The following is a 57,671-nucleotide window of genomic DNA, read 5'->3' on the forward strand; positions in this document are numbered from 1 at the left end:
CTTTCAGCGAACGCTATTGACCGGCACCTTACCGCTGATTTGGCTGGATGCACTGACGACGTTTCTCTACGAGTACTTTACGCTCAGCAGGAGCAGTCTGTCATTTATTGGTTAATCAACACGCGTGATAATAGAACGGATAAAAAGAGCTCAAAGGGGCTCTTTTTTCTTTGGAGGAGGGTTGTTGTGAAGAAAACAAAAGAAAAAAGGATTAATGGAAATGGTGTTATCCAGACACCATTTTATTACGGCTGGGTTATTGTCATTCTCGCAGGATTGTCTCACTTTTTTTCTGGACCTGGACAAACTTATTCAAATGCCATTTTTATTGATTATTACATAGAAGAATTTGGCTGGAGCCGCTCAACCGTGTCCGGTATTTATTCTTCAGCGACACTTCTTGCAGGGTTTTTATTGTTTATTATCGGTCGAATGATTGATAAAGTCGGTGCGCGAAAAATGGCAATTGCGGTATCCTTAATTTTAGCAGCAGCCAGTATATTTAATAGCTTTGTTATCAATTGGGTGATGTTGTTTATGGGGTTTTTCGCTATACGGTTGTTTGGTCAAGGATCAATGACGCTCGTACCAAATGCGTTGGTACCACAATGGTTTATACAAAAACGAGGTCGTGCACTTGGGTTAGCTGCATTAGGTGGGATGATTGGATCGGCTGCATTTCCGTTGATCAATGTTTGGTTAATTGAAGCATATGGCTGGCGGACGACTTGGCAAATTCTTGGCGCATCCATTGTCCTGTTTTTTACACCTTTAGCATTTTTCTTTATCCGAAATCAACCAGAAGATATCGGCTTGCTTCCAGATAATGGACCTCTAGTAAGAGATGAGGATCAACAAAAGCCGTTATCTTCAGATAGTAGTTGGACAGTAAAAGAAGCGAAAAAGACCCGCTCTTTTTGGCTCTTGTTGTTTTGTGTAGTGGTTCCTGCTTTGGTTAATACGGGAATGACTTTCCATTTGGTGTCTATTTTTTCAATTCAATCGTTAGCACCTGAAACAGCTGCGACTGTCTTGAGTTTAATGGCGATTATCGGTTTTCCAGTAACGTTTCTAGCAGGTTACTTGCTTGATAAAATACGTGTGCAGTGGATGTTAGCTTTTGTATTCGTTGGGGAAATCGCCTCAATTTTTTTATTAAAAGAAGCGGACCTGTTTTCAGGCGCGATTCTGTTTGCGGTTGTATGGGGCTTTATGTTGGGAATTGAACGGGTAACTCTGAGTGTTGTATGGCCGAATTATTTCGGTCGACAATACCTTGGTAGCATTACCGGTATTTCAATGGCCTTTATGGTCATTGGTTCTGCTCTCGGACCGTTACCGTTCGGCTTATTTTACGATTTCTTTGGCGGATATAAAGAAGTGTTATGGGCTATTATGATTTTCCCACTACTCGGTATTGTGGCGGCGTTACTAGCAAATCCGCCGGAAAAAGAAGGAATAGAAAACTAAGTTTAAAAAACAGAAAAGAGCAAGTGCTCTTTTCTGCTTTTTTAATTGCTTGCATGTTTTTTTTCAATGGCTAATAAAAAAGGGGGGGAATGTTGTTGGTTGATAAATTCGTATTTTAGCACATCAAACGTTTTTTGCGGGAGCGAGGAAACGAATTCCATAACAGCATCCCGTTCCTCACTGCCGCCTTCGTGTCCACTGTATACAACTACTAGCAATACGCCATTTATTTTCAAAAGGTCTAAACATTGTTTGAGAGCAGAGAGCGTACTTTTTGCTTTCGTAATAATGCTGTGATCGCCTTTTGGCAAATAGCCAAGATTGAAAACAGCAGCTGCAATGGGCTCTGACACATAGTCTTTTATTTTGGCATGGCTGTCATGAATAAGTTCGACGTGGTCAACGTCTTGCACGCGAATTCGTGTCGCGTCAATCGCTTCTGCTTGAATATCAAAAGCGAAAACTTTTCCGGTTGCTCCAGTTAAACCTGCAAGAAAGTGTGTATCATGTCCGTTGCCAGCAGTGCCGTCAATGACTATGTCTCCAGAAGAGACCACTTGTTCAAGCAATGATTTCGTAAAAGGCAATACACGTTGTACCGTCATGAAGTCACACTCCCTGTAGCCCGTTTACCTTGCCAACTTTCGCGGCGTGCGAGTTCTGCATCGATGCCGTTTAAGACTTCCCATTTGTTTGCGCTCCACATCGGACCAATCATTAAATCTATCGGGCCATCCCCTGTAATGCGTTGCACGACCATTTCAGGTGGCAACACTTCAAGTTGGTCGGCGACTAAGTTAATGTATTCTTGCTTTTCAAGAAACTCGACCATGCCTTTTTCATATTGCTTGACCATCGGTGTGCCTTTTAATAAATGCAACAAGTGGATTTTAATGCCTTGGACATCAAGTTTAGCCACTTCACGCGCAGTTTCCATCATCATGTCACGGTCTTCAAGTGGCAAACCGTTGATAATATGTGTACATACCCGGATGCCGCGCGTGCGTAATTTCGTTACGCCCTCGATATAAGCTTCAAAATCATGCGCACGGTTGACCAAAAGGGCCGTTCGCTCATGAACCGTTTGCAAGCCAAGTTCAACCCATAAATACGTTCGTTCGTTTAATTCGGCTAAATAATCTACGACATCGTCTGGCAAACAGTCCGGACGCGTTGCGATGCTTAACCCGATAACATTTTCTTGCTCAAGTGCCGCTTCAAACTTTTCTTTGATAACAGGCAAAGGGGCATGTGTATTGGTATAAGCTTGAAAATATGCCATGTACTTGGCATCTTTCCACTTGCGATGCATTTTTTCTTTGATTTGATCAAATTGCTCAGGAATCGAGTCCACACGGTCTCCGGCAAAATCACCAGAACCTGCGACACTGCAAAATGTACAACCGCCGTGTGCAACGGTACCATCCCGGTTCGGACAATCAAACCCCGCATCTAACGCGATTTTCATAACCTTAAAACCAAAATGATCGCGCAAATGGCGATTCCATGTATAATAACGTTTTCCATCAGATGAAAAAGGAAATTCTGTATTCACTCGTAACAACTCCTTAAACAACATTGTAGCATGCCGTGGAAACGATCAACAATGCTAGTGAAATGTAGCGCCGATATTTATGAATATTGCGTTTAGTGCGATAGTTTGTTTAAATTAGTTATGGAAGCGTTTTACTAATTACTTTTTAGTTGATGAGTCAGAGGAGGCATAATGGAATGAAACCGATTTACAGTTCTGCAAAAGAGGCAGTTGAACAAATTCAAGACGGTGCCACAATTATGGTGGGCGGTTTTGGGTTAGTAGGCATACCTGAACAACTTATTTTAGCACTAGTTGATAAAGGGATAACCAATCTGACCGTCATTTCCAATAACTGCGGTGTAGACGAATGGGGCCTGGGACTGCTACTTAAAAACAAACAAATAAAAAAAATGATTGGTTCTTATGTGGGTGAAAACAAAGAATTCGAACGTCAAGTATTGTCGGGCGAAATCGAAGTTGAATTGACTCCGCAAGGAACACTTGCTGAAAAAATGCGCGCAGGCGGAGCCGGAATTCCAGCTTTCTTTACACCAGCTGGCGTAGGCACAACAGTTGCAGAAGGCAAAGAAATTCGTGAGTTTGACGGCAAAGAACACGTACTAGAGCACGCTTTAAGAGCTGACTTTGCTTTAGTGAGAGCACATAAAGCCGATAAGATGGGGAACTTGATTTACAACAAAACAGCACAAAACTTCAATCCGCTTGCTGCAGCAGCTGGAAAAATTACCATTGCGGAAGTAGAAGAAATCGTGGAAATCGGTGACATCAATCCGAATCACGTTCAAACGCCAAGCATTTATGTACAAGGCTTGCTTCAAGCAGACCAAGAAAAACGCATCGAACGTCTTACAACACGCACTGTTTAAGAGAGGGTGGAGAAATATTGGATAAACAATTAGTCAGAGAACGCATTGCAAAACGCGCTGAAAAAGAAATCAACGATGGCGATTACGTTAACTTAGGAATCGGTATGCCGACTTTGGTAGCGAATTTCATTTCCGATAACAAAAGTGTTGTGCTTCAATCAGAAAATGGGCTTTTAGGAATCGGCCCTTATCCGACTGAAGACAATGTAGATCCGGATTTGATCAATGCTGGAAAAGAAACCGTAACGACAATCCCAGGATCGTCTTTCTTTACCAGTGCGGAATCTTTTGCGATGATTCGCGGCGGACATATTGATGTCGCCATTCTTGGTGGAATGGAAGTAGCTGAAAATGGCGACTTAGCCAACTGGATGATTCCTGGTAAAATGATTAAAGGCATGGGCGGAGCGATGGATTTAGTGCATGGTGCCAAAAAAGTCATTGTCATTATGGATCATGTGTCAAAAGACGGGTCTGCTAAAATCAAAAAACAATGTGATTTGCCGTTAACTGGCAAAGGCGTAGTCAACAAAATCATCACAGAGCGTGCAGTGATTGAAGTAACAAAAGGTGGTTTAGTGTTGTCAGAGGTATTTGAAGGCTTTACTGTTCAAGATATCATCGATTCTACAGACGCACCGTTGAATACGGAAAACGTCAAAGTTTCTTAAGCTATTGCGAAAAAACAGCGCTTCGTCTAAAATAGAGACAATAACCAATGACAGTGAAGAGGACTAGTAGTTTGTGTATTTTTGACAGAGAGCCGGCGGTAGGTGCAAGCTGGTAAAATGCGCAAGTGAACTCGCCTTGGAGTCCGTGTATGTGAAACTAAGTAAGATACACCGTTTTCCGCGTTAAGGAATCAAGTTGAGCGAGCAATCGCTAATTTGGGTGGTACCGCGGGAAAATCCCGTCCCTTATTTTTAAGGGACGGGATTTTTTTATTTTGAGGAGGAATCGGAAATGACATTCAATCACAAACTAGTTGAGAAAAAATGGCAAAAATATTGGCAAGATAATAAGACGTTTAAAATGGTGGATGACCCATCAAAACCAAAATTTTATGCACTAGATATGTTCCCGTATCCATCAGGTGCTGGACTTCACGTAGGACATCCAGAAGGCTATACGGCGACGGACATTTTAAGTCGTGTCAAACGCATGCAAGGGTACAACGTTCTTCACCCAATGGGCTGGGACGCATTTGGTCTACCGGCAGAGCAATATGCACTGGATACTGGAAATGACCCAGCTGAATTTACAGCTAAAAACATTGAAACTTTTAAACGTCAAATTCAAGAACTTGGATTTTCATATGACTGGGATCGTGAGATTAGCACGACAGATCCGTCTTATTACAAATGGACACAATGGATTTTTATTCAACTGTATAATAAAGGACTGGCGTATGTTGACGAAGTAGCGGTTAACTGGTGCCCGGCACTCGGTACGGTTCTTGCAAATGAAGAAGTCATTGATGGCAAATCAGAACGTGGAGGTCATCCGGTTGAGCGTCGTCCAATGCGCCAATGGGTGTTGCGTATTACAAATTATGCAGATCGTCTTCTTGAAGATTTGGAAGACTTGGATTGGCCAGAAAGCTTGAAAGATATGCAACGCAACTGGATTGGTAAATCAGAAGGCGCAGAACTGGAATTTCAAGTCGCAGACACGGAACATTCTTTCCGCGCATTTACGACACGCCCGGATACGATTTTTGGTGCGACTTATGCGGTACTAGCCCCTGAACATAAATTAGTAGCTGCGATTACAACAGCAGAACAACAACAGGCTGTTGAAAAATACATTGATGACGTTAAAACGAAAAGTGATTTGGAACGTACTGATTTGGCGAAAGACAAATCAGGTGTATTCACAGGCGCTTATGCAACAAATCCAGCGAGTGGTGAGAAAATGCCGATTTGGATTGCCGATTATGTATTGGCAACTTATGGAACAGGTGCCATCATGGCGGTTCCTGCTCACGACGAGCGCGATTATGAATTTGCTCAGCAATTCGATTTGCCAATTGTGGAAGTTGTATCAGGTGGCAATATCAAAGAAGAGGCCTATGCTGGCGATGGTGAATTGATCAATTCTGATTTCCTTAATGGATTGAACAAAAAAGAAGCAATCGAAAAAGCCATTGCATGGCTAGTTGACAAGAAAGTCGGCGACAAGAAAATTACGTACCGCTTGCGTGACTGGTTGTTTAGCCGTCAACGTTACTGGGGCGAGCCGATTCCAATCATCCACTGGGAAGACGGCACGATGACACCGGTTGAAGAAAAAGATTTGCCATTGATGTTGCCGGTAACGACGGATATTAAGCCAAGTGGAACTGGCGAATCACCGCTTGCTAATATTACGGACTGGGTCAATATTGTTCATCCAGAAACAGGCATGAAAGGGCGCCGCGAAACCAACACAATGCCACAATGGGCAGGAAGCTGCTGGTATTACTTGCGCTTTATCGATCCAACGAATGACGAAATGTTGGCAGACCCAGAACTATTGAAACGCTGGTTGCCGGTCGATGTTTATATCGGCGGTGCAGAGCATGCAGTGCTTCATTTGCTGTATGCCCGTTTCTGGCATAAAGTGCTTTACGATATCGGTGTGGTTTCAACAAAAGAACCTTTCCAGAAATTGTTTAACCAAGGTATGATTCTGGGCGAAGGCAACGAAAAAATGTCGAAATCAAAAGGCAATGTTGTGAATCCAGACCAAATCATCGAAAGTCACGGAGCAGATACATTGCGCATGTACGAAATGTTTATGGGACCTCTTGAAGCATCAATTGCTTGGTCGACAAACGGACTAGATGGCTCTCGTCGATTCCTAGATCGCGTTTGGCGCTTGTTGATGGATGAAGATCAATTGAGTGCGAAAGTCACGGACACAAACGATGGCAAAATGGAAAAAGTTTATCATCAAACCGTGAAAAAAGTCACGGACGATTTTGAAGGGCTCCGTTTTAACACGGCTATTTCACAAATGATGATGTTCATCAATGAAGGCTACAAAGTCGATTCGATTCCGAAAGAATACGTAGAAGGCTTTGTGAAATTACTGTCGCCAATCGCACCTCACGTAGCAGAAGAACTGTGGCAGAAATTGGGTCATGAAGGATCTATTTCTTACGAAAATTGGCCGCAATTCGATGAATCGAAAATGGTCGACGATGAAGTCGAAGTTGTAGTTCAAGTAAACGGCAAAGTAAAAACTAAGCTGTCAATCGCTAAAGACAGCTCAAAAGAACAACTAGAAACAGCTGCACTTGCAGACGAACAAGTCCAGAAAGCGACAGAAGGTAAACAAGTACGTAAAGTCATCGTCATTCCAGGGAAATTGGTTAACATCGTAGTAGGCTAACAAAGAAAAGCGGAGTCTTCCGGTAGCTCCGACAAGCTTAAGGCAGACTGGCGAAGTGGCGTTTTGCCACACAGCCGGGCTGACTTAAGACTCGAGGAGCTGGAAGACAAAGTCTAGACAAAGAAAAGCGGAGTCTTCCGGTAGCTCCGATAAGCTTAAGACAGACTGGCGAAGTGGCGTTTTGCCACACAGTCGGGCTGACTTAAGACTCGAGGAGCTGGAAGACAAAGTCTAGACAAAGAAAAGCGGAGTCTTCCGGTAGCATTTATTAAAGCGAATAACAAAAGAGGCAGATCGGAGAAGTTCCGGTCTGCCTCTTTTGTGTTGTTACCAGTAGCTTGTTTGTCTTTATGAACGGCTTTGGCCAATTTTGATAGGACATAAGCTTTAATGTGATTTAATGGTACAAAAAATAGACTAAGGGCTTTTAAGAGAACGAGTGAAAAGCAATCACTTAGAGCAGGTTATTCAAAATAGACACTTCTTATTTGTTTGAAAACTAACTCTTTTTCTTTTTACCAAAAGCACGCCCAATTAACAAGGCGCCGAAAATGATGAGCAGTGGAAGGGAGTAGACTAGCAACAGAACATACTCGGTTACGTCACCCATAGCGTTTAACCTCCGCCTTCTCTTTAACTTTCTTTGGCAAATTGTGCTGCGCTTTGTCCGGCTACGTTGCCTGTGACTAATGCAGACGTGATATTGTAGCCACCCGTGTAGCCGTGAATATCTAAAATTTCACCACAGAAATACAATCCAGGTTTCTTTTTAGAAGCCATCGTTTTGGGTTCGATTTCTTTGATCGATACACCGCCACCCGTAACAAACGCTTTTTCAATCGATTGTGTACCGTTAACAAACATTGTAAAAGCGGTTAGCTGTTGAGCCATTGCGCGTACTTTGTCACTTGGCAATTCGGCACCAGTCAGTAATGGATCAATTTCTGCACGCCCCATAAGAAACAGCAACCAACGTTCTTGCGCTAAACTTTTCCAAACATTTTTCAATGATTTTTTGGGTTCGTCTTTCATCATACTGTTTAACAGCTGAAAGGCAGATTCTGCATTTTCATCTGGCAAGGTATTGATACGCATTTCAACTGGGTGACCACCATTTTTTTTCATTTCTTTGACAACGTATTGGCTACAACGCAAAATTGCAGGACCGCTCAATCCAAAATGCGTAAACAGCATATCCATTTGATGTGTGACAAGCACTTTGCCTTTTTTGTTTAATACGGTTACAGCGGCATCGCGTAAAGCCAAACCTTGAAGCTCGCGACTGACGATAAACGGTTCTTTTGATAAAAGGGGTACTTCAGTTGGATAAAGCTCTGTCACCAAATGACCTGCTTTTTCTGCCCACGGGTAGCCGTCTCCAGTAGAGCCAGTTTGTGGCACGGCTTTGCCTCCAACCGCTACAACTACTGCTTTCGCCGTATATTCTTCACCTGTGTGCAGACGAACACCGGTTACTTTTTCATCGGTCATTAATAATTTTTTCACAGGTGAATCCAATAAAATGGTGACGTTGAGTCGTTCCATTTCTTTAAACATGGCATCTGCTACGTCCTGTGCCCGATTAGAAACGGGAAACATGCGGCCATGGTCTTCTTCTTTTAGGGCAACACCAAGTCCTTCAAAGAAGGAAATAATATCTTCGTTATCGAATACAGAAAAGGGGCTATGAAGAAAACGTCCATTCCCTGGAATGTGTTTAACAATTTCATCGAGTGGCAATCGATTGGTGACGTTGCAACGTCCACCGCCAGATATAATTAATTTTTTTCCTAATTTTTTACCTTTTTCGATCAGCAATACTTTTTGGTTAATCGAAGCTGCGGCAATAGATGCCATTAAGCCGGAGGAACCTCCGCCTATGATTATAACGTCATACATAGAATAAGAACTCGCTTTCGTTTTTCTCTCAAGTATACACGATGCAGCGAAACACGTTGAGTAATTTCTTCTATAGGTGTAAACTATCGTGTAGATTGTTTTTATCACGAACAAGTCAGGAAGTGTAAAATGTCATCATTAATTAAAGGTACAGCCATCTTAACCTTGGGTCTATTTTTATCGAAAATCCTTGGCGTTCTTTATATCATCCCGTTTTATAGCATGGTAGGAAAAGACAATATCGGACTTTATCAATATGCGTATATCCCGTATAACTTGATGCTGGCACTGGCTATTTCCGGTGCACCGATTGCGTTCTCGAAATTTACCGCGAAATACAATTCTCTCGGTGATTATGAAACCGGCAGGCGATTATTAAAGTCAGGTCTTTTGACAATGATGATTACTGGTTTTGTGTCGTTTCTTTTACTTTACATCTTCGCAGAACCACTAGCGCGCATCACCATTTCTGAAGATGAGCTTATTTATTCAGTAGGCGACATTACTGAAGCCATTCGCTGGGTCAGCTTTGCATTAATTGTCGTGCCGTTTATGAGTTTGTGGAGAGGATTTTTCCAAGGCTATAATTACATGATGCCGACCGCTGTTTCACAGTTAGTGGAGCAAATCGTTCGTATTATTTTCCTGTTAGGCGGATCTTATGCAGTAATTTATATCTTCGGAGGTACACCAAAAACGGCGATTCAATTTGCTGTGTTGTCAGCTGCAGTTGGGGCACTTGGTGGTGTTGTGACGCTAGCCTATTTCTGGAAAAAGAAAAAGCCTGAATATAATCGTCTGTTAGCGAACTCCGTTGAATCGTACGATGTAAAGTTACGTGATATGTACAAGGAGATTTTGATTTACGCGGTTCCAGTTATTTTCCTAGGAATTGCCAATCCGTTATTCCAATTTGTTGATTTGATGACATTTAACCGAGCGATGAGCTCGGGTGGGAATGTCTCTGAAATCGATCTTCTTGGAATTTTAAATTTGACTGCTCATAAGCTAGTCATGATTCCTGTGATGCTCGCAACTGGCTTTTCAATGGCATTGATTCCATTGATCACCAAACATTTTACGCGTCGTGAATATCTTCAAGTATCGCGAACACTCGATCAATCAATACAGTTACTACTATTCTTGACATTACCGGCTGTTATCGGTATGACGATGCTGTCTGATGAGTTATACCATGTCTTTTACGAGGTCAGTGATGTTGGATCTGAAATCCTGGCACATTATTTACCAGTAGCAATTTTATTTTCGGCTTTCCCAGTCACCGCTTCTATTTTACAAGGGATTAACAAACAAAAATGGATTATTATCAACTTGTCGATAGGTTTATTATTAAAAGCAGTATTAAATACACCGTTGATCGAACGCTTTGAAACAGACGGTGCTATTGCTGCAACGATTATTGGCTATTTAGTAGCGATTGGTATGAACATGGTGGTCATCGCTAAAACCATGAATTACCGTTCGCAAATGGTTGGAAGACGTGTTATTTTAATCGTCATCTTAAACGTGATTATGGCGGGAGCGGTTTTCTTAGCGATGTCGGGATTAGATCTATTTATAGGCATGGACAATAAATTATTATCAATGTTGCGCTTACTTTTAGTTGGTGGTGTGGGAATAGTTGTTTATGGTTATCTTGGACTGAAAACAGGACTAGCACAAAAGTTAATGGGATCAAAAATAACGAAAATTTCTCGGAAATTAGGCTTTTAGGAGTGACACAATGCGCATAGATAAATTCCTTTCGAATATGGGTTTTGGCTCTAGAAAAGAAGTTAAAATCCTACTGAAATCAACTGCAGTGGAAGTGAACGGGGAAATTGTCCGTGATCCAAAAATACATGTAGATGAACAGACAGATCAAGTAGCAGTAGAAGGCGAAGCGGTTGTTTATACTGAGTTTATCTACTTGCTGATGAACAAGCCGCAAGACGTCATCTCTGCAACCGAAGATAAATACGACCAAACGGTAATCGATTTATTGGGAGAACAAGAACAGCATTTCGAGCCGTTTCCGGTTGGGCGACTGGACAAAGATACTGAAGGTTTTTTGTTGCTGACGAATGACGGCAAGTTAGCCCATGAATTATTATCACCCAAAAAGCATGTAGACAAAACTTACTTTGCAGTAATTGAAGGACAAGTCACAGAAGAGGATGCAGAAGCATTCAAAAAAGGTGTAGCGCTCGACGATGGTTACGTGACGAAGCCAGCTAGTTTAAATATAATTGAGACTGGTGCCGAATCTAAAATCGAATTGACGATTACTGAAGGCAAATTCCATCAAGTTAAACGGATGTTCGAAAGTGTCGGCAAGCGGGTAGTTTATTTGAAACGTTTGTCGATGGGACCTCTGAGTCTTGATCCAGAGCTTGGTCTTGGAGAATACCGTCATTTAACGGAAGAAGAAGTAACTAGTTTAAAACAAAGAAAATGACCGCATAGCTGCGGTCATTTTCTTCGTTTAGGAAATTGTTTAAGACGTCATTTTCACTTTCCGTTGCGTCGTTGTCCATTTGCCTCGAGTTGGGCTGGTCACCAAGTCGTTAAAGGCTAACACATTCAAATCTCTTTGAATGGTGCGAGGAGTGATGCCGAATTCATCGACAAGATCTTGCGTCGTTACAGTCCCGTTGTCGAGAATGTACTTATACATATCTTTAATTCGAATGAGCATGCGATCGGTTGTGGGTTTCATAATAATAGAACCACTCCTTCATCTTTTTTCCCATTGGCAAAGACTAGCGGACGATAGGCTGAGATTTATACAGCTGGTTTATGATTGATGCCAAAGACAGCCCCTTTTCCTAAAATAGTGTGTCAATTTGACTAGTCTGACAATTCCAGTATACCGGAAAAACATATCGAATTCTAGGATTTCCCTCTATCTTTACACAAAAATAACAATAGAAAGACAGAATTTTTTATGCAAATTGTCACAAATTCTTTAATTTGATGGAAAAAGGTGTACAATAGCCATAACAAAAAGGAGTGTGAACCATGGATTGGCTGCTAGAAGCTAACAAACGCAAAGAGACCATGCTGAGAGAATTACAGGAATTAGTGGCGATTCCCAGCGTGTTAAGTGACGACACAACACCAACGGCTCCTTTTGGAAAAGAAGTTAAACAGGCATTGGATTGGTTTTTAAAAAAAGGAAAAACTCAAGGCTATTCAGTAAAAAATGTAGGGGACATTGGAGGGCATCTTGAGATTGGGCAAGGTGAAGAATTGCTCGGTATTTTAGGGCACGTTGACGTTGTGCCAGTGGGAAGTGGATGGACAAAAGCTCCATTTGGTGGAGAAATTGAAAATGGTCGACTTTATGGCAGAGGCACGATCGACGACAAAGGTCCGACAATTGCCGCATGGACGGCTTTGAACATGGTAAAAGAAGCAGGCGTAGAATTTACAAAACGCGTGCGGTTGATTATTGGAACCGATGAAGAAAGTGAGTTCCGCTGCATGGATCGTTATTTTAAAACAGAAGAAATGCCCTCTATTGCCTTTACACCAGATGCGGATTTCCCAATCATCAATGCTGAAAAGGGGATCGCAACCTTGGTGTTTTCAACATTTTCCATGCATGAAGATGCGATTTTAGAATCTTTTATTGCAGGTCATCGAACCAATATGGTGCCTGACCAAGCAACCGCCATTTTAAATGGCCAACTAGCAGAATGGCAGGAAGATTTTAAAGCGTTTTGCAAAGAACACAATGTTACAGGAGTCGTCGAACAGCATAACGGCTCGACCGAGTTGACGTTAAATGGAAAGTCAGCCCATGCCATGGAGCCTGAAGACGGTGTCAATGCAGGGGTTTTACTGGCATTATTTTTGAAAGATCGCTTAGAAGGCGATGGCCAGAAATTTGTGTCATTTGTCGCGGATACGTTTTATCAAGATTCGCGTGGTCGCAAACTGGGACTGGAGTTTATGGATGAACAGTCAGGAGATACGACATTTAACGCGGGAATTATTCGCTTTGAGAAAAAGAAAACAGCGATGATTACAGTCAGCATGCGGTATTCCATTAGTTATCCATTTGAAGAAAAAATCGCGGCTTATCAACTCAAGGATTTTGTTCTGGACATTGCGTCCAATTCTCCTCCTCATTACGTGGATGGAAACGATTCATTTATCAAGACGCTACAAAATGCCTATGAAAAACAAACAGGCGACAAAGCAGACCTTCTTGCTATTGGTGGGGGCACATATGCGCGCGTACTTGATAAAGGTGTAGCATTCGGTATGCTGTTTCCAGGTGAGCCGGACGTTGCGCACCAAGCAGATGAATTTGTCGATATCGACAATTTAGTTAAAGCAACTGCAATTTACGCAGAAGCAATTTATCAATTGGCTTGTAAAAAATAAGGGAAGAGGGATTAGCTATGGATTTGATATTGCATAATGGTGAGTTTATTCGTGAAGAGGATTTGGTGATTTCGAAAGAAGATCGTGGCTATCAGTTTGGAGACGGTATTTACGAGGTCATTCGTGTTTATGACGGCAACTTGTTTACAGCAAAAGAACATATTGACCGTTTCTATGAAAGTGCTGATAAAATCAAAATTGTTATTCCCTATACAAAAGATGTTTTTCATAAAATGATGTATGATTTTGTGGAATTGAACATGATTGATAACGGTCAGGTATACGTTCAAGTTACGCGTGGCGCTGCAGAACGACAGCATCAATTCCCAACACAAGCAAATCCTGTGATTACCGGCAATACGAAATCAGTGGAGCGTCCAGTTGGGAGTTTAGAGTCTGGAGTAACGGCGAAGTTTATCGAAGATATTCGTTGGTTGCGTTGTGACATTAAAAGCTTGAACCTGCTCGGCAATGTACTAGCGAAACAAGAAGCTTATGAAGAAGGATATTTTGAAGCGATTTTGCATCGTGGTGAAACCGTGACAGAAGGCTGTTCATCGAATATGTATGGCATTAAAAACGGCATCCTTTATACCCATCCTGCTAACAACCTTATTTTAAATGGCATTACGAGACGTGTAATTCTTGAATTATGTGAAGAGTTGGAAATTCCAGTAGAAGAAACACCTTTCACAAAAGCTCAAGCACTTGAAATGGATGAATTTATCATGTCTTCAACGACCACTGAAGTAATGCCAGTTGTCGTAATTGGTGATAAAAAAATCGGTCAAGGTGTTCCTGGAGAATTGACGCGTAAATTACAGGCCGCTTTTGAAGCGCGCATTGGAGTCGGCGTAAAATCGTAATCCATCATTTATCAGAAGAAAAGTGATTGGCTCAAGCCAATCACTATTTTTTTGTATCCGTGCACATGGTAAACTGAAGCGAGGTGACGTTAAATGAAACCACATTACTTTGTGGGCATAAAAATTCCACAGAACATTGCAGAGAACTTAGTTGCAGAACGAGACAGTTGGAAGTTGAAAAGTCATAAAAGGCAAACCCCAGCTCAAGATATGCATATTACCTTACTGTTTATTGGCGAAGATGTGAATGGCGAAATAGATCAAATTGAAAAACTACTAGCCAGAACCAATCAGCAGCCATTTAAACTAACAGTGAATGGCATTAAGACTTTCGGTAACCCGGTAACTCCACGTATAATTTATGCCTCTCTTGAAAGTTGTGAAGAATTAAATGTGCTTCAGCGACAAATTGTCCATACTTTGGATTCGCTACAGATGAGTCCCAACCTGAAAGAATTCGTGCCGCATATCACATTGGCTAGTAAATGGGCAGGAGGCGTGCCTGCAGAACCGCAATTTTCAATTGATCAGATGCAATTTGAAGTGACGGAGTTTTCACTGTTCCGAATTGCAATGAAAGAAATACCACGTTATCAAAAGATCTTCGATTATCGGCTTTAAAGACCCATCTAATACATCCGAAGGCGAGTGTTTATGAAAATAGTATTTATTATTAATCCTGCAGCTGGGAATGGTCGAGCCTTGAAAAGATGGCGCCGCTTTGAGAAAACAATTCAGTTTCCATTCGAACAAGTCGTCACTACATATTCTGGACACGCCTTAGCTATTGCTGCAAACTACCGGGAAAGTAAACAAGTTGCTCTCTTAATCGGCTTTGGTGGAGATGGTACGCTGCGTGAAATTATTGCAGGTGCAGCAGGATCTGAAAAATTGATTGTTGGTTCAATAGCAGCAGGATCAGGCAATGATTTTGGACGTGCTTACGGCACTTTTACAGATGCGCAGGTAATTGAACAATTTCTTCACAAGCCGTTGCCCAAACGGCAAGACCTTGGTGAATTCACTAACGGCAAAGCTTTTCAGTTTGTTAGCAGTTCAGGTATCGGCTTTGATGCAGAAATATCCATTTCGGTTAACCGGTCACCTCTTAAGAAAAAACTAAACCAACTGGGTCTAGGGAAATTAGTTTACGTTGTCTATGTCATCCGGACTTTATTGAAATTCGAGAAGTTTACGTTGTCTGTAAAATGCGACGGTAATCTAGTTACTTACAAAGACGTTTGGTTAGCGACTGTCAACAACCAACCTTATTTTGGTGGGGGCATGAAAATCTCGCCTTCCTCAAAAACGGACGATGGTTTACTTGAATTGACGGTCGTTCACAAAATTTCCCGTTTGAAACTATTGCTGGTTTTTGGTACGGTATTCAGCGGAGCACATACACGTTTCAAAGAAGTTATTCAAATGAGCAGCACAGAATTTTGGCTCTCGACCGAAAAGCCAGTATGCCGTCATGTAGATGGAGATGATGCTGGCATGAGCCCAGCAAACGATTTAGTCAGCTACACAGTAAGTCAAACCGATTGGCAATCAATAAAATTAACCGACTATATAAGTTGAATTAAAAGGAGTTTTAAGTCAATAACAGTTGCCGATGACAAAGTACGCTTCGTGATGCAGGTACTGGTTTGCGACAGGTTAGAATTACTAGCTCAGCTTATATAAATAGAAAGAGGATGAAACATGAGATCACGTTTTAAACCATGGGCAGCAGATTTGCTCGATAATCACCCGGAGATTGTTATACCAGATCCAGAACAACAAAAAGGCAAGTGGAACGAAATTTTTGGCAATAATCAGCCGCTTCATATCGAAGCAGGGACCGGTAAAGGCCGCTTTATTATTGGAATGGCAAAAGCAAATCCAGACATCAACTACATCGGCATTGAACTGTTTGATAGTGTCATCGTCACAGCTCTTGAGACAGTTCTTGAACAAGAAAACGGCGTTCCAAACTTACGTCTTTTAAAAGTTAATGCAAAAAAAATTGCTGATTATTTCGAAAAAGGTGAAGTGGACAGACTCTACTTAAACTTTTCAGATCCGTGGCCAAAAACACGTCACGCAAAACGCCGGTTGACACATGAATCATTTCTTAAATTATATGAAGCCGTTTTACCTAAAAAAGGCGAAATTCACTTTAAGACTGACAATAGAAACCTGTTCGAATATTCACTCACGAGTATTTCTGAATATGGTATGTTATTAAAAGAGGTGTCATTGGATCTTCATGACAATGAGCCTGAATGGAACATTATGACCGAGTACGAAGAAAAATTCTCGAAAAAAGGCCAACCAATTTACCGAATGGAAGCACAGTTTTCAGGTAGTTGATCATAATAGGGGGGATAAGGGAATGCAGAAATTTCAATTTCACGAGATGAACTTAACTTGGCTTGATGGGGGCACGACTTTTTTAGACGGCGGTACGATGTTTGGGGTAGTACCGAAAGTCATTTGGTCAAAACGTTATCCAACCAATGAAAAAAATCAAATTGAATTACCAACACATCCTATACTTGTCCAGTTTGAAGGTCATAATATACTGATCGACAGCGGTCTTGGTGATGGCAAATTGACAGAGCGTCAGTTGCGAAACCTAGGTGTTTCTGAGCAGTCGCGAGTAGAAGAAGATTTGGCGGAGCTTGGGCTAGCACCTGAAGATATTGATACCGTCTTAATGACTCATCTTCACGGCGATCATGCAGCGGGGTTAACGAAATGGCAAGGCGAAGAGCTGGTTTCTACTTTTCCAAATGCTAAAATCCACGTATCAGCAGTAGAATGGAATGAAATGCAACATCCGAATATTCGCTCACGAAACACTTACTGGAAAGAAAATTGGCAACCTATAGTCGATCAAGTCGAAACTTTTGAAGGTCAAAAAACCTTGTTCGATGCTATCACGCTCATTCATACCGGAGGTCATTCAGATGGCCATAGTGTCATTAAAATGACTAGTGGCCATGAAACGATTTTGCATATGGCCGACATCATGCCAACTCACGCGCATCAAAATCCATTATGGGTGTTAGCTTTTGATGATTACCCGATGGATTCAATTTACGCAAAAGAAAAGCTGATGAAAGAAGCATTGGAAAACGGCTATTATTTTAGCTTTTATCACGATGCGTATTACCGCATTCTGAAGTGGAGTACAGACGGCAAAGAAATTGTCGAAGCACTAGAGCGGAAAGAAAAAATTCTATAAAAAAAGGAGCCTATGGGCTCCTTTTTTTATACTTGTTTTACTTCGATCACTGCACCGGTAAAAGCATCAGCTAAAAATTCGAATTGTTGAAGTTCATCTTCTTTATGGCGAGTAATACCGCCTTTATAGACTTCAGTTGTTAATGCATGCTGCTTATAAGGCTCGGTTTTCATAAAAATCCAAGAACCATCAATAGGGCCTTCTTCTTTAAATGCAGATTTAACTTCTTTTAATACGTCATCTGCTGGATATAGCTTTTCTGTACGATTATAGACTTCTTTTGCTAAATACGAAGCTGCGATGCCTGTAGCAAATCCAATAAGTAAATCACGATTTTTCACTAAAATCCCTCCTCTGCTTAGTGGATAAATTGTACCATAAATATTTTGAAGGACGAAATGAAAGCTTGAAAGTCTAGTTATTTTAAAAAAGAGAGTATAAAACTGGAAATTATCTGATAAAAGCACTAAACTTGATAAAGGTAAATGAATTAGGGGGAATTTTAATATGCATACGGAAACTCTTGAAATGTTTAAAATCTTAACCGAACTACCAGGAGCACCAGGAAATGAACACGCTGTCCGTAAATTTATGCGACAAGAGCTGGGGAAATATGCTGACCGCTTGCTTCAAGACAATTTAGGAAGCGTTTTCGGCGTTAAAGATGGTCAAGAAGACGGCCCGCGTATTATGGTTGCTGGTCATATGGATGAAGTGGGATTCATGGTCACCCAAATTACCGATAATGGCATGATTCGTTTTCAGCCTTTAGGTGGCTGGTGGAACCAAGTGATGTTAGCTACGCGTGTAGACATCATGGCAGGCGACACGGTAATTCCAGGTGTGATCGGCTCTATTCCCCCACACTTATTAAGCGAAGAACTTCGCAGTAAGCCAATGGACATTAAGAACATGTTGATTGATATTGGTGCCGATGATAAACAAGACGCACTGGCACTTGGCATCCAACCTGGGCAACAAATTGTGCCATTCAGCCCGTTTACTCCAATGGCTAATGATAAGAAAATTATGGCGAAAGCATGGGATAATCGTTATGGCTGTGGCTTAGCGATTGAACTTTTAAAAGAACTAAAAGATGAAAAATTACCGAACCAATTGTTCTCAGGCGCTACAGTGATGGAAGAAGTTGGTTTGCGAGGAGCACAGACAGCAGCAACGATGATCAAACCAGATTTATTTTTTGCACTAGATGCCAGTCCGGCCAATGATGCAACAGGCGATAAAAATGAGTTTGGCCAGCTTGGTCAAGGGACATTATTACGTATTCTAGACAAGAGCATGGTCACTCACCGTGGTATGCGTGAATTTATATTGGATACAGCCGAAACACATAATATTCCGTATCAATATTTTGTTTCACAAGGTGGAACAGATGCAGGACGAGTACATACAGCCAATGAAGGAATTCCAAGCTCAGTAATTGGAATTTGCTCTCGCTACATTCATACTTCAGCGTCAATCATTCACACAGACGATTATGCAGCAGCTAAAGAATTATTAGTGAAGCTTATAAAAGCGACAGATCGAACAACGCTTGAAACCATCCAAAAAAATGTCTAAAAAGTGCCTGCAGGGCTCTTTTTTTGAAGGGAATACTATTGATGAGAAAAAATCGTGTAGCAATTGCATCAAAAAATCCTGCGAAAATTACGGCAGTGTCAAATGTATTTAAAAACCTAGAGTGGGCTGTTGATTTATCCGCTGTAGATGCTGAATCGGAAGTTTCAGCACAGCCTTTTTCTCAGCAAGAAACGCGTCAAGGAGCAGTTAACAGAGCCAAAAATGCATTAGGAGATCAAGATTTTGCTATCGGGCTAGAAGGCGGAGTATATGAAGTTGAAGAGATTTTATACTTATGCAATTGGGGGGCGTTAGCAACTCAAGACGGACGTTTGTTTACAGCAGCGGGTGCTCAAATTCCACTACCAGAGGAAATTGCAGCAGGTCTTCGTTCGGGTACTGAACTTGGTACAATCATGGATGACTACGCCAACGAAAGTGGGATCCGTCATCATAAAGGAGCCATTGGTATTTTAACGGATGGCCTTGTTAATCGAGGAGAAATGTTCGGTCACGTTGTTAAATTATTAATTGGGCAGTATCAGAGAGACGGCGATTAAGTTGCATGTCTTTGAAAACACCTTTAAAATAAATAGCAGTGATGTCAGGGGGAATGTGCGTGCCTCGATATAGAAGGATTTTTATGCTGGCTGTGCTGCTAGGCCTATTGTCTGGCTGTGCGGTAGCGCCGGAAGAACAGGTTTTACAGGGAGTATCGAACGCACGGGATGCGTTTCAGGCAAAGCCGGAAAATCCCAATGAAATGGTTGGGCAAGTCGATTTGTTTGTACCAAATGATTACGTTATTGAAGAAACAGCGGATGAATTCAACCGCTTAATCACAAATGGCAAAAACTCTTTTGCTTTAGTCATTAATCCGAACGAAAAAGCTACAAGTACTTTCTTCTATGATTTGCAAAAAGTTGATTCGGATCAGCAATGGCTGGTAGATGAGACGTTTCAGCAAAACGGTCGTTTCGGATTTACAACAGTTAAAGAAGTTGCGGAAAATCAGTTAGAACTAGTTGTTAGTGCGGGTGGAGTGAGCTTGACGACGACTACAAACGAAAACGAACTTCCAAAAAATATGGACTGGATGATGAAAACTGTACGCTCAATCGCGAAGAATGAATAGGGGATTACTCAAATGAGAAGCTTGCAATCTACGGATGAATTTCACGAATTAACGAAGCAAAAAAAGGTTGTTTTTATGTTCACTGCAGCATGGTGTCCAGATTGCCGTGTAATTGATCCGATCATGCCTGATATCGAAAAGAAGTTTTCAGCTTATACGTTTGTATCAGTGGATCGCGACCAGTTTATCGATTTGTGTATTGAGCAAGATATTTATGGCATTCCTAGTTTTCTTGGTTTTGCAAATGGACAGGAAACGGGACGCTTTGTTAGCAAAGACCGTAAAACACAGGCAGAAATCGAAGAGTTTGTTTCGAATTTGTCGCAATAACAACAAAAACGGTTCGCCTATACTTGGCTGAACCGTTTATTTATGAAAGTGAGGCCAACCAACGATGAAATCTACTGAACTTTTTAATATATTAAGAGAGCGTATGCCAAGCCGCCAACTAGAATGGCGCTTTGACCGCGAACAAGATGTTGTCAACATTCAACACAAAGAACTCGGTAAAGGCATGAGTATTTCCTTGCCGCAAGTAATCAACCGATTCGAAGCAAAAGGTGATGCAGCGATTCAAGAAATCGTTTATACCATTACGGAAACTTTTGAAGCGATGGAAAAAGAAGCGAAAGGAGAAATGAAATCGACCGAACATATTTTTCCGGTTATTCGCTCAACTTCTTTCCCAACTGAATCTAATGAGGGCCATAAATTTATCACAGCTGAACATACTGCAGAAACACGCGTTTATTTTGCTTTAGATGCTGGTACTACCTATCGCTTAATTGATGAAAATGTGGTAAATTCATTAAGTCTCACAGAAGAGCAAATTAAGGAAATTGCGAAATTTCAAGTGAAGAAACTAAAAACTGCTGTGAAAGAAGACCATGTTGCTGGCAATATCTTTTATTTTCTTAACGAAAACGATGGTTATGACGCTTCAAGAATTTTGAACGAATCGTTTTTAAAAGAAATGAAAGCTAAAATTACAGGGGATATGACCGTATCTGTACCTCATCAAGATGTATTGATTATAGGCGATATCCGAAATGAAACGGGATACGACGTGCTCGCGCAAATGGCTATGCATTTCTTTACGAATGGCAAAGTGCCGATCACTTCCTTATCGTTCATTTATGAAAATGACGAATTAGAGCCGATTTTCATTATGGCAAAAAATAGACCAAACGAGGAGAACGATAAAAAATGAATGTATTTTATAACAACGAAGGAATTGGCGATGTGTTGCTCGTTCAACTGCAAACAGAAACTCCAGAAAAAATTAACCCAGAACAATTTGGGGATATTACATTGATCAAAGATGCAACGGGAACGATTGCTGGATTTAATGTATTCAACGCTTCAAGCTATGCAGAATTAGCTGAAGGCCAACAAGTAGAAGTGTCTGAAAAGCTTGTAACATCTTTGCAAAATGCACTAGCTAAAAACGGTATTGATTTTACGCTTGAAGTCGATTTTTCACCGAAATTTGTTATTGGATTTGTAGAAGCTAAAGAAAAACACCCAAATGCTGATAAATTGAATGTTTGCCAAGTAGTTGTTGGAGATGAGCAATTACAGATTGTCTGTGGTGCTCCAAACGTTGAGCAAGGACAAAAAGTTGTTGTGGCAAAAGTAGGAGCTGTAATGCCTTCAGGAATGATCATTCGTGATGCAGAACTTCGGGGAGTGGCATCGTCTGGAATGATTTGTTCGGCAAAAGAGCTAGCTTTACCAGATGCACCAGAGGAAAAAGGAATTCTTGTCTTGTCTGATGATGCAGAAATCGGTTCAACTTTCAAAGTAAAGGCGTGATGCATAATGAGCTGGATTAAAAATGTATGGAATCGCATGTTCACAGATGACGCCGAGGAGTTCGAAGAACAAGAAGAAATTATTTATGAAACGCCCCCGACTGTAAAAAAAGAAAAAGCACCTTTTCGCTTTCCACTTATTCCAGATGAAGAAAAAGAGGGTTTTGTTCACGATGTAAAACGCGCAGAACCGCGTCAAGAAAAGCCGTTTTTCAATGGACGTGAAAGGGAAACCCCTCGAAAAGAGCCCGTATTTCCCATAGAAAAAAAAGTGATGGGGCCAAAAGAGGCACCAATCCGTCAATCGACAATTGCCAATCGAAAAAATGCCGAATTGCCGGTCAATAAGACACACCGGTTTGAACCAACTCGTATCGCTTCACCGATTCACGGCTTTAACACGGCTCGACCTGCACCTACTCAAAAGTTAGGAGAGGACAGAGAAGAAAAGATAAACCGTCAGTTGCTAGATGAAGCTATAGAAGAAAAAGCTAGAAGCGGATGGCATAAACCGAAAGCGCCAATCGAACACGAGATTGCTCCAATTTTTGAAAAAAAGGAAGAACCGATAATAGAGGTTGCCAAAGCTGTTGAAACTACAGAATCAATCGAAGAGTCTGTAGTAATCAATGTTTCCGAGGAAGAGCCAGCTGAAGTTTCTGTTGTAGAAGAGAAGCAAGATGAACGGATAGTACCGCCCTTTTCACCGATAAATACGGCACCAGTAGCAGCTGCTACGGAGGAAAACAATGAATCAGAAACAATATCAGAGCCTACGATCGAGTTGTCCGTAGTAACAGAGCTGAAAATTGACGAAGAGCAGTCCGAATCAGCAATGGCTACAGAGTTACCGGCACAGGAACAAGAGCCAGCAACTGAAGCAATGTCAACACCTGCGCCCAAACGTGAAAAAACCGTGCCCTTTAATGTGCTAATGCTTAAATCAGACAAAGAACTGTTAAAAAACAAAACTAAACCATTGCCAGATGTTCCACCGCACGACGAACAACTAGTAACAACGCCACAACCGGAAAAAAAAACGATAAATTTAGTTGATCAGCCTTCACATGCCTTCAATTCAGTATCAGAAGCTGAATCTCAAGCTTATCAGCTGCCACTCTTAGAATATTTGATGGCTCCTGAAAACGATCGTAAAGATGATGTTTGGATGGATGAGCAAGGCATACGGTTAATCGAAGCATTGTCTCATTTTCAGATTAAAGCTGAAATTTTAAGTATCGTTCAAGGTCCAGCTGTAACGCAGTTCGAATTGAAAGTTGCACAGGGCATAAAAGTTAGCAAAATTCGCAATTTAGCGGATGATTTAAAATTGGCGTTAGCAGCTAGAGATATTCGAATTCAAGCGCCAATTCCCGGAAAAAGTTCCATTGGAATTGAAATTCCGAATCGCACAAGTCGTGCTGTACGGATTTCTGAAATTATCGGTAGTGCTGTTTTTGAAGAGTCGGATTCTCCACTCGAAGCGGCTCTTGGGCTGGACTTGACCGGCAAGCCGGTCACGCTTGATTTACGTAAAATGCCTCATGGCTTGATTGCGGGTGCTACAGGTTCTGGGAAATCGGTGTGCATCAATTCGTTGCTGGTCAGCTTGTTATATAAATCATCGCCAAGAGACTTGAAGCTGTTGCTAATCGATCCGAAAATGGTCGAGCTGGCACCGTATAATCATATACCGCATCTAGTCAGTCCTGTTATTACGGATGTTAAAGCGGCAACTGCATCATTAAAATGGGCAGTTGAAGAAATGGAACGACGCTATCAATTGTTCGCACATAGTGGTGTGCGTGATATTAGTCGCTACAATAAATTAGTAAAAGAAAAAGGAGATTACGTGCAGCATTTGCCGTATATCTTAATTGTGATTGATGAATTAGCCGATTTAATGATGATGTCTCCTTCAGATGTCGAAGATTCTATTTGTCGGATTGCACAAAAAGCTCGCGCTTGCGGTATCCATTTAGTGATTGCGACTCAACGTCCGTCTGTAGATGTGATTACAGGATTGATCAAATCCAATATTCCAACACGTATTGCGTTTTCGGTTTCATCGCAAGTAGATAGTCGCACGATACTGGATTCTCAAGGTGCAGAGCGTCTTCTTGGACGAGGAGACATGTTGTATCTTGGAAACGGAATGTCGGCTCCAAATCGTTTACAAGGGACGTTTGTTACCGATGACGAAATTGAAAAAGTCATTGAGCATGTCAGATTGCAAGGCAAGCCTGAATACTTTTTTAGAGAAGAAGAATTGATCAAGCGAAGTGAGTCTCCTGCTGAACAGGATGACCTGTTTGAAGAGGCTTGTCGATTCATCATGACACAAGGAAGTGCATCCACATCGCTGTTGCAGAGGAAGTTCCATATTGGCTATAATCGAGCTGCGCGGTTAATGGATTTAATCGAAAAACATGGTTTTATTTCAGAGCAAAATGGGAGCAAAGCTCGGTCAGTGTTAATTACAGAAAACGATATTGAAGAAGTATTTCGGTAAAAGCTAGTCGTCTGTGGATCTTCTACAGACGACTTCAGTTTTCCTATAATACGAGAAAGAAACGCTAAGTAGAAAAATCTACAAGCTAGCCACATAAAAAAGAATGTAGTAAATAATGAGGCATTTTAAAGAAAGACAAATTTATGATATAATACTGTACTTGTGCTTATCTTTACCAGCTATAAAATTCGCTTAGCGACTTATATAGACTAATTTTCAACTCCCACAGGAGGTTCATTTATGACAGTTTTACATTTTACCGGAATCAAAGGTTCTGGTATGAGTCCACTTGCCCAAATCATGCATGATATGGGAGAACACGTACAAGGCTCGGATATTGAGCAACATTTTTTTACAGAAGATCGATTACGCGAAAGAGGCATTACCATTTTGCCGTTTGATGCAAACAATATAGAAAAAGAGATGACCATTATTGCAGGAAATGCATTTGGTGATGATCATCCTGAGTTGGTTCAAGCACGTGAATTAGGTGCTACGATTATTCGGTATCATCAGTTCCTAGGGGATTTGATGCGCCAATACGTATCAGTTGCCATTACAGGCGCGCATGGTAAAACATCGACGACAGGCTTAATGGCGCATGTCTTAGCTGGCTATAAACCTGTGTCGTATTTAATAGGAGACGGAACAGGCGTCGGACAAGAAGATTCTCATTTCTTCGTCGCAGAAGCTTGCGAATACCGTCGACATTTTTTGGCTTATCACCCAGATTACGCAATTATGACCAATATCGATTTCGATCATCCCGATTATTTTACGGGAATTGATGATGTCTTTAAGGCATTTGAAGAAATGGCGCAACAAGTGAAGAAATGCATCATTGCTTGTGGTGATGATGAATACTTGCAACGGATTCAAGCACCAATCCCTGTCGTTTATTACGGCTTTGGGGAAGAAAATGACTTCCAAGCGAGAAATGTTATGAAAACCGTTGAGGGTACTACTTTTGATGTCGTGATTCGTAATGAGTTTTTCCATACATTTACGCTACCAATGTTTGGAGATCACGCGATCTTAAATGCGTTAGCAGTTATTTCACTTTGCCATTATGAAAACATTCCTGCGGATATCATTCAGCAGCAGTTTGAAGATTTTGAAGGAGTAAAGCGCAGATTCACCCAATCAGCAATTGGTGATCGAATTTTAATCGATGACTATGCGCATCATCCGACAGAAATCCGGGCAACTTTACAATCCGCTCGCCAAAAATATCCGGAGCGTGAACTTATCGCTATTTTCCAGCCACATACATTTACGCGGACACAAACTTTTTTACAAGAGTTCGCTGATTGCCTGGCTGAAGCAGATCAGGTTTATCTTTGTGACATCTTTGGTTCTGCACGCGAAAAAGTAGGGACGCTTAAAATTCAAGATTTAGCTGAGAAAATCGAGGGCAGTCATTTGCTACAGTTAGAAGAGGTAGACTTACTAGCCAAGCACGGTAACGCAGTTTATTTGTTCATGGGTGCGGGAGATGTCACTAAATTCCAAGAAGCATTTGAAAATGGATTGAATACAGGAAAAACAGTTTAACTTTCGAGTTAAACTGTTTTTTCATGCAGGAACAAAACTATTTTTGTCGAATAATAATAAAGACGGTGTTTAATCCAAACTCTTCAAGGGTAGAAAAGGATATAACATAATTCGTTTAAAAGGAGGAAATAGAATGGATTGGCAAATTTTGCTTTACATTGCCGCGATCGTGGCCGCTATTGGATTCTTAGTTCTATGCATAGCGTTGGCAATGACATTAAATTCGTTGAAAAACACATTAAAAGAAGTTTCAGGTACCGTAGCCGGTCTTGAAAATCAATTGCAGGGGGTAACGTTGGAAACAACAAACCTATTGCATAAAACAAATGAACTAGCTGAAGACATTCAAGTGAAATCAGAAAAATTAAACGGTGTCGTAGATGCAGTAAAAGGTGTCGGCAACTCAGTTACTGATTTAAACTCTACTGTCCGTCGCATCACGTCAAGCGTTGGAGTGCATGTAGAACAAAATGAAGATAAGATTGCGCAAGTTGTTCAATGGGGCAACGTGGCTATGGGAATCCGTGACAAGTGGAACGAGCGTAAAATCTACGAAGCTCGTGCGAATGCTGCTTCGGTACCTGTACCTGGACAAAAAAAATTACCTCATAACGAACAATACTAAAATTGCTTTTATCATAAATTAAATGGAGGGAATATCAATGAGTAAAAACAAAAACTTTTATAATCAATCTGATGCAAATGATTCACAGTATAATAAGGATTACTATACGCAAGGTGGCCAGTATAGCCAGAATAGTGGCAGAAGCTATCAGCAGAGTGACTATGTACCTCAGTCATACGGAGCTTCAAACCGTTACGACGATCTTTACGACTATGAAGAATCAGATGGAGGTTCAAGTTTCTTGGTTGGTATTTTGGTTGGGGGAGTTATCGGAGCTGCAGCTGCGTTATTTCTTGCTCCTAAATCAGGAAAAGAATTCCAAGCTGACCTTAAAACTCAAGCAACTACATTAAAAGAAAAAGCTTCTCAGCAGACAGACTTTAATGACGATGGTTCAGGTGGATTCGCAAAACAGCTAAAAGAACAATCAACAAAAGTAGTGGATAAAGTAAAAAATATGAAGGCTGGTAATTCACCGATGGACGATGGAACCGCTTCATCAGAAGGCGAAGAGTCGATTGACATTCATTCGACAATTCAAAATTCATCTGCCGACTTTGATGCGTTCACTTCCACAGCCAACGCTTTAAAAGAAGCAGTTGAAGAAGTAAAAGAAGAAAAAAAATCAAGCTCGTCAAATGCTGCCAACACAGGCAACAACATGAACAGCAATACAGCAAGTGCGAGCAAGGGTCCAAATACGACCAGCAGCAACAACAACAGCAATAAATCATCAAATCCAACGACTAATTACGATAAAAAGAATTAATCTAGGAGCGATTTAGATGAAAAACTTAGTGCATGTAGACAATTTAGATAGTCTAAAACAAGCAGTAGGGCATAGTCAGCATTACTGGCTCTTCAAACACAGTAGTACGTGCCCAGTGTCTGCTAAAGCGTGGAATGAGTACAATGAGTACAGCTCGTTGCACCCGAATCAACTCTTTTTGTATCTAGTCGTTCAGGAAAATCGTGAACTTTCTAAAGCTATCGAAGAGATTACGAGAGTTACGCATGAGTCGCCACAATTGTTTCATTTTACAAGTCTAAAAATGGACTGGCACGCTTCACACGATAAAATTAAAAGTGATTCCATGAAAGAATTTATTTTTTAAAACAAAGCCGAAGCCTAGTCGCTTCGGCTTTGTTGCGTGAAAATACTTTAGCGCGTTGAATCGCTAAAACATTTTCCGTGACTTTATTGAATAGTTTGCTTATAATAGTCCTATCATGTTAATATGAGTCACCTGATAAAGGTTATTCGCGAAAGGGGAAGTTATAGAATGAGTAATTTAGATTTAGAGCAACTAAGAGAAAAAGTGGACGCAGTCAACCTGCAGATTCTATCTCTGATTAATGAGAGAGCTTCCGTAATTCAGGAAATTGGTAAACTAAAAGAGAAACAAGGAGTTAACCGTTACGATCCGTTGCGTGAACGTCATATGTTGAATCTGTTAAAAGAAAATAATGCTGGACCATTAGATCAAAAAACAGTTGATCATATCTTTAAAGAAATTTTCAAATCAGCACTAGATATGCAAGAAGAAGATATCCGCAAAGCTTTACTTGTTTCACGCAAGAAAAAAGCTGAAGATACGATTATCAACATTAACGGCGAACTAGTAGGCTCTGGAGATCCATCATTCATCTTTGGCCCATGTGCAGTTGAATCTCAAGACCAAGTGATGAAAGTTGCTGAAGCTATCGGAGCGAAAGGCTTGAAAATGATTCGTGGTGGAGCTTACAAACCACGTACATCACCTTATGATTTCCAAGGACTTGGCTTAGAAGGATTGAAAATGTTGAAAAAAGCAGCTGATCAGTATAATTTGGCTGTGGTTTCAGAAATCGTAACACCTGGACATTTAGAATCGGCTCTTGACTATGTAGACGTTGTTCAAGTAGGCGCTCGTAATATGCAAAACTTCGAATTATTAAAAGCGGTAGGCCAGATCAACAAACCGGTTCTTTTAAAGCGCGGCATGTCAGCAACTGTGGATGAATTTATCCATGCTGCTGAATACATTATTGCTTCAGGAAATGAAAACATCATTTTATGTGAACGTGGAATTCGCACATACGAAAAAGCGACACGTAACACATTAGATATCTCGGCTGTGCCTATCTTAAAACAAGAAACACATCTTCCGGTATTTGTAGACGTAACTCACTCAACAGGTCGTCGTGACTTATTGCTTCCAGCTGCTAAAGCGGCTATCGCAATTGGGGCGGATGGCGTAATGGCTGAAGTTCATCCAGATCCAGCAGTAGCATTATCTGATGCTCAACAGCAAATGGATTTAGGTCAATTTGATGAATACTACGATGCATTAATGAAATTCATGAAACAGTACGAAATGAAAGTATAAACATGAAAAGCCGGAGTTTCTTCGGCTTTTCTTTTTTTTAGTTGATATTGTTGAAGTTTTTGTCGTATGATTATAGAAAGACTGGAAAAGGAGGGTGCACAATGACCGTTACGATATATGATGTGGCAAGAGAGGCGAACGTTTCTATGGCTACTGTGTCACGTGTAGTAAATGCTAATCAAAACGTCAAACCTGCCACAAGGAAGAAAGTATTAAAAGTGATAGAAGAATTAGGCTATCGTCCAAATGCTGTGGCTCGTGGACTTGCAAGTAAAAAAACAACGACGGTCGGCGTCATTATACCCGATATTTCCAATAGCATGTATGCTGAACTAGCCCGTGGAATTGAAGATATCGCGACAATGTACCGTTACAATATTATTTTATCTAACTCAGATCAGAACGAAAATAAGGAACTTCAGCTATTGGAAACAATGCTCGGAAAACAAGTAGATGGAATTGTTTTCATGAGTGATGTCATCTCACCTGAACTTCTCAAAGAAATGGAGCGTTCTCCAACTCCAATCGTCCTGGCAGGTTCAATTGATGAATCAGCAGCAATTGCTTCGGTTAATATTGATTATTATGGTGCTGCCTACGAAGTTGTTAAGAAGTTCATTGATAATGGTCATAAGAAAATTGCGCTTATTTCAGGGCCAATGACTTCGATGATTAACAAGGAATATAAGTTAAAAGCTTATAAAGAAGCATTAGCAGATGCAGGTATTGCTTACGATGAAAAACTGGTCGTTGAATGCAACAACTCTTATGATGAGGGCATGGAGGCTGTCAAAATTTTAGCGACTGCCGAGCCGACTGCCTATTTTGTAGGGAACGACGAAATGTCAATCGGGGTCATTCATGGATTAGAAGAGCAAGGCCGAAAGATTCCAAGGGATGCAGAAGTTATTAGCTACGAAAATTCCAAACTGTCACGTATGGCACGTCCAACGTTAACAGCAGTCGCTTTCCCGCTTTACGACATTGGAGCGGTATCAATGCGTTTGTTAACAAAGTATATGAACAACGAAGAAATCGAAGAACAGCAAGTTATTCTCCCATACCGAATTGAAGAAAGACAATCGACTAAAAACGATTAAGCTTTTAAAACTTCATTGCTATAAACAAACAAAACCCTTGTGCGGATCAAATGATCTGCACAAGGGTTTTGTTGTTCAGTAGGGGAAACGAATACCTCATCATTTATTACGAATCATATACAAAGCCTTATTCAACATCTGCAGATTCTTGTCGGTAATCTCTGCTTTACGTGGTATGGCTTTGTACAAGTTCGGTGGATCTTCCCACGTATCGATCAACTTAACAGGCGACTCTGGCTGCCATTTCGCGGTCCACGACTCAGGTAATTTCCCAGAAGGTACAGGAAAATTATTCATTTCCATCCAAACTAACGACCAAGCACGTGGAACTACACGCCAAATATCATAGCCGCCACCACCAACAGCTATCCAGCGGCCTTCACAATACTCATGAGCGAGTTCATGAGCGATCCGGGGTATTTCCTTGTAAATATTCATCGTGCCGTATAAGTGTGTCAGAGGGTCCAAATAATGGGCATCTGCCCCATTCTGTGTCAAGATGACATCAGGTTTAAAAAAATCAATGATTTCTTTCATGGACGTCCGGTAAACTTCGAGAAAAGACTCGTCTTCAGTAAAAGCATCGATTGGAAAATTGAAAGAAGTACCATAGCCTTGACCACTGCCGCGTTCATTAATATTACCTGTTCCTGGAAACAGGTAACGTCCTGTTTCATGAATAGAGACTGTACAGACATCAGGGTCGTCGTAAAAACTCCATTGCACGCCGTCGCCATGGTGAGCATCGGTATCAATGTAGAGCACCCTTGCATTGTATTTACTTTTTAGGTAATTGATAGCAACCGAGCTGTCATTGTAAATGCAAAAACCGGATGCTTTACCTCGAAAACCGTGATGCAAACCGCCGCCTAGATTTAATGCATGCTGTGCTTTTCCCTCCATGACATAATCCACAGCGGTTAGCGTCCCGCCTACTAGACGTGCACTCGCTTCATGCATATTTTCAAAAATGGGCGTATCGTCTGTGCCGATGCCATAACTTTCACCAGCTTCTGGTGTGATTTCACCGCGACCCGCTTTTTTGACAATATCAATATAACGTTCATCATGTGCTAGTAATAATTCTTCATCGGTTGCAATACGAGCTGGGACAATTAAATCTTTTGGAAGCGCGTTCATTTCTCTTAATAAATCAATCGTTAAGACGAGTCTTTTCTGGTTGAATGGATGTGTTTCAGAAAATTTATACCCCAATTGATCTTCTGAAAAGACGAATACAGCGTGTTTCATTCGTTCACTTGTGGCATACTTGGCCACAAAACGTCAAATCCATTTTTTCGTAAATTATTGATAATTGCAAGTGGATTCATCGTCTGGACTCGGAAAACCAGAATTTTGTTGGCATTATTTTCTCTATCGGGGTAAACGAGGACACTGAGCACATTGACATTCTGTTGATGAAATACTTTTGAAACTTCGTATAGAATTCCTGATCGGTTCTCTACGCGCACTTCGATTTGTGAACCAGGCTGGTGTGCGCCGGTTAGTTCAATAAAGGTGTACAAAAGATCTGTTTCGGTCAGAAAGCCGACGAGTTGCTGGTTGCTGACTACTGGGATACAACCAATTTTTTGCTCATAGAAAATCATGGCTACTTCTTCTACAAAGTCGAGCGGATGTGCTGTAACCGGATTAGGTGTCATAATTTCTGTTACTTTTTTTTTGTAAGGTTCACCTTTTGGTGAGACGGTAAATCGAGAAGGAACTGCATCTTTTAAGTCGCGATCGGTTACAATGCCGACTACTTTCCCGTCATCAACAATAGGTGCATGGCGAATTCGCTTGTCTTTGAATAAGTCCATAACATCTTGCACAGTTTGATTGGACGTGAGCGTATGAACGTCCGTTTTCATAATTTCTTCCACTAACATATGAGCACCCCTTTGTGTTAAATCAATACATATAGCGGTTCATAAAACGTAACTGATCGAATTTCTGGATTGACTCGTTATCGACCCGGCTACCGATTTTGGCCATTAGGCAGTTCGCTGGGTGAGAGCTAATCTCAGGATCATCGGTAGCATAATATTCTAGTCCACCAGCTTGCATCATTTTCTCCATAATTTTTCGGTATTCCCAAACATTCAAGCCTGTCCCTTTTAAATCCCAATGCCAATAATATTCTGTTGTAATGACAATGAAATCTTCAAAAGCATCATCCATCATTGACACTCTCAATAAGGCTTTTCCAACACCGCTACCTCTGTATTTTGGAATTACTTCAATTGCCCCAAGTTCAATCAAGTTATCCATTTTTCCTTCTGACCAACGTTCTAAAGGATCCGGATAAAGAAATGTAACATAACCGACAATCATGTTATCATCTCGAACAATAAGAATACGTCCTTCTGGCAAATCGGCAATTTCTGTAATGGCTTTGTGTTGCTGAGCGGGTGGTCTGAAGGCGACCAAGTCTTCGTGGAACTCAAGTTTGCTTATTTCTTTTCCAGGTATAGGACCTTCAATGACCAGAAGACCGTGTTCAGTTTCTAATTCCATCGAGTTGTACATCTTTTTATGTTCCATCATTTCACCGCCTGTCAGATACAATTGGTTCCATTATACATGAACGTAAGTAGATTTGGAAAAAAGCCATTGAAATATGCAGTGTTTTCTAAAGAGTTTAAATAGTTCGCAATAATTTGTGGCAATGTTGTAGAATATAAGTAATCAACTTGAAAGGGTGAACAGTATGAATGTGAAAACCTTACCAGCAAAACCAGGAATTCATCAATTACATAATTACGAAGAAATAGCTGCCAACTTTGATTGGACTGACGTTGAAAAAGAATTTAGTTGGTATGAGACTGGTCGAGTTAACATGGCGCACGAAGCCATTGATCGTCACGCGGATTCCGACCGGAAAAACAAAGTAGCTCTTTACTACAAAGATCAAAATCGTAATGAGTCATACACGTTTTATGAAATGAAGCGTATGACAAATCGTGCAGCTAATTTGTTAAAAGAAAATTCAACATTAGCAAAAGGAGATCGCCTCTTCATTTTTATGCCTCGTTCTCCGGAGCTCTATTTCATGATGTTCGGAGCGTTAAAAATGGGGCTAATTGTCGGCCCGCTGTTTGAAGCATTTATGGAAGGCGCTATTTACGATCGACTTGACGACAGTAGAGCCAAATCAATTGTTACAACGCCAGAACTATTAGAGCGGATTCCTTATGATCGTTTGCCGGAGCTTGAAACGATTTTTCTAGTAGGGGAGAACGTTAAAGCGCAAGACGGACACGTCGATGTGTTGAAACAGTTACCGGTCAGCTCAGATACATTTGATATTGAGTGGTTAGACAAAGAAGATGGTTTGGTTCTTCACTACACATCTGGTTCTACAGGTAAACCAAAAGGTGTCTTGCATGCCCAGTATGCGATGGTCCAGCAGTACCAGACAGGGAAATGGGTGTTGGACTTTAATGAAACGGATATCTATTGGTGTACAGCGGATCCAGGCTGGGTGACAGGAACAGCTTATGGCGTATTTTCACCTTGGTTAAATGGTGTGACGACCGTCATTTTAGGTGGACGCTTTTCTCCAGATGGCTGGTACAAAGCCATTGAAGATTTTGGCGTAACGGTTTGGTATAGTGCACCGACAGCTTTCCGTATGTTGATGGGCGCAGGCGATGCACTAGTAAAAGAATACGATTTATCGACGCTGCGTCATGTGTTGTCTGTAGGGGAACCGTTAAACCCTGAAGTGGTCAGATGGGGAGCGGAAGTATTCGACAAACGTATTCATGATACGTGGTGGATGACTGAAACGGGAGCACAAACTATCTGTAATTATCCATCTGTCGACATTAAGCCAGGTTCAATGGGGAAACCGGTGCCGGGCATCAATGTTGCCATTGTCGATGACCAAGGCAATGTATTGCCACCTAATCAGATGGGGAACTTAGCGATTGAAAAAGGATGGCCAGCAATGATGCGTCAAATTTGGAATAATCCGGCGAAATACGATTCTTATTTCTTAAAAGATAAATGGTATGTTTCAGGGGACTCAGCCTATATGGACGAGGAAGGGTATTTCTGGTTCCAAGGTCGCGTGGATGACGTCATTATGACTTCTGGTGAGCGAGTTGGACCATTTGAAGTAGAAAGCAAATTACTGGAACATCCAGCAGTTGCTGAAGCCGGAGTGATTGGTAAGCCAGATCCGGTACGTGGTGAAATTATTAAAGCGTTTGTGGCATTAAACGATGGCTATGAGCCTTCAGAAGAATTGGTTCAAGATATTCAGCAATTTGTTAAGAAAGGGTTAGCTGCCCATTCAGCACCACGTGAAATTGAGTTTAAAGACAAACTTCCGAAAACACGAAGTGGTAAAATTATGCGTCGAGTACTAAAGGCTTGGGAACTTAATTTGCCAACAGGTGACTTGTCTTCCATGGAAGATTAATAGCAAAAAGCCCGATTCGCTAAACGAGCGAATCGGGCTTTTTTAGTTACGCTGCGTCATCTTCAGCAGGCTTTTCAGGATCTGGTTTTTCAGGTTCTTCTGGTTTCTCAGGTTTTTCAGGATCCGGTTTTTCTTCAACTGGCTTTTCCGGTTTTTCTTCAGGAGGAGTTTCCTCTTCTTCAGGAGGAGTCACAACTTCTTCTTCAACCGGTGGTGTTTCTTCTTTTTCTGGTTCTTTATCTTCAGGTGGTGGAGTTGGTTTTGGTTCAGGCTTTGGCTTTGGTGCAGCAATACTGACACTATTTGAAGCACCTGATTGTTTGCCTGTGATGTCTACAGCAACGACTGTATAACTTCCAGCCCCACTCGCGCTATATGAATTGCTTCTCGATTCCGAAATAGAAGCAACGCGTGAGCCGCCTTTGTAAACTCGGTATCCAACAACATCAGTTGAACCAGAATTGGTCCAGGTAATGGTTTGGCCGCTAATTGCTGCTTGAACAGCTCCAGGAGCAGCGCCATCTGCTTTGAAAGTTGCCCCTGCAACTACTGAAGAGAATTTTGAATTGCCAGGGAACAATTTACCAGCATCTCCGCCGAATGGAGCCAGCATGCGATCAATGTATTTTTGCGATACACCAATGCCTCCACCAGAGACGAATTCGCTTGGGGTAGTTGATAAAGCTGTATAACGTTTACCATTAATTGTTGTAAAGGAACTACTTGTTAAACTATCATCTAGTCCTTTTGGAAGCATAACGTTGGCATTAAACAAATCTGAACGTACAAGGCCAGCACTTTGACAAGCTCCTCCTGGTGCCAAGCCAGAAATTCCGCAAAACGACTTGGTAACGACACCTTCAGGTTGTTTGAAAGTCGACTTTGCTCCAACTAGATCTGGAACTGTTTGATAAGTGGTGTTCATTAAGCTTGCCCACAGTTGGTTGACACGGACAGAAGGCTGTAAATTCGAATTCGGAAAATTATCAAGTGAATATTTTTCGCTATCGTATCCAAGCCATAGACCCATCGTAATGTTTGGGTTATAACCAACTAGCCAAACATCTTTTGTGTTCTGAGTAGTTCCTGTCTTCCCGGCGAAGTCGCCACTAAAATTTAGTAAACTATTCGCTCGGTTCGCGGTACCGCGATCTGTATTAAACACATCTCTTAACATATCGGTCAAAATATAAGCAGTTTGCGGTGTATAAATTTCTTTTTCGGCAACTTTGTGTTCAAAAATGACATTGCCATCTGCATCTTCAATGCGTTGAATCATATACGGCTCAACTTTTTTACCGCCATTTGCGACAGTGGCATAACCACTCGTTAACTCTTCTACAGATCCTTCGACACCACCACCTAAAGCAGTAGCAGGATAATAGTTTGATTCCTCTTTGACTTTGGAGAAGCCGGCATTGATCAAGTAATTGATCGGCATTTGCTCTCTAATTTGACCAAACAAGCGAAGAGCTGGCAAGTTTTGAGATTGTGCTAGCGCATCACGTGCTGACATGATGCCTCGTTCGCTAGAAGGGATGAAGTTTGCAGGCGAGTAACCGTCAGCTAATTTGAATTTCACATCAACAACGGGACTTCCTGCACCAATCGTACCAAGGTCAAGAGCTGGTCCGTAAACGAGTAAAGGTTTTACTGTAGAACCAATCGAACGATATGCTTGAGTTGCGTGATTCAATTCTTCAACTTCAAAATCACGTCCGCCGACAAAACTTAAAATACGTCCTGTTTTGTTTTCCATCATCATACTTCCAACTTGAACAGGAAGGTCTTTCATTTTGTCTCCGCCGTCTTCACTTGGTACGGACAATGTTGTGCCGTAACGTGCATAAGCGTCTTTTGCCTTTTCGTGTGCCAAGTACAGCTCTTTGTTAATGGTTGAGTGAATTCGGTAACCATTTGAACGAACTGCCCGGTCAGCTAAAATTGCATATTCCTCGTACAGCTTATTGTTTTCTTCAAGTGATTTCGGATCTATACCGTCTTTTTCAGCAAGCACATCCATAATAATACGTGCTGCTCGTTTTTCGAGCTCATCTGTAATATACGGTTCGCTATCTCGTGAACGTGATTCGTTTTCGCGAAAATCTTTAACGATGTCATAAGCAATGGCAGCATCGTATTCTTCTTGTGTGATGTACTCAGTTTCTTTCATTCGGAATAAAACGGTTTTCATCCGATCGATTCCTGGTGCCAATCCATCCGCGTCTTTCAACTGGCCAACTGAATTATAAGGTGTGTAGCGGAAAGGGGCTTTTGGTATTCCAGCGATAAAAGCAGATTGAGGCAAGCTCAATTCACTTGCTGACTTGTTAAAGAGTCCATTAGCTGCAGTTTCGATTCCGGCAATGTTAGCACCCGATGAGTTTCTGCCGTACGGTATAATATTGAGATAAGCTTCCATGATTTCATCTTTTGTCATAAATTTTTCAAGACGCATTGCAAGGAGAATTTCTTTTGCTTTTCGCTCGTAAGAAACTTCGTTTGTCAAAATTTGGTTTTTAATGAGCTGTTGTGTCAGCGTCGATCCACCTGTTTGACTATCGGAGTTTGCAACATCTTGAAGTAGGCCGCGGAAGATGGCTTTTGGAACAATGCCTTCATGTTCCATAAAGTATTCATCTTCCGTTGCAAATACAGCGTCGATAGCGGTCTGTGAAATTTTATCAAGTGTTGTTTCTTTTCGTTCCAAGTCAGTCTGAATTTTTCCGATATAGACATCGTTATCAAAAAACATTTCTGACGTTTCCACATAGCTGTAAATTTCGTTTCGCATTTCATCTTCAGAACGAAGCTTTTCTTCATCAACGAGCGAAGCAAAATATCCTGCTCCAACCGATGCAGCAAAAACTCCTCCTGTCACTAAGACAATGGCCAGAATCAAGGCTAAATTCCACAGGACTCCTGATGTTATACTCATTCGCTTGAACCACTTACTTGAAGTCCATCTATCAGTTGTTTCTTCGGCTTTATGAATCCAATTTTTTATTTTATCGTGCACACGATCACCCTCCTAAAATCTTTTATAGTATATCATAAAGTTATAATTGCATCGAAGCATATTGACAATATTGAAAAATAACGTAAACTACTACTATAATTCATATTTAAAACGATGAAGGTCCCGAAGTAGAGTGTGCAATTTTGTTTAGAGAGCTGGTGGGTGGTGCAAACCGGTCAAAATGCATAGATCGAATTACAGGTCTGGAGTTTACGGAAGTGTCCCGTATGGCACATGATGAGAGGGAGACTGTGTTCTCCAAGCTGGGTGGTACCGCGCTAATTGCGTCCCTGCATGAATTTTTCATGCAGGGGCTTTTTTATGTGGTTTTTTATGGCGCTCATCTTTTTAAAAGTTAAAGGAGGAATTGGAATGGCTAACGAATTAATTCAAGATTTACAATGGCGCGGTTTGTTATACCAACAAACAGATGAAGAAGGTATGGAGAAGTTACTAAACGAACAAAAAATTTCATTATACTGCGGAGTCGATCCAACAGCAGACAGTATGCATATTGGGCATATTGTGCCGCTCCTTACATTACGCCGTTTTCAAATGCATGGCCACCAACCGATTTTATTAGTCGGTGGAGCTACAGGCATGATTGGGGATCCTTCAGGTCGCAACGAAGAGCGTCAATTGCAAACGACTGAACAAATTGACCGCAACGTCGAAGGCATCAAAGTTCAAATGGAACAAATTTTTGATTTTCAGTCTGAAAACGGAGCCAAAATGGTTAATAATCGCGATTGGATCGGTGCGATGAACGTGATCGAATTCTTACGCGATTACGGCAAACTGATTTCAGTTAACTACATGCTCGCAAAAGATTCAGTTGCGTCACGTTTAGAGACAGGAATTTCGTTTACAGAATTTGCTTACACGCTTATTCAAGCGATCGACTTTAACCATCTGTACAATGAACACAATTGTCGCATTCAAATCGGTGGTTCGGACCAATGGGGGAATATTACCTCAGGTCTTGAAATGATTCGCAAAACACATGATGAAGAATCTAAAGCATTTGGTATTACCATTCCACTGGTCACAAAAGCGGACGGTACGAAGTTTGGGAAATCAGCCGGTGGTGCAGTTTGGTTAGATCCAAAAAAGACAACACCTTATGAGTTTTATCAGTTTTGGATCAATGCAGCTGATGCAGATGTAATCAAATACTTGAAAATTTTTACATTCATTAGTCGTGAAAATATTGAGACGTTAGAAAAAACGGTTGAAACTGAAGCACATTTACGCCAAGCGCAAAAAACGCTGGCAGAAGAAATGACAAAACTGATTCACGGGGAAGCTGCACTTGCAGATGCTCAGCGTATTACCAAAGCATTGTTCAGTGGAGACTTGAAAGCTTTGTCTTCTTCAGAGATGAAAGCCGCATTTAAAGACGTTCCTTCTGTGGAAATGCCAAAAGAAGACAAGTCAATTGTGGACTTGATTGTAGAAGCCGGTATTTCCTCGTCGAAAAGACAAGCGCGTGAAGATGTTACAAATGGTGCAATTTCAGTAAATGGTGAAAAAGTAACTGACGTAGCATACATTGTTGGTGGAAAAGACCGTTTGGAAGATGCTTTTGCCATTATCCGCCGCGGCAAAAAGAAATACCATATGGTGCAATTTCAATAAAAATGAAGAAAGGACAGCCGGATTTTGGCTGTCCTTTCAACATAGCAGATTAAATTTGCTTTTCTTTAATGAAGCGAGGCAGTTCCATATCATTGAATTCATTCGGGTGAATGAGTTTTCCTAAACGGATAGCGCCTTCAATCAAGCGAGGAGAAGGTCGGCAATACAATTCTTCTTCCATTACATGAATGTGGTTGATAGCGGTCATGTCATCCCAGCCGGGGCGCTTTTTAACGAGTTCCGGTTTTACTTTTGCCGTTAAAATACCGACCCAGGCAAGTAAAATATAATCAGGTTGGCGTTCGAGCACATCGGCCCAATCTGTTTGGATATTAGCAGAATCAGTGTCATCGAACAAATTTCTAGCGCCGGTAATGGCACTGATTTCTGTTAGCCAGTTGATGTTACCTGGTGTGAAAACAGGCTTTGGCCACCATTCCCAGTACAACGATGGACGAGTTGCAGCAAGTTGCCCACGTGTTTTGATGTCTTCAATGACGGCTAGGTATTCGTTATGAACAGTCGTGGCATCGAGTCCACAAGCATGCGCGACCTTTAACAGGTCTTGTCCGATTTCTTCTAATGACTGAGGATCCAAAATAAGGTGAGGGATTTTTCTCCGCACCAACTCGTCTATGTTCCTCTCCATTCCAGGAACACTCAATGACGCCAATACCAAGTCAGGTTGTAACGCTTCTAGTTCATCCATCCGAATCGACAAGTCAGGTCCTAGACGAGGCAATGTTGTAATTTCTTTAGGCCAGTCAGAATAATCATCAACCCCGACGAGTAGATGTTCGGCATCTAAAAATGCTAGTAATTCTGTATTGCTCGGGCAAATTGAAATAATTCGCATTTAGCTCCACCTCCATTTTTTCAGTTTACCATGCCTATTGATTAAATTCTTTCAATTCGGTGAAATTGATAAAACAAAAGCGTGTAAGGAGCTTGGGAAATTTACGTAGTAATTTTTTAAAAAGAGAAAGAGTAAGGCTCCACGTTTAACTTTCAAAAAAATGGGTATTCATAGTTGAGTAGAAAAACTAAACTGCTAAACAACAATGAAATTATTAGTGAGAGCGGGGTGAGGCTATTGCCAAATGAGACAAAAAATTTTCGAACTTGTATTATGCGAGTACCTAATAGTCGATTTGCCGCAATAGCTAATAAATGTTAAAAGACCAAGATTTATATGAACACTTGAACGCAAAAACTTGGGAAATGACTGAAGACTGGTACCATTCACTGGACAAAAGTAAAGCAGGTGTTTATGGTTCGACCGATCCGGATAAAATCGCTCTATTAAAAAAACAAAATCATGAATTTCATCTTTTGTTTTGTACAATGTTTAAAGAGGGGAAGCTTAATTTTAAATCAGACTTTCAGCATTGGATAGACCTGGTTGCCACGGACGAAGCGCATCTCGACACACCTATTGTAGAAGTTATTGGTGAATTTTTTCGGACTCAACAGCAATACTTGGATGAAATTGAACGTTTTTCTTTGAATCATAAAGAGCAGGTAAGTCTTGAAAAGCTGATGGAATGGACAAAAACAATCGTCGAAGTAATTAGTGAGGTAAGTCTTAAATTCACAGATAAAAATTCCAAGGCTGCAGAAAGACGATTGAACTCACAGCAACAAATGATTGTGGAAATGAGTGCGCCAGTTATTCTGTTGGCTAACAAGATTGGAATGCTACCATTGGTCGGCGAAATCACGCCACATCGTGCAGACATTATTTTTGAAAAAACATTGGCACAAAGTTCGAAACACGATTTAGAAAAACTATTTATTGATTTATCAGGCGTACCGATGATTGATACGATGGTTGCGCAACAAGTGTTCCAGCTAATCAAAGGTTTAGAAATCATTGGCGTGAAAGTGGCTTTATCTGGCATTAGTCCAGTCATCGCTCAAACTGCTGTGCAGTTAGGCATTAAATTTATTGATATTGAAGTGTACAACACGCTTGCTCAAGCATTAAAACAAAATAAAGTTGATTCATTGTAATAGAAATCCCTAGAACCAACAAAGGTTCTAGGGATTTTTTTGTGATTTACTATAGTGGAATTTGGTTTTATTTGCGGTGACTATGTGGTTGTTTGCGGGATCGCTCACTTTGTTTGCCCGAAAGACCGGATTGTTTGAAGGGAGAGAATTTATTTGTGGGAAAAGGAGTTTGTTTGCGGATTAAGCTAGTTTGTTTGCAGCGGAGGAGAAGTTGTTTGCGCGATAATCAAGTTTGTTTGCGCTTTCCAAAACCCAAAGAAAAAACCTCCCAATCCTTAAAAAGGTTTGGGAGGTTTTCGAAATCAAGTTGGAATTAACGTGAGTAGTACTCAACGATCAACTGTTCGTTGATTTCAGCAGACAATTCGCTACGCTCTGGAAGGCGTACGAATGTTCCTGTTTTGCTATCAGTATCGATAGTTACGTATTCAGGAACAAAGTTGTTTACTTCGATTGCTTCGTTTACTACATCAAGGTTGTTTGATTTTTCACGGAAAGCAATTGTTTGTCCTGGTTTCACGCTGAATGACGGGATGTCAACGCGTTTGCCATCAACAAGGATGTGGCCGTGGTTTACGATTTGACGAGCTTGGCGACGAGTGCGCGCAAGACCTAAACGATAAACAACGTTATCAAGGCGAGCTTCAAGAAGGATCATGAAGTTTTCACCGTGTTTGCCGTCCATTTTACCAGCTTTGTTGAACAAAGTTTTGAACTGACGTTCGTTCACTCCGTACATAAAGCGTAGTTTTTGTTTTTCTTGTAATTGCAAACCATATTCAGAAACTTTTCTGCGCTGGTTAGCACCGTGTTGACCTGGTGCGTAAGGGCGTTTTTCTAATTCTTTACCTGTGCCTGTAAGGGAAATTCCTAAGCGGCGTGACAGTTTCCATGATGGACCTGTATAACGAGACATATAAGTCTCCTCCTCTATTTTTGGTTTTTAGAGTAAAATAAAAACCAGATGCATTCATGCTGCAAGCCATTTTATATTCTTGTACCTTCGCTCAGCAGCCAAAGAGTTACACGATACACCTGCTATGAGGAATAAAATGGGCAAACACGCACATACAACTGCTGCGATTATTTTACACAAAGCATAGTATAACTGAATTTAGAACTGTAAGTCAACAGTAACCCCTATAGAATAGATAGGCAACCTAACTTTCTTTTTTTGATAGGACAAGGTAGAATGGAAATGAGTATTTATGTAAGCGCTTTCTATAATAGTTAAGGGGTGTATATTTAATGAGAGATAAAGAAATGAACATTGAGACGGCGGTTATCCATAAAGGGTACGACAGCACTAAACATCATGATAGTTTGGTGACACCACTTTATCAAACTTCAACGTATTCGTTTGCAAGTGCCGAGCAAGGGGAAGATCGTTTTGCAGGGAATTGCGAAGGAAATATTTACTCGCGTCTCGGAAATCCAACAGTTCGCGTACTCGAAGAACGAATGGCAGAAATCGAAGGCGGTCAAGGTGCATTAGCTTTTGGGTCGGGGATGGCCTCGGTTAGTGCGATTTTGATTTATTTGACGAAAGCGGGAGATCACGTTCTTTGTTCACGAGGCATTTACGGCTGCACGTTCGGTTTGTTGGAGATTATGGAAGAGAAATATGGCATTACGCATAGCTTGGTGTCGATGACTACTGAAGAAGAGGTAGAAAATGCGATTCGCCCAGAAACGGTCTGCATATACGTAGAAACACCTATCAATCCGACTATGGAACTCGTGAATCTTGAAGCAGTCATGGCGGTAGCGAAAAAACACAACATTCGAGTCGTTGTAGATAATACCTTCTGTTCACCTTACTTACAAAATCCATTGCGAATGGGCGCAGACTTTGTTTTGCATAGTGCGACGAAATACTTGAATGGCCACGGAGATGTAGTTGGTGGCGTTTTAGTCGGAAGTGATGCAGAAGAAATGCAACATATTCGAATGACGGTACAAAAAGACGTCGGTGGTATTATGTCGCCATTTGATGCATGGCTATTGCTTAGAGGATTAAAAACACTTCATGTCAGAATGGATCGACATGTTAGCAATACAAAAGTAGTTTTAGAATTTTTAAAACAACAAGAAATCGTTAAAAATATATATTACCCGTTTGATGACAGTCATCCGCAAGTTGAAATTGCGAAACGCCAAATGCGTGAAGGTGGCGGTTTGATTTCATTTGAAATTGAGGGTGGTAAAAAAGAAGCGCAAGCCTTTTTAAATGCGTTATCACTGATCAAAATTGCTGTTAGTTTAGGAGATGCAGAAACATTGATTCAGCATCCAGCTACGATGACTCATGCGGTCGTGCCACCTGAAAGTAGACAAGCGATGGGCATTAGTGATTCCTTACTGCGTTTATCAGTTGGACTTGAGCATACAGACGACTTAATCGAAGACTTAAACAAAGCATTCGAGCAAGTGAAACCAAAACTTCAAGAAATCTAAAAAAACCCGAAACTCATCAATTGAGTTTCGGGTTTTCATTCGATTATAAATGCTTCATCAACACTTTGGCGAATAGTTCCAAGCCTTGCTGATCTTCTTCTGTGAAACGACTTAACTCAGGGCTATCAATATCAAGAACCCCAATCACTTGATCTTCTTTCATTAATGGCACGACAATTTCAGAACGTGACGCTGCATCACATGCAATGTGACCAGGGAATGCTTGAACGTCTTCCACTAACATGGTTTTTTTATCAGCAACGGCTGTACCGCAAACGCCTTTTCCGACTGAAATTCGTACGCATGCTGGCAAACCTTGGAAAGGCCCAAGAACAAGTTCGCCTTCTTCCATCAAATAAAATCCAACCCAGTTGATGCGTTCAAGAAATTGATTGAGTAAAGCAGAGGCATTACTTAAATTAGCAATGCTGTTTTTCTCACCGTCTAATAAAGCATCTAATTGTTTTGAAAGCATCGTGTATTGTTCAATACTGCTGCCACTGTAATCTGTTTGTGTAAACATAAAGAATTCCCTCGTTTCGGTGTATTGTATGTTGAAAATCAAATCCGCTTAACTTAAGTAAGTATAAATTTTGTCGTAATGCTTATGCAAGCCATTAACACTATGGGCGTCCGAGCCGAACACTAACGGAATGCCGAGTGATTGGGCGAATTCGATATAAGGGAGCGGAGGATAGGCTTCCAAACAATCTGATTTCGAGTACCCCGCCCCGTTTACATCCAGTTCTAAGCCGGTGTTCTTTATTAGCTCGAGAATGTGTCGGATTTGTTTGTTATCATTGATGTTCTCGCCATGTGCTTTTTGGAATTTGTGAATTAATGTGGGATGACCAATTCGGCTGGGTTTGAATTGGCCAAGATCTGCGTAAATCGATTTTTCAAGCGTGTTATAGTAAAGCTGATAGGCAGCTTCTACAGATCCGCAAGCCGTTGCGAGTTCTGTAAATACTTCTTTACTAAAGTCAGCACAAACATAGTGGTCATTTACGTGCAGGAAATGAACCGACAAAATAGAATCATCTAATTCCGGACCAATTTCATCTAAAAAAAGGGCTGTTTCTTTTTCAAAGCCTTCAATGTAATCAACTTCCAACCCTAATCGAATGCGAATATCTTTTTCATAAACATGCTTAAGATGAGTAATTTCATTTATATAGGCAGTTAGCTGAGTTGTGCTCATGCCGCTGTCTTGATCAGGAGTAGGATCTGAAAAGTTAGCTGGAAGTGGAGCGTGTTCAGTAAAAGAGATATCCGTAAATCCGGACTTTATTGCTTTTTCAATATATAATTTTGTTGAGTCTTTTGTCCCGTGTGGACAAAAGGGGGTGTGAATGTGACCGTCTCGCTTCATAAAGGCATCCTCTTTTCTGTCTATTAAAAAATATAATCGCTTTTCTTCTAATTTGGCAAACAAAAGAGTAGAATACATGTTAAAATAAAAGAATCATGAATACATTTACGTATAACTGGTAATGTGATTTTGGAACAGGGGGCTATGTGACTTATGATGGAGTATATCATCATTGCGGTCATCATTCTATTAGCGATAACAATCATTGGTTTTATGTTTCGTAAAAAACATTTAGCTGAAATTGAGCGCTTGGAACAGTTAAAACTGCAAATACAAAATAAACCGATACTTGAAGAATTGACTAAAGTGAAACAGTTGAACATGAATGGCCAGACAGAAGAAATGTTCGAACGCTGGCGCAACGTGTGGACTGAAATTATGGATGTGCATATTCCGAAAATTGATGCTGCTTTATATGATGCAGAAGAAGCAATTAATCGTTTCAGATTCAACAAAGCGACAAAGCTAGAACAAGATACTGAAGTTAAAATTGATCTTGTGGATCAGCAGATGAACGGCATTTTGGTAGAACTAAAAGAGTTGATTGGTAGCGAGGAAAAAAATCGCAGTGAAATTGATCTTCTTCAAGAAAAATACCGTCGTGCACGTAAAAACTTATTGGCTCATCAGCATTCTTACGGGATGGCTGCTGTACCGTTAGAGAAAAAACTTGAGTCTTTTATTCCGTTATTTGATGAATATGAACAACTGACCAATGAAGGGAATTACCTGAAAGCACGTGAAACCGTCATTAGTTTATCGTCAGAAGGCGAAGAGGCGTTTTTACTAGTTGATGACATTCCACCGTTATTGTCGGATGTCCAAACTAAAATTCCTTCTTACGTTGCTGAATTGCGTCAAGGCAAAGAAGAAATGGAAGAGCAGTCTTATTACTTAGGACATTTAGAATTGACTCTTCAACTGGACGAAATAGAAGAAGAACTAGAAGTATTAAAAGAAAATATAACGCTTCTGGAAATTCCACAAACGAAAATTGCAGTCGAAAAAATAAAAGATCGCATTGATTCATTTTATGAACTTTTGGAAAAAGAAGTGGAAGCGAAACAATATGTAGACGAATTCCGCATCGATACAGAGCGTCATTTAGAAGTTGTGGCACGAGATACAAAAGAAATGGATGAAGAGTGTAGATACGTTCAGCATAGCTATAAAATTAGCGAAAGCGAAGCGGCTATTCCAAAGTCATGTATGGATAAAATGGAGCAATTAGCAAAACGCTATAGTTTGCTGGCATCACGTCTCGAAGAAGATCAATCGGCATATTCAAGTCTTCAAGAAGAATTGGTTCATATTCGTGAGGATTTATCGATTGTTGACTCGACACAAATTGATTTTATGACGGCACTTAAGAGCTTGCGCATCGAAGAAAACAATGCGCGCGCGAAAGTAGAACAGTTGAAACGTAAATTGCAAGAAACCGATCGTATTTTGCATAAAGCCAATATACCGGGTATTCCAGAAGACATGGATGTGCGTCTAGAAGAAGCCGAAGAACACCTTTTCGTGACAATCCAGACTTTGCGTGAAGTACCATTAAACATCAAGCTTGTGGATAATTATTTAGAACAAGCTGAAAAAAGTATTGAAGACGGTCATACTAAAGCAGTTGAAATGGTTGAAAATGTACTTTTGATTGAGCGCATCATTCAATATGGCAACCGTTACCGCAAATCCAATCTTCAGTTAGATGCCAAACTTGAAGAAGCTGAAGAATCATTTAGACAGCTTCGTTATACAAAAGCATTAGAAGAAGCGGCAACTGCAGTCGAAAACTTTGAACCAGGTTCGATGAAACGGATTGAAGTGCTGGTTAAAGAAGACGCATGGCGCATTTAAAAACAACATGTAAAGCCACCAGCTAATCTGCTGGTGGTTTTCTTTTCGGAGGTGAACAGATGATTTACTTGGATAATAGCGCAACCACAAAACCAAAAAAAGAAGTGCTCGATGCGTATATGAAAGTAAATGAGCTATTTTATGCAAATCCGTCTTCATTGCATGTGCTCGGAAACCAAGCAGAAGATTTGCTAGAAACCGCACGAACTCAATTAAAAAATCTGTTGCATATGGAGAATGTTGTCTTTACTTCTGGTGGTACAGAAGCAAACAACTTAGCATTGATTGGTACAGCTCAGAGTTATCAGCATAGAGGCAAGCACATCATCACTGCTGAAACAGAGCACCCTTCTGTCTTAAATAGCCTTGTTGCGCTAGAACGACAAGGCTTTAACATCACGCGTTTACCGGTCGATTCTTCCGGAGGTATTCATGTTGATGAATTGAAAAAATCGTTGCAGAACGATACAATTTTAGTTTCATTAATGCATGTCAATAATGAAATAGGCACCATTCATCCAATTGCAGATATTGCTCGTCTGTTAAGAAAAAGACGTATTTTCTTTCATGTGGATGCAGTGCAAAGTATCGGGAAACTGATATTTGATCCAACCGCTTTGCCCGACTTGATCACACTATCGGCACATAAAATTCACGGACTAAAAGGCAGTGGGCTTCTAGCATATTCTGGAGTTGAATTAGAAACGATTCAATATGGAGGAGGGCAGGAATCGGGGATACGCAGTGGTACCGTTTCTGTACCAAATGCAGTCGCTTTAGCAAAAGCATTAAGGTTAGTAGAACCAAATCCACTACACAAACAATGGAATCAAGACTTACGCCAATTTTTCTCAGGGTTTAACGGCGTAAAAATAGTTAGCCCAAAACAAGCTGCTCCTCACATTCTAGCGGTAGCTGTAAAAGGCATTAAAGGTGAGATTTTGGTATCGGGTTTGCAAAAAGAATCGGTCATTGTTTCCACTTCAAGTGCCTGCTCATCGAAAACGCGTCATACGAGTCGAGTAATTCAAGCAATCGGTTTGCCGCGTGAATTTAAAGATGGTGTGATCCGCATCAGTTTTGGAGAATTTACAACAGAGCAGGATATTATTGCACTTAAAACAGCATTTCAGCGGGTATACCGCATGATTAAAGGAGTTTAACGATAAATGAAAATCAATCAAGTTCTCGTACGTTACGGCGAATTATCAACCAAAGGCAAAAATCGCAGTTCATTTATTGGACGGCTGCGAGATAATGTCAGACAGACTTTTTCAGACTTGAAAGGAATCCAAATCAAAGCAGAGCGTGACCGGATGTTTATTACATCAGACAGTGAGCAACAATTGGCACAAGTGATTGAGCGCTTGCCGCATGTATTCGGTATCCAATCGTTTAGTCCAGTAACAGCATGTGAATTAGACATGGAAGCAATGAAAAAAACAGCAGAAGCAGTTATCGCTAAAATTGAAGATACCGATAAAAGTTTTAAAGTATCGGTAAAACGACCATTTAAAGAATTTCCTCACGAAAAACCGGAAATTATGAAAGAACTCAGCTCACATGTATTAAGAGTCTTTCCAGATTTAAAAGTTCAAATGAAAGACCCTGAAATTGATTTGAAAGTAGAAGTTCGAAAAGAAGCTGTTTATATGATGGCCGAAGTGATTCAAGGAGCAGGTGGTTTGCCAGTAGGAGCGGGCGGTAAAGCATTGCTCATGCTATCGGGTGGTTTAGACAGTCCGGTTGCAGGCTATCATATGCTCAAACGTGGCGTTAGACTAGAACTGATTCACTTCTTTAGTCCACCGTTTACCAATGAACGTGCCAAGGAAAAGGTATTTGATTTAGCTGAAAAGCTATCGCAGTTTAGTTCATCCGTCAATTTGCACATCATACCGTTTACACAGCTTCAGCAAGAAGTACACAAGCAAGTGCCGGATAACATCACGATGACTTCGACGCGGCGCATGATGATGCGCGTAGCTGATTTGGTGATGGCTGAGACAAATTGCCGAGCAATCATTACAGGAGAAAGTCTAGGACAAGTGGCAAGCCAAACGTTAGAAAGTTTACAAGCGATTAACGCGGTCACAAACACGCCCATTTTGCGGCCGCTAATTGCGACGGATAAGTTGGAGATTATCGATACAGCTCAAAAAATTGGCACGTACGATATCTCTATCCGTCCGTTTGAAGATTGCTGCACGATTTTTACACCAGCAAATCCTAAAATCAAGCCAAAACTTGAAAAAGTCGAGTACTACGAGAACTTTGTTTCGTTCGATGAAATGATCGGTGAAGCAGTATCTCAAAGAGAAGTTATTAAGTTTCCACGCATTAAAAAGAATCAGTTTGAAGATCTTTTATAATAGCTAAGCTGCCTTTTACAGGCAGCTTTTTTTGTGACGCATAACTTTAGTTCGCGAGTTAGATCTGAACTAAACGCACACAATCAGCAACAGAAAATAAGAGTTCTTTTTAAAAGTTTAACTAGATGAAATTATATGAATAATTAAAAATTTAATGTATAATGATATGGATATAACAATTAGCTCTAGTCAGAGGAGGGAAATAGCATGAAAAGAGAAGAATTACTAGCGCCGGATTCGTATAATTTGGTGGAGGAAATTGAGCGATACGCAACAGGTGACGGCAAACTTGCGATTCTATGGGAAAACGATCAAGGGGAAAAACACCAACTTACATATGATGAATTAATAGAGCACGCAAATCGTGCAGCGAATAGTTTTGAAACAGCAGGTCTTGTTAAAGGTGACGTCGTGCTCGTAATGGTGCCACGTTTGATCGAAGCGTATGTTGCGTATATCGGAGCACTAAAGGCGGGTTTAGCAGTCATTCCCAGCTCTGAAATGCTTCGGGCAAAAGATATTGCGTACCGCTTAAATCATAGTGATGCAAAAGCGGTAATCGCCTATGAGCCGTTCATGGATCAATTCGAAGGTGTGAAGGAAATGGACAATGTCGTGAAGTTTGTCATTGGAAAATCAGGAAGTTCATGGATTTCTTTAGTTGATGAAATGGCTGCCGCTTCTCCTGAATACATAGCAGCGCCTACTAAAAAAGACGATATGGCGTTCTTATCTTATACTTCAGGAACTACCGGCAATCCCAAAGGAGCCGTACATAGCCACGGCTGGGCATATGCACATCTTCGAACGTCAGCGGAGCACTGGCTCGGTGCAAAAGAAGGGGATGTTGTTTGGGCAACCGCAAGTCCAGGTTGGCAAAAATGGATTTGGAGTCCGTTCTTAGCGACACTAGGTAGCGGAGCTACCGGTTTTGTTTACAATGGTAAATTTGATCCGACTATTTATTTAGAACTCATGGAAACACGCAAAGTCAATGTGTTGTGCTGTACGCCGACAGAATACCGGTTGATGGCAAAACAAAAAGATTTAGCCAACTATCATTTGTCCGCTTTGCACAGTGCAGTGTCTGCGGGGGAACCACTTAACGCAGAAGTCATCAATGTTTTTAAAAATCATTTTGACATAGAAGTCCGCGATGGTTATGGCCAGACGGAAAATACGTTGCTGGTCGGAGTTATGAAAGGCATGGAGTCTCGCATTGGTTCTATGGGCAAACCGACGCCTGGCAACCATGTCGAAATCATTGATGAGTTCGGTAACCCGTGTCTAGTTGGTGAAGTGGGGGATATTGCTGTTCATGTTGAGACACCTGCTTTGTTTAAGGAATATTTTAAAGATCCCGAACGAACCAAGATGCAATTCCGCGGAGATTATTATGTAACGGGTGATAAAGCATCAAAAGATGAAGATGGTTATTTTTGGTTTGAAGGTCGAGGAGACGATATCATTATTTCTTCCGGCTATACAATCGGACCTTTTGAAGTAGAAGATGCATTGGTTAAACATCCGGCTGTTCAAGAATGTGCTGTTATTGGTGCACCCGACGAAATACGCGGCACGATTGTCAAAGCTTTTGTCGTACTAGTAGAAGGTCTTACGGCTTCAGATAGTTTGGTAAAAGAATTACAAAATCATGTAAAAGAATTGACTGCACCTTATAAATACCCTCGGGCAATCGACTTTTTAGCAGAGTTGCCAAAAACGGCATCTGGTAAAATTCGACGTGTGGAATTACGCCAGCAAGAACACGCGAAAAAATAAATGCAACCCCAAAAACGGCACTTCTCTTATTAAAAAAGAGTTGCCGTTTTTTGATTTGAACTTGAGCAAGAATGGGTAACGGATGTTTCTATAATTGACGTATGATTATTTACTTTCTGCTCCCATCAAGCCTATAATGAGACTATTATTTCGGAATATAAAATTTAATAAAGAATGGTGAGCGATGTAGAATGACAGATTCAAAAAAAGGCGTTTTGGTCATTATTTTGACTTATACATTATGGGGATTTATGCCGATTTTCTGGAAACAAATTAGTCACGTTCCAGCGGACGAAATCCTAGCAGGAAGAATTATATGGTCTTTCGTATTAACTTTTGGTTTTATTCTTTTAACTAAAGGAGGTCGCCAATTGTGGCTTGATCTAAAAAAGCTGTGGATATCAAAAAAGAAATTTTTCTTATTGATGTTGGCGTCGTTCCTCATCTCTGCTAATTGGTTTTTTTATGTCTATGCGGTTTCGCATGACCGGATTGTTGAAACAAGTCTCGGTTATTACATAAATCCGTTAATTTCTATGCTGTTGGGAGCTCTTTTTTTGAAGGAGAAATTGTCTCCAGCGGTAAAAATTGCTTTCCTTTTAGCGGCAACTGGTGTTTTGATTTTAACTTTCTCTTTTGGTTCTTTGCCGTGGCTTGCGCTCGGTATGGCTTTCAGTTTTGCTTTTTACGGTTTGATCAAAAAAACCATTCAATTAGATGCTTTGCGCGGACTGGCAATTGAAACACTTTTTGTTTTTCCGATTGCAATTGCCTATTATATCTATTTGATGTCAATCGATCGCGTTTCTTTTTTAGAGACAGGACTAACAACAGATGTGTTGTTAGTCGCTAGTGGATTGGTTACTGCTTTCCCATTATTATTGTTTGCAATCGGTGCTCCATTGATTCCGATGTACATGATTGGGTTTTTGCAATACATTGCTCCGTCGCTAATGTTGCTAATTGGGGTTTTCATTTACGGTGAAGCTTTTACAACAGTCGATATTATTTCTTTCTCGTTGATTTGGAGCGCGTTGATTTTGTTTACTTCTTCAAAAATTTTGGAGGCACGGGGAATTCGAAAGGCAAGCAGGAAAATTTCGGTTTAGTGTTTCTTTTTGTTGAAACATTTGTGCGTGTTTCACGTATAGTAAGAGTAGAACTAAGGAGGGAATGGTATAAATGAATACAAAAAGATGGATTGCTCTAGTTGTAGCGGCAGCTGTACTCGGAATTTCATTGGTTATCAACTCGGCATTTGCTTTTCTTCAAGGTGGTTTTACTGATGGTGTTGACGAACTCGTAGCGAGTACGCAATCAAGTTTTTCGGAAGTTGTGGTAGAAGATGGAGATTTTGATAACCGTGTAGCTGTTTTAAATGTAGATGGTGTGATTCAAGACACGGGAGATGCAGCTTCACTGTTTGGAACGACTGGTTATAACCACTCTTTCTTTATGGAACAATTAGAAAATGTTAAAGAAGATCCTACGGTTAAAGCCGTTGTACTTACCGTAAATTCACCGGGTGGTGGCGTTGTGGAGTCGGCGGAAATTTACGATAAGATTATTGAAATTCAAGAAGAAACAAAAAAACCATTTTACGTATCAATGGGAGCAGTAGCTGCATCAGGTGGCTATTATATTGCAGCACCAGCAGAAAAGATTTTTGTTAACAAGGAAACCTTAACTGGCTCTATCGGTGTCATTATGCAAAGTGTCAATTATGGTGAACTAGCAGACAAACTGGGTGTGGATTTTGTGACGATCAAGTCGGGTCCATATAAAGATATTATGAGCCCAACTCGTGACATGACAGAAGAGGAACGCGTAATTCTTCAAGAAATGCTAGATGATTCATACGAGTCGTTTGTCGATGTAATTGAAGAAGGTCGTGACATGACAGAAAAAGAAGTAAAAGCTGTGGCAGACGGACGTATCATGAATGGACGTCAAGCAGTAGAGGCGAATTTAGCGGATGATTTCGGATTCGAGGAAGACGTAATCGCACAAGTAAAAACTGATTTCGATTTAGGTAATGCACAAGTATTCCAATACGGAGCTTCGCAAGGCTGGGGTTCGCTTTTATCCATGAAAATGAATTCGTTTTTCGGTAACGATCTCGAAACACAAATGATTACAAAAATGCTAACTGAATACAGTTCTCCACGTATGATGTATTTATACGGTGAAAAATAAGGAGGGACCACAATGACAGACCACGAAACGAATGAAACCACAGTGGAAGTGCCCGTCACGAAACAGCGTCCTGAAAGCGGAGGATTTGAAGAAGTTCTTTTTTACGAACGGAAACCGGCTGGATTTTGGGTGCGATTTTGGGCTTATTTAATCGATTTACTGGTTATTGCGGGTCTTACTGCTATTCTAGTCAAACCTATATTTGCTTTGACAGGAATAGAAACAACCAGTATTCCTTGGTATGCGCCGTATGCAATTGTATCGGCCATCCTCTTTTACGGCTATTTTGTGTTAATGACAAAATTCTTTTGTCAAACTGTCGGAAAGATGGTTATGGGGATCCGTGTAGTGTCTTTGAAGTCCGATAGCATCTCTTGGATGACGCTCCTGTTCCGCGAGTGGATTGGTCGCTTTCTTTCCGTGACCATTTTGCCGCTCTACTGGATTGTTGGCTTTACACCGTTAAAACAAGGCGTCCACGACTACATTGCTGACACGACAGTTGTTCATGAAGAGTCTTTTAGAAAAAATAGATTGATGAAGAAAAAGCATATAGAGGGGTCTGGGTTGCATGACACCCAAGCATTTTAGTATGATAAAGAGACTAATGAAAGGGAGGCGTATTGATTGGTACAAATTACATTCAAGAATAATCCGATGACTTTACCTAACAAAGAAGTGAAGGTTGGAGATCAAGCTCCAGATTTTACTGTGTTATCAACAGACTTATCACCTGTAACACTTAAAGACACAACTGGAAAGATTCGGTTGGTTAGTGTGGTTCCATCATTGGATACGGGTGTTTGTTCAGATCAAACGAGACGTTTCAGTGACGAAGCCGCATCTCTGGGGGACAATGTAGAAGTACTCGCCATCTCAGCTGATTTACCATTTGCTCAAAAACGTTGGACAGACATCAACAAAGTAGATGCTATTACAACTTTGTCGGATCATCGTGACTTGTCATTCGGTGAAGCTTACGGATTGACGATGCAAGAGCTTCGACTTCTAGCTCGTTCAGTTTTCGTACTTGATGAAAATGACAAAGTTACTTATGTAGAGTATGTAGCTGAAGGAACAGATCATCCCGATTACGAAAAGGCTTTAGATGCAGTTAAAGAATTAACAAAATAATACAAGAAACCCACTCGAGAGAGTGGGTTTCCTTATTGAGGACGGCGAATTATGAATTCAGCAATGGAAAAAACGTTTAATTTTATTGATAATCACACAACAGAAATTCAGAAAGAACAAGAAAACGCCTACCTGGAAAGTTTATTGACGACTACTGAAAATTGGTTGGATGGACTTATCAAGTTAGAAGCGGATGCCAGCAAAGAAGAAGTTCGTAAAGCACTTCAGCTAGCTGTGTTAAAGGGCATGAAAGAGCACATTCAACCACATCATCAAATGACGCCTGACGCACTTGGGTTATTGGTTGGTTATTTGGTTGAGTTGTTTGTCAAAAAAGATCAAGCAGTCATTTTAGACCCGGCAGTTGGAACAGGTAATCTATTGTTAACAGTTATGAATTACTTGGACGGCCGCTTGACAGGAGCGGGCGTAGAACTAGACGATCTTCTCGTGCGTCTTGCTTCAAATGCAGGGAATTTAGTAGAACAACCTATTACGTTCTATCTACAAGATGCACTTCAGCCTTTATTGATTGATCCAGTAGACGTTGTCGTTTCAGATTTACCGGTCGGTTATTATCCCGACGACGAAACCGCAGCCACTTATGAACTAAAAGCAGATGAAGGCATGACGTATGCACATCATTTGTTTATCGAACAATCGTTAAAACACACGGCTGATGGTGGCTATTTGTTTTTCATCGTCCCGAAAGCGTTATTTGAATCTGAGCATGCCAGTCAATTGCATAGTTTTTTGAAAAAACATGCGCATATTCAATCTGTTATGGAATTGCCAGATAGCTTATTTAAAAACTCAGCGCATGCTAAAGGGATTCTCGTCTTACAGAAAAAGCAAGAAGGCATTAAAGCGCCGAAAGAAGTTTTGTTGGCACGAGTTCCGAATATGTCCAAGCCCGAATCCATGTCTCAATTCTTTTCTCAAGTTACTAGTTGGTTTAAAGAAAACAAAGAATAGAGCAGGGAAGTTATGCTATACTAAAGGTATAAAAACATCCATATGTACCATTTTTAACGAAAAGAGGGATGCGCAATGACTGAGTCAAACGAAGAACCAAAAAAAGTGAGTCTTCAAGAAGCTGTAAAACGCCAACTTGAAGCTAAGAAAAACCAAGCTTCAGACAAATTATCTGGTGGTAACGGTTCACTATCGACTAAAAAGATGAAGAGCCAGCAATCAAAGAAAGTTAGTAATAACCGCCGTAAAATGGGTACGTGATCGATCACGTTACTTAATGTAAAAGAGACAAGGATTATTCCTTGTCTCTTTTTTTAGAATTAGCCGTTAAACCTTTATTTTCAACTAGGTCGTGAATAGTGACTGGGGGTGGAGGTCTTTGATGTATGCGGGATTGTGGCTTCGTTTAAAAGCGTTTGCACTTGATTATGTGTTGATTTTTTCCTATATGGGAGTATTGTTTGTTGTATCTGTGATTTTCATTCCTTCCATACAACAGGGGTTTCAAGGTTCACGAATTATTGCTCAACTAACGGGCTTCATATTGCTTACGCTACCTGTTTCTCTCTATTTTATCGTTGCAGACTCAAAAATGGGTAAGCAATCGTTTGGGAAATATAAAATGGGTATTGTCGTAACAGATAAGAACCAAAAGCCTTTATCGATAGGTCGAGCAATGAGTCGGACGTTTTTGAAGTTTTTACCATGGCAGCTTTCTCACTTTATGGTGTATCGAATGATTCAATTGAGAGCTGAGGAATTAGAATTACTAGACTATCTAATTTGGGGATGGATTTATGGATTGGTTTTTCTTTCTATGTTGATGGTTATTTTTACAAAAAATAAACAGACGCTTTATGATTGGTTAACGAAAACCTATGTCTTCAAATAAAACTTAACTCAAAGTATTGACTTGTCAGAGAAGACTGGTAAAATTTATTTCAATATACTTTTAAAAATGACTAGATGAGTCGTTCGAAAAAAAATTCTTATGTCATTGCTGTAAATTAGTATGAACTTTACTGGATTTAAAGTGGTAAGCCGTATTTTTTCATTACGTAAGTGTTTAAATAAGTCGTTCGATGGTTTAGTAGGCAATTTGTGTGCAGCAGCAAGAGACTGAATGGTAGGTGTAAATTCAGGCAGCAAATGGGATGAAATACGCCATCAGTTTTGATCGATTCGCAAAGAGTGGATGTTTGGTAAGCTAGAACATCAAATTGGGTGGTAACGCGGAGAAAACCTTCGTCCCTTTATTGGGACGGGCGTTTTCTCTTTTTTTTTTATAAAAAAGGAGAGTTTGTCATGCATAATATCAAATCAGTCATCACGCCAAGAGTTTCAGAAGCTATTTTAATAACAACTGCTATCTTTCTATTAATCAGTGTCAGTATTATTCGATTTAAATCAGTTCCACATCTTCCGATCTTATTTTCGGTTTTGTTGCTATTCGGTTATGGATTGTTAAAGAAAGTGTCTTACCGAACACTGGAAAAAGGATTGGTTGATGGTGCAGGTGCGGGAATGAGTGCAGTTTTTCTATTTTTCTTTATCGGTATGCTCATTAGTAGCTGGATGATTAGCGGTACCATTCCAACGTTGATATACGCAGGCTTTACCTTGATTTCTATGACGTTTTTTTATGCTATTGTCTTTATCGTCACATCATTAATTGGATTGTCTATTGGTAGCTCACTCACGACGGTTGCAACGATTGGTGTGGCTTTTATCGGGATGGCGACGGCAATGGATTTGTCATTAGCCATAACAGCTGGTGCAATTGTTTCAGGCGCATTTTTTGGGGATAAAATGTCGCCATTGTCAGACACAACAAATTTATCTTCGACCATTGTCGGTGTAGATTTGTTTGAACACATTCGCAATATGGGATGGACGACGATTCCCGCTTTTGTCATAACTCTAGGGTTGTTTGCATGGCTTTCTCCGGAGGCGACGGGAGCTAGTGTGCAGAACATCTCGATCTTTAAAGAAGGACTGTTAGCTACAGGTATGATTCACGGGTATACGCTTGTTCCATTAGTCGTGCTTATTGTTTTAACCTTGGCGAAAACA

54 protein-coding genes and 1 other annotated feature (1 of these 55 running past the window's edge) are annotated in these 57,671 nt (G+C 40.8%); of the genes, 41 read left to right on the forward strand and 13 right to left on the reverse strand.

The features are described 5' to 3' along the window. The first annotated feature begins 186 nt into the window (after nucleotides 1-186). Nucleotides 187-1,470 (forward strand): MFS transporter, encoded by a 1,284-nt coding sequence (locus QMF37_RS03995; RefSeq protein WP_078080274.1) that lies wholly within the window; start codon nucleotides 187-189, stop codon nucleotides 1,468-1,470. Between the two features lie 41 nt (nucleotides 1,471-1,511). Here QMF37_RS03995 and mnmM read toward each other — a convergent pair whose 3' ends face one another. Beyond that, nucleotides 1,512-2,075, reverse strand: coding sequence for a tRNA 5-(aminomethyl)-2-thiouridylate-methyltransferase MnmM (mnmM, locus tag QMF37_RS04000; RefSeq protein WP_071154614.1), 564 nt, complete (start codon nucleotides 2,073-2,075; stop codon nucleotides 1,512-1,514). Beyond that, entirely contained in the window at nucleotides 2,072-3,049 is a 978-nt protein-coding gene (mnmL, locus tag QMF37_RS04005) for a tRNA modification radical SAM protein MnmL/YtqA (protein ID WP_211272187.1), read from the reverse strand. The genes mnmM and mnmL overlap by 4 nt, the downstream gene beginning before the upstream one ends. 152 nt (nucleotides 3,050-3,201) lie before the next feature. Between mnmL and QMF37_RS04010 the strand changes: the two genes are divergently transcribed. From QMF37_RS04010 to leuS, 3 genes are all read left to right on the forward strand, one after another. Beyond that, nucleotides 3,202-3,894 (forward strand): CoA transferase subunit A, encoded by a 693-nt coding sequence (locus QMF37_RS04010; RefSeq protein ID WP_078080276.1) that lies wholly within the window; start codon nucleotides 3,202-3,204, stop codon nucleotides 3,892-3,894. A 17-nt stretch (nucleotides 3,895-3,911) separates the two neighbouring features. Beyond that, entirely contained in the window at nucleotides 3,912-4,565 is a 654-nt protein-coding gene (locus QMF37_RS04015) for a 3-oxoacid CoA-transferase subunit B (RefSeq protein WP_071154613.1), read from the forward strand. Nucleotides 4,566-4,609: 44 nt separating this feature from the next. Then, nucleotides 4,610-4,815, forward strand: a binding site (T-box leader). Between the two features lie 42 nt (nucleotides 4,816-4,857). Next, on the forward strand, nucleotides 4,858-7,269 hold the full coding sequence (gene leuS, locus QMF37_RS04020; protein WP_078080277.1) for a leucine--tRNA ligase: 2,412 nt from the start codon (nucleotides 4,858-4,860) through the stop codon (nucleotides 7,267-7,269). Nucleotides 7,270-7,902: 633 nt separating this feature from the next. Here the strand turns inward: leuS and QMF37_RS04025 are convergent. Then, nucleotides 7,903-9,168, reverse strand: a complete 1,266-nt coding sequence (locus QMF37_RS04025) for a BaiN/RdsA family NAD(P)/FAD-dependent oxidoreductase (RefSeq protein ID WP_078080278.1) — start codon at nucleotides 9,166-9,168, stop codon at nucleotides 7,903-7,905. Nucleotides 9,169-9,297: 129 nt separating this feature from the next. Between QMF37_RS04025 and QMF37_RS04030 the strand changes: the two genes are divergently transcribed. Both QMF37_RS04030 and QMF37_RS04035 read left to right on the forward strand, forming a co-directional pair. Next, a complete protein-coding gene (locus tag QMF37_RS04030) occupies nucleotides 9,298-10,902 on the forward strand; it encodes a putative polysaccharide biosynthesis protein (RefSeq protein WP_071154612.1) in 1,605 nt (534 codons plus the stop codon). A gap of 10 nt (nucleotides 10,903-10,912) precedes the next feature. Then, the gene (locus QMF37_RS04035; RefSeq protein WP_071154611.1) at nucleotides 10,913-11,626 is read left to right on the forward strand and encodes a pseudouridine synthase; all 714 of its coding nucleotides are present in this window, start codon (nucleotides 10,913-10,915) and stop codon (nucleotides 11,624-11,626) included. Between the two features lie 39 nt (nucleotides 11,627-11,665). On the opposite strand, the gene QMF37_RS04040 is transcribed toward QMF37_RS04035, so the two are convergent. Continuing rightward, nucleotides 11,666-11,887: a DeoR family transcriptional regulator gene (locus QMF37_RS04040; protein WP_058385785.1), complete on the reverse strand. Its 222-nt coding sequence runs from the start codon at nucleotides 11,885-11,887 to the stop codon at nucleotides 11,666-11,668. Nucleotides 11,888-12,189: 302 nt separating this feature from the next. Between QMF37_RS04040 and pepV the strand changes: the two genes are divergently transcribed. The 6 genes from pepV (at nucleotide 12,190) to QMF37_RS04070 (ending at nucleotide 17,661) form a co-directional block, all read left to right on the forward strand. Beyond that, a complete protein-coding gene (gene pepV, locus QMF37_RS04045) occupies nucleotides 12,190-13,563 on the forward strand; it encodes a dipeptidase PepV (protein WP_078080279.1) in 1,374 nt (457 codons plus the stop codon). Nucleotides 13,564-13,580: 17 nt separating this feature from the next. After that, nucleotides 13,581-14,429: a D-amino-acid transaminase gene (dat, locus tag QMF37_RS04050; protein ID WP_071154610.1), complete on the forward strand. Its 849-nt coding sequence runs from the start codon at nucleotides 13,581-13,583 to the stop codon at nucleotides 14,427-14,429. A 93-nt stretch (nucleotides 14,430-14,522) separates the two neighbouring features. Next, nucleotides 14,523-15,050, forward strand: a complete 528-nt coding sequence (gene thpR / locus QMF37_RS04055; RefSeq protein WP_071154609.1) for an RNA 2',3'-cyclic phosphodiesterase — start codon at nucleotides 14,523-14,525, stop codon at nucleotides 15,048-15,050. A gap of 33 nt (nucleotides 15,051-15,083) precedes the next feature. Then, nucleotides 15,084-16,010 carry a diacylglycerol/lipid kinase family protein gene (locus tag QMF37_RS04060; protein WP_078080280.1) on the forward strand — a complete coding sequence of 309 codons (927 nt, stop codon included), beginning with the start codon at nucleotides 15,084-15,086 and terminating at the stop codon, nucleotides 16,008-16,010. A gap of 123 nt (nucleotides 16,011-16,133) precedes the next feature. Continuing rightward, nucleotides 16,134-16,784, forward strand: coding sequence for a tRNA (guanosine(46)-N7)-methyltransferase TrmB (gene trmB, locus QMF37_RS04065; protein WP_071154608.1), 651 nt, complete (start codon nucleotides 16,134-16,136; stop codon nucleotides 16,782-16,784). Nucleotides 16,785-16,806: 22 nt separating this feature from the next. Further along, nucleotides 16,807-17,661: a YtnP family quorum-quenching lactonase gene (locus QMF37_RS04070; RefSeq protein ID WP_071154607.1), complete on the forward strand. Its 855-nt coding sequence runs from the start codon at nucleotides 16,807-16,809 to the stop codon at nucleotides 17,659-17,661. Nucleotides 17,662-17,687: 26 nt separating this feature from the next. Here QMF37_RS04070 and QMF37_RS04075 read toward each other — a convergent pair whose 3' ends face one another. Then, nucleotides 17,688-18,002 (reverse strand): PepSY domain-containing protein, encoded by a 315-nt coding sequence (locus QMF37_RS04075; protein WP_058385779.1) that lies wholly within the window; start codon nucleotides 18,000-18,002, stop codon nucleotides 17,688-17,690. 166 nt (nucleotides 18,003-18,168) lie between these two features. On the opposite strand from QMF37_RS04075, the gene QMF37_RS04080 reads away from it, so the two are divergent. From QMF37_RS04080 to ccpA, 13 genes are all read left to right on the forward strand, one after another. Further along, nucleotides 18,169-19,242 carry a M42 family metallopeptidase gene (locus QMF37_RS04080; RefSeq protein WP_058385778.1) on the forward strand — a complete coding sequence of 358 codons (1,074 nt, stop codon included), beginning with the start codon at nucleotides 18,169-18,171 and terminating at the stop codon, nucleotides 19,240-19,242. Between the two features lie 41 nt (nucleotides 19,243-19,283). Further along, on the forward strand, nucleotides 19,284-19,802 hold the full coding sequence (locus QMF37_RS04085; RefSeq protein WP_078080281.1) for a DUF84 family protein: 519 nt from the start codon (nucleotides 19,284-19,286) through the stop codon (nucleotides 19,800-19,802). Between the two features lie 53 nt (nucleotides 19,803-19,855). Beyond that, nucleotides 19,856-20,377 (forward strand): hypothetical protein, encoded by a 522-nt coding sequence (locus QMF37_RS04090; RefSeq protein WP_283476739.1) that lies wholly within the window; start codon nucleotides 19,856-19,858, stop codon nucleotides 20,375-20,377. Between the two features lie 12 nt (nucleotides 20,378-20,389). After that, nucleotides 20,390-20,707: a thioredoxin family protein gene (locus QMF37_RS04095; RefSeq protein WP_071154606.1), complete on the forward strand. Its 318-nt coding sequence runs from the start codon at nucleotides 20,390-20,392 to the stop codon at nucleotides 20,705-20,707. A gap of 64 nt (nucleotides 20,708-20,771) precedes the next feature. Further along, complete coding sequence (locus QMF37_RS04100) at nucleotides 20,772-21,587, forward strand: DUF1444 family protein (protein ID WP_058385774.1); 816 nt, start codon at nucleotides 20,772-20,774, stop codon at nucleotides 21,585-21,587. Next, nucleotides 21,584-22,192, forward strand: coding sequence for a YtpR family tRNA-binding protein (gene ytpR / locus QMF37_RS04105; RefSeq protein ID WP_071154605.1), 609 nt, complete (start codon nucleotides 21,584-21,586; stop codon nucleotides 22,190-22,192). The genes QMF37_RS04100 and ytpR overlap by 4 nt, the downstream gene beginning before the upstream one ends. Nucleotides 22,193-22,198: 6 nt before the next feature. Further along, entirely contained in the window at nucleotides 22,199-24,703 is a 2,505-nt protein-coding gene (locus QMF37_RS04110) for a DNA translocase FtsK (RefSeq protein ID WP_078080283.1), read from the forward strand. 240 nt (nucleotides 24,704-24,943) lie between these two features. Further along, entirely contained in the window at nucleotides 24,944-26,257 is a 1,314-nt protein-coding gene (gene murC / locus QMF37_RS04115) for a UDP-N-acetylmuramate--L-alanine ligase (protein ID WP_078080284.1), read from the forward strand. 133 nt (nucleotides 26,258-26,390) lie between these two features. Then, nucleotides 26,391-26,882 (forward strand): DUF948 domain-containing protein, encoded by a 492-nt coding sequence (locus tag QMF37_RS04120; protein ID WP_058385770.1) that lies wholly within the window; start codon nucleotides 26,391-26,393, stop codon nucleotides 26,880-26,882. A gap of 37 nt (nucleotides 26,883-26,919) precedes the next feature. Continuing rightward, the gene (locus QMF37_RS04125) at nucleotides 26,920-27,651 is read left to right on the forward strand and encodes a YtxH domain-containing protein (protein ID WP_071154603.1); all 732 of its coding nucleotides are present in this window, start codon (nucleotides 26,920-26,922) and stop codon (nucleotides 27,649-27,651) included. Nucleotides 27,652-27,667: 16 nt separating this feature from the next. After that, on the forward strand, nucleotides 27,668-27,997 hold the full coding sequence (gene ytxJ / locus QMF37_RS04130) for a bacillithiol system redox-active protein YtxJ (protein WP_071154602.1): 330 nt from the start codon (nucleotides 27,668-27,670) through the stop codon (nucleotides 27,995-27,997). Nucleotides 27,998-28,165: 168 nt separating this feature from the next. Then, nucleotides 28,166-29,251, forward strand: a complete 1,086-nt coding sequence (locus QMF37_RS04135; protein ID WP_078080285.1) for a bifunctional 3-deoxy-7-phosphoheptulonate synthase/chorismate mutase — start codon at nucleotides 28,166-28,168, stop codon at nucleotides 29,249-29,251. Between the two features lie 101 nt (nucleotides 29,252-29,352). Next, the gene (gene ccpA, locus QMF37_RS04140; protein WP_078080286.1) at nucleotides 29,353-30,351 is read left to right on the forward strand and encodes a catabolite control protein A; all 999 of its coding nucleotides are present in this window, start codon (nucleotides 29,353-29,355) and stop codon (nucleotides 30,349-30,351) included. Between the two features lie 99 nt (nucleotides 30,352-30,450). Here the strand turns inward: ccpA and QMF37_RS04145 are convergent, their stop codons facing one another. Genes QMF37_RS04145 through QMF37_RS04155 form a run of 3 tightly spaced genes read right to left on the reverse strand, consistent with a single transcriptional unit; the run spans nucleotide 30,451 to nucleotide 32,898 of the window. Further along, entirely contained in the window at nucleotides 30,451-31,602 is a 1,152-nt protein-coding gene (locus QMF37_RS04145) for an acetoin utilization protein AcuC (RefSeq protein WP_078080287.1), read from the reverse strand. Continuing rightward, nucleotides 31,599-32,243, reverse strand: a complete 645-nt coding sequence (locus QMF37_RS04150; RefSeq protein ID WP_078080288.1) for an acetoin utilization AcuB family protein — start codon at nucleotides 32,241-32,243, stop codon at nucleotides 31,599-31,601. The genes QMF37_RS04145 and QMF37_RS04150 overlap by 4 nt, the downstream gene beginning before the upstream one ends. A 22-nt stretch (nucleotides 32,244-32,265) precedes the next feature. Next, nucleotides 32,266-32,898 carry a GNAT family N-acetyltransferase gene (locus QMF37_RS04155; protein WP_078080289.1) on the reverse strand — a complete coding sequence of 211 codons (633 nt, stop codon included), beginning with the start codon at nucleotides 32,896-32,898 and terminating at the stop codon, nucleotides 32,266-32,268. A gap of 166 nt (nucleotides 32,899-33,064) precedes the next feature. On the opposite strand from QMF37_RS04155, the gene acsA reads away from it, so the two are divergent. After that, on the forward strand, nucleotides 33,065-34,783 hold the full coding sequence (gene acsA, locus QMF37_RS04160; protein ID WP_078080290.1) for an acetate--CoA ligase: 1,719 nt from the start codon (nucleotides 33,065-33,067) through the stop codon (nucleotides 34,781-34,783). A gap of 46 nt (nucleotides 34,784-34,829) precedes the next feature. On the opposite strand, the gene QMF37_RS04165 is transcribed toward acsA, so the two are convergent. Then, a complete protein-coding gene (locus QMF37_RS04165; protein ID WP_283476754.1) occupies nucleotides 34,830-37,802 on the reverse strand; it encodes a transglycosylase domain-containing protein in 2,973 nt (990 codons plus the stop codon). A 372-nt stretch (nucleotides 37,803-38,174) separates the two neighbouring features. Between QMF37_RS04165 and tyrS the strand changes: the two genes are divergently transcribed. Then, nucleotides 38,175-39,440: a tyrosine--tRNA ligase gene (gene tyrS / locus QMF37_RS04170; RefSeq protein ID WP_071153163.1), complete on the forward strand. Its 1,266-nt coding sequence runs from the start codon at nucleotides 38,175-38,177 to the stop codon at nucleotides 39,438-39,440. 49 nt (nucleotides 39,441-39,489) lie between these two features. Here tyrS and QMF37_RS04175 read toward each other — a convergent pair whose 3' ends face one another. Further along, complete coding sequence (locus QMF37_RS04175; protein WP_058385758.1) at nucleotides 39,490-40,296, reverse strand: cobalamin-binding protein; 807 nt, start codon at nucleotides 40,294-40,296, stop codon at nucleotides 39,490-39,492. A 314-nt stretch (nucleotides 40,297-40,610) separates the two neighbouring features. On the opposite strand from QMF37_RS04175, the gene QMF37_RS04180 reads away from it, so the two are divergent. Further along, nucleotides 40,611-41,453 (forward strand): STAS domain-containing protein, encoded by an 843-nt coding sequence (locus tag QMF37_RS04180; protein WP_071153164.1) that lies wholly within the window; start codon nucleotides 40,611-40,613, stop codon nucleotides 41,451-41,453. A gap of 313 nt (nucleotides 41,454-41,766) precedes the next feature. On the opposite strand, the gene rpsD is transcribed toward QMF37_RS04180, so the two are convergent. Next, a complete protein-coding gene (rpsD, locus tag QMF37_RS04185; protein WP_058385756.1) occupies nucleotides 41,767-42,369 on the reverse strand; it encodes a 30S ribosomal protein S4 in 603 nt (200 codons plus the stop codon). 332 nt (nucleotides 42,370-42,701) lie between these two features. Between rpsD and megL the strand changes: the two genes are divergently transcribed. Then, the gene (gene megL, locus QMF37_RS04190) at nucleotides 42,702-43,910 is read left to right on the forward strand and encodes a methionine gamma-lyase (RefSeq protein ID WP_071153165.1); all 1,209 of its coding nucleotides are present in this window, start codon (nucleotides 42,702-42,704) and stop codon (nucleotides 43,908-43,910) included. 43 nt (nucleotides 43,911-43,953) lie between these two features. Here the strand turns inward: megL and QMF37_RS04195 are convergent, their stop codons facing one another. Together QMF37_RS04195 and hisJ are read right to left on the reverse strand one after the other, a co-directional pair. After that, a complete protein-coding gene (locus QMF37_RS04195) occupies nucleotides 43,954-44,433 on the reverse strand; it encodes a GAF domain-containing protein (RefSeq protein ID WP_058385754.1) in 480 nt (159 codons plus the stop codon). A 48-nt stretch (nucleotides 44,434-44,481) separates the two neighbouring features. Next, on the reverse strand, nucleotides 44,482-45,282 hold the full coding sequence (gene hisJ, locus QMF37_RS04200; protein WP_071153166.1) for a histidinol-phosphatase HisJ: 801 nt from the start codon (nucleotides 45,280-45,282) through the stop codon (nucleotides 44,482-44,484). 153 nt (nucleotides 45,283-45,435) lie between these two features. On the opposite strand from hisJ, the gene ezrA reads away from it, so the two are divergent. The 12 genes from ezrA to nhaC all read left to right on the forward strand — a co-directional run. Further along, a complete protein-coding gene (ezrA, locus tag QMF37_RS04205; RefSeq protein ID WP_071153167.1) occupies nucleotides 45,436-47,139 on the forward strand; it encodes a septation ring formation regulator EzrA in 1,704 nt (567 codons plus the stop codon). Nucleotides 47,140-47,198: 59 nt separating this feature from the next. Beyond that, a complete protein-coding gene (locus tag QMF37_RS04210) occupies nucleotides 47,199-48,302 on the forward strand; it encodes a cysteine desulfurase family protein (RefSeq protein ID WP_058385751.1) in 1,104 nt (367 codons plus the stop codon). Between the two features lie 6 nt (nucleotides 48,303-48,308). After that, a complete protein-coding gene (gene thiI, locus QMF37_RS04215; RefSeq protein ID WP_071153168.1) occupies nucleotides 48,309-49,511 on the forward strand; it encodes a tRNA uracil 4-sulfurtransferase ThiI in 1,203 nt (400 codons plus the stop codon). 207 nt (nucleotides 49,512-49,718) lie between these two features. Next, entirely contained in the window at nucleotides 49,719-51,293 is a 1,575-nt protein-coding gene (gene mbcS / locus QMF37_RS04220; RefSeq protein ID WP_078080292.1) for an acyl-CoA synthetase MbcS, read from the forward strand. 191 nt (nucleotides 51,294-51,484) lie between these two features. Then, complete coding sequence (gene rarD / locus QMF37_RS04225) at nucleotides 51,485-52,402, forward strand: EamA family transporter RarD (protein ID WP_071153169.1); 918 nt, start codon at nucleotides 51,485-51,487, stop codon at nucleotides 52,400-52,402. A gap of 73 nt (nucleotides 52,403-52,475) precedes the next feature. Continuing rightward, nucleotides 52,476-53,489 (forward strand): signal peptide peptidase SppA, encoded by a 1,014-nt coding sequence (sppA, locus tag QMF37_RS04230; protein ID WP_078080293.1) that lies wholly within the window; start codon nucleotides 52,476-52,478, stop codon nucleotides 53,487-53,489. Nucleotides 53,490-53,501: 12 nt separating this feature from the next. Continuing rightward, complete coding sequence (locus QMF37_RS04235) at nucleotides 53,502-54,080, forward strand: RDD family protein (protein ID WP_058385746.1); 579 nt, start codon at nucleotides 53,502-53,504, stop codon at nucleotides 54,078-54,080. Between the two features lie 36 nt (nucleotides 54,081-54,116). Continuing rightward, nucleotides 54,117-54,623 (forward strand): thiol peroxidase, encoded by a 507-nt coding sequence (gene tpx / locus QMF37_RS04240; protein WP_071153170.1) that lies wholly within the window; start codon nucleotides 54,117-54,119, stop codon nucleotides 54,621-54,623. A 51-nt stretch (nucleotides 54,624-54,674) separates the two neighbouring features. Next, nucleotides 54,675-55,598 (forward strand): class I SAM-dependent methyltransferase, encoded by a 924-nt coding sequence (locus QMF37_RS04245; protein ID WP_058385744.1) that lies wholly within the window; start codon nucleotides 54,675-54,677, stop codon nucleotides 55,596-55,598. Nucleotides 55,599-55,673: 75 nt separating this feature from the next. Beyond that, entirely contained in the window at nucleotides 55,674-55,859 is a 186-nt protein-coding gene (locus QMF37_RS04250) for a hypothetical protein (protein WP_058385743.1), read from the forward strand. Nucleotides 55,860-55,980: 121 nt separating this feature from the next. Further along, a complete protein-coding gene (locus tag QMF37_RS04255) occupies nucleotides 55,981-56,490 on the forward strand; it encodes an RDD family protein (RefSeq protein WP_078080294.1) in 510 nt (169 codons plus the stop codon). 413 nt (nucleotides 56,491-56,903) lie between these two features. After that, nucleotides 56,904-57,671: the 5' portion of a Na+/H+ antiporter NhaC gene (gene nhaC, locus QMF37_RS04260; protein ID WP_078080295.1), read on the forward strand. It continues 609 nt past the right edge of the window; the window shows 768 of its 1,377 coding nt (coding positions 1-768); its start codon is at nucleotides 56,904-56,906; the stop codon falls past the right edge of the window.

Source organism: Planococcus sp. S3-L1 (assembly GCF_030063085.1).
Lineage (GTDB): Bacteria > Bacillota > Bacilli > Bacillales_A > Planococcaceae > Planococcus > Planococcus kocurii.

Excerpts from the sequence above, each read along its gene's own strand:
- QMF37_RS04090 (WP_283476739.1), top strand. The coding sequence starts at position 19,856 with ATGTGCGTGCCTCGATATAGAAGGATTTTTATGCTGGCTGTGCTGCTA.
- tyrS (WP_071153163.1), top strand. The coding sequence starts at position 38,175 with ATGGCTAACGAATTAATTCAAGATTTACAATGGCGCGGTTTGTTATAC.
- QMF37_RS04210 (WP_058385751.1), top strand. The coding sequence starts at position 47,199 with ATGATTTACTTGGATAATAGCGCAACCACAAAACCAAAAAAAGAAGTG.
- ytxJ (WP_071154602.1), top strand. The coding sequence starts at position 27,668 with ATGAAAAACTTAGTGCATGTAGACAATTTAGATAGTCTAAAACAAGCA.
- QMF37_RS04250 (WP_058385743.1), top strand. The coding sequence starts at position 55,674 with ATGACTGAGTCAAACGAAGAACCAAAAAAAGTGAGTCTTCAAGAAGCT.
- QMF37_RS04180 (WP_071153164.1), top strand. The coding sequence starts at position 40,611 with ATGTTAAAAGACCAAGATTTATATGAACACTTGAACGCAAAAACTTGG.
- ccpA (WP_078080286.1), top strand. The coding sequence starts at position 29,353 with ATGACCGTTACGATATATGATGTGGCAAGAGAGGCGAACGTTTCTATG.
- QMF37_RS04095 (WP_071154606.1), top strand. The coding sequence starts at position 20,390 with ATGAGAAGCTTGCAATCTACGGATGAATTTCACGAATTAACGAAGCAA.
- QMF37_RS04060 (WP_078080280.1), top strand. The coding sequence starts at position 15,084 with ATGAAAATAGTATTTATTATTAATCCTGCAGCTGGGAATGGTCGAGCC.
- murC (WP_078080284.1), top strand. The coding sequence starts at position 24,944 with ATGACAGTTTTACATTTTACCGGAATCAAAGGTTCTGGTATGAGTCCA.
- QMF37_RS04085 (WP_078080281.1), top strand. The coding sequence starts at position 19,284 with ATGAGAAAAAATCGTGTAGCAATTGCATCAAAAAATCCTGCGAAAATT.
- QMF37_RS04155 (WP_078080289.1), bottom strand. The coding sequence starts at position 32,898 with ATGGAACATAAAAAGATGTACAACTCGATGGAATTAGAAACTGAACAC.
- QMF37_RS04235 (WP_058385746.1), top strand. The coding sequence starts at position 53,502 with ATGACAGACCACGAAACGAATGAAACCACAGTGGAAGTGCCCGTCACG.
- thpR (WP_071154609.1), top strand. The coding sequence starts at position 14,523 with ATGAAACCACATTACTTTGTGGGCATAAAAATTCCACAGAACATTGCA.
- trmB (WP_071154608.1), top strand. The coding sequence starts at position 16,134 with ATGAGATCACGTTTTAAACCATGGGCAGCAGATTTGCTCGATAATCAC.
- rpsD (WP_058385756.1), bottom strand. The coding sequence starts at position 42,369 with ATGTCTCGTTATACAGGTCCATCATGGAAACTGTCACGCCGCTTAGGA.
- QMF37_RS04025 (WP_078080278.1), bottom strand. The coding sequence starts at position 9,168 with ATGTATGACGTTATAATCATAGGCGGAGGTTCCTCCGGCTTAATGGCA.
- QMF37_RS04040 (WP_058385785.1), bottom strand. The coding sequence starts at position 11,887 with ATGAAACCCACAACCGATCGCATGCTCATTCGAATTAAAGATATGTAT.
- sppA (WP_078080293.1), top strand. The coding sequence starts at position 52,476 with ATGAATACAAAAAGATGGATTGCTCTAGTTGTAGCGGCAGCTGTACTC.
- QMF37_RS04135 (WP_078080285.1), top strand. The coding sequence starts at position 28,166 with ATGAGTAATTTAGATTTAGAGCAACTAAGAGAAAAAGTGGACGCAGTC.
- leuS (WP_078080277.1), top strand. The coding sequence starts at position 4,858 with ATGACATTCAATCACAAACTAGTTGAGAAAAAATGGCAAAAATATTGG.
- QMF37_RS04010 (WP_078080276.1), top strand. The coding sequence starts at position 3,202 with ATGAAACCGATTTACAGTTCTGCAAAAGAGGCAGTTGAACAAATTCAA.
- QMF37_RS04100 (WP_058385774.1), top strand. The coding sequence starts at position 20,772 with ATGAAATCTACTGAACTTTTTAATATATTAAGAGAGCGTATGCCAAGC.
- acsA (WP_078080290.1), top strand. The coding sequence starts at position 33,065 with ATGAATGTGAAAACCTTACCAGCAAAACCAGGAATTCATCAATTACAT.
- QMF37_RS04245 (WP_058385744.1), top strand. The coding sequence starts at position 54,675 with ATGAATTCAGCAATGGAAAAAACGTTTAATTTTATTGATAATCACACA.
- QMF37_RS04110 (WP_078080283.1), top strand. The coding sequence starts at position 22,199 with ATGAGCTGGATTAAAAATGTATGGAATCGCATGTTCACAGATGACGCC.
- pepV (WP_078080279.1), top strand. The coding sequence starts at position 12,190 with ATGGATTGGCTGCTAGAAGCTAACAAACGCAAAGAGACCATGCTGAGA.
- QMF37_RS04120 (WP_058385770.1), top strand. The coding sequence starts at position 26,391 with ATGGATTGGCAAATTTTGCTTTACATTGCCGCGATCGTGGCCGCTATT.
- mbcS (WP_078080292.1), top strand. The coding sequence starts at position 49,719 with ATGAAAAGAGAAGAATTACTAGCGCCGGATTCGTATAATTTGGTGGAG.
- QMF37_RS04125 (WP_071154603.1), top strand. The coding sequence starts at position 26,920 with ATGAGTAAAAACAAAAACTTTTATAATCAATCTGATGCAAATGATTCA.
- QMF37_RS04035 (WP_071154611.1), top strand. The coding sequence starts at position 10,913 with ATGCGCATAGATAAATTCCTTTCGAATATGGGTTTTGGCTCTAGAAAA.
- QMF37_RS04255 (WP_078080294.1), top strand. The coding sequence starts at position 55,981 with ATGTATGCGGGATTGTGGCTTCGTTTAAAAGCGTTTGCACTTGATTAT.
- dat (WP_071154610.1), top strand. The coding sequence starts at position 13,581 with ATGGATTTGATATTGCATAATGGTGAGTTTATTCGTGAAGAGGATTTG.
- QMF37_RS04080 (WP_058385778.1), top strand. The coding sequence starts at position 18,169 with ATGCATACGGAAACTCTTGAAATGTTTAAAATCTTAACCGAACTACCA.
- QMF37_RS04070 (WP_071154607.1), top strand. The coding sequence starts at position 16,807 with ATGCAGAAATTTCAATTTCACGAGATGAACTTAACTTGGCTTGATGGG.
- mnmM (WP_071154614.1), bottom strand. The coding sequence starts at position 2,075 with ATGACGGTACAACGTGTATTGCCTTTTACGAAATCATTGCTTGAACAA.
- QMF37_RS04145 (WP_078080287.1), bottom strand. The coding sequence starts at position 31,602 with ATGAAACACGCTGTATTCGTCTTTTCAGAAGATCAATTGGGGTATAAA.
- hisJ (WP_071153166.1), bottom strand. The coding sequence starts at position 45,282 with ATGAAGCGAGACGGTCACATTCACACCCCCTTTTGTCCACACGGGACA.
- ezrA (WP_071153167.1), top strand. The coding sequence starts at position 45,436 with ATGATGGAGTATATCATCATTGCGGTCATCATTCTATTAGCGATAACA.
- mnmL (WP_211272187.1), bottom strand. The coding sequence starts at position 3,049 with ATGTTGTTTAAGGAGTTGTTACGAGTGAATACAGAATTTCCTTTTTCA.
- QMF37_RS04150 (WP_078080288.1), bottom strand. The coding sequence starts at position 32,243 with ATGTTAGTGGAAGAAATTATGAAAACGGACGTTCATACGCTCACGTCC.
- QMF37_RS04195 (WP_058385754.1), bottom strand. The coding sequence starts at position 44,433 with ATGTTTACACAAACAGATTACAGTGGCAGCAGTATTGAACAATACACG.
- megL (WP_071153165.1), top strand. The coding sequence starts at position 42,702 with ATGAGAGATAAAGAAATGAACATTGAGACGGCGGTTATCCATAAAGGG.
- QMF37_RS04030 (WP_071154612.1), top strand. The coding sequence starts at position 9,298 with ATGTCATCATTAATTAAAGGTACAGCCATCTTAACCTTGGGTCTATTT.
- QMF37_RS04175 (WP_058385758.1), bottom strand. The coding sequence starts at position 40,296 with ATGCGAATTATTTCAATTTGCCCGAGCAATACAGAATTACTAGCATTT.
- ytpR (WP_071154605.1), top strand. The coding sequence starts at position 21,584 with ATGAATGTATTTTATAACAACGAAGGAATTGGCGATGTGTTGCTCGTT.
- rarD (WP_071153169.1), top strand. The coding sequence starts at position 51,485 with ATGACAGATTCAAAAAAAGGCGTTTTGGTCATTATTTTGACTTATACA.
- thiI (WP_071153168.1), top strand. The coding sequence starts at position 48,309 with ATGAAAATCAATCAAGTTCTCGTACGTTACGGCGAATTATCAACCAAA.